Raw genomic sequence first — 57,671 nt, forward strand, 5'->3', positions numbered from 1 at the left:
AACGGAGCTCAGCAATGACAAAAGCAATTAACGCTGCCGTACCCAGTAATAGGCCGATCAGTGTTTTGTCCGATGTCCAGCTATCCGCTCCCTGGCTTACCCCGTAAGAAAGAGAAGCAAATGCAAGCGGCCCAAGAATCATCCCAAGCTTATCCATACCCGGAACCTGGCTGCGTTCCGATTGCGGCAGCTTACGTGAACCGATGAGAAGACAGATGATTCCGATAGGAATATTAATCAGAAAGATCCAGCGCCAGGAATGATATTCCACCAGCCAGCCGGATAGGACCGGACCGATTGCCGGAGCGAACAGTACAGGAATGCCCATAATTCCCATGACTACGCCTACCTTACTCTTGGGAGCCAGCTTATAGACATAGGCCATGCCGACCGGGAGCACACATCCTCCTCCCAGACCTTGCAGGACCCGGAACGCTATCAACCACTCTGCACGGCTAGGTGTTGCACAGAGGATAGAACCGATAGTGAATACAATAACCGCAGTCAGAAAAACAGTCTTAGAACCGAATCGGTCAGACAACCACCCGGATAACGGGATTACTGAGGCCTGAGCCAGCATGTAGCCGGTCACAATCCATTGCAAAGTATTTAAATCTGTATTGAAATCCTTAACCAGAGTGGACAAAGCTACATTCATAGCAGTACTGTCGAGCACCACCATGAATACACCGGCAATAATAGCCAGCAGTGGAACCAGAATGCTTGACAGACGAAAATCGGCATCCGATTTCAGCGATTGCTCCATTCTCTATCTCCTCCTGAATTGAACTGCGAAGGGGAATTCATTGACCGCAACGCAGCATAATTTATATAATGTATATTGAAACGGACAATTGTCCGGTATCGCATTTTTTAGTCTACGGACAATTGTCCGCTCTGTCAATGTAGTTCTCACGTTTTCTGTAAATTTATGCTGAATTTCTGAAAGGAGTCTGCTATGAACCCGAGAGAACCCGCCAGCAGCCCGTCCTCAAATCCAACAGTTCAAACCAATCCATCATCCTCCCGGAACTATCAGGATCCATATGTACAGCGTATTCTTGAAGCCGCCCGAGAGCTTTTTAGAGATAATGGTCTCGAAGCAGTCAGCATGTACAGCATCGCCAAGCGGGCAGGAATGGGTCAGGGGTCGCTCTACCGCAGATTTACGGATAAAGGTGAAATTTGCTCTGCCCTGCTCTCCACCAATTCTGAACAATTTCTTGCAAGTCTGGAGCACGAGCTTCAAGTCCCGGCTGGATCAGACAGCTCCATTGAGGGGCTGCGGAGGAGTATCGAACAGGTCGTGGATTTCATAGACCAGCATGCCGAACTGCTCCAGATGATCAAGTCTGAGTTTACCGGCAAAAAACAGCTTACCCAGTTTGAGCATCCGATTTTCCAGCGGCTGAATGCTGTGATGGCCGAGCGGCTGCAGCGGCTCGCTGATGATGGCAAGCTGATAACCATTGATCCCCATTTTGCTGCAACTTCATTGATCGCAGTCCTCAGTCCTGATCTCTACCTCTATCAACAGAAGCTTCACGGGTCCGGCAAAAAAGAGATTACCGAGGGAATTCTGACCCTCTTCGTAACCGGGCTGCAGCGGTGCTGAGTACTATTTCTTTTGACAACATTCTGGAATATGCTATATTAGTTAGCAATTGCGAATATTATATTAACCTGCTATTTCACTAGGGGAGTCTATGACTGAGACGAAGCTTTAAGCTTCGGACCCTTGGAACCTGATCTGGATCATACCAGCGGAGGGAAGTGGAACAGAAACGATCTGCGGTACTGCTCCTTGCCTACTGCCGAACCTTTCAGACCCATTTGCCTCCTCTGGAGACGGATGGGTCTTTATTGTGTTTCCATCCCATTCAGATCGTTACAAATCCGGCTGCAAATGCGTGTACAAGAAAGGAGGCTTATACATACCAAGATGATATCTATCCGTAACCTGTCCTATTCCTACTCTGCTTCACCGCAGTCTACGGTATTCAGCGAACTCTCAATGAATGTCAGGCGGGGCGAATTCATTTCCATAGTCGGTGCCAGCGGCTGCGGGAAAAGCACCCTGTTCAAGATCATTGCCGGATTGCTTCAGCATACGGAAGGTGAATTGAAAATTCACGGAATGACGTCTAATGATCCTTCATCTAGACTAGGCCAGGTCGCTTATATGCCTCAGCAGGATCTGCTGCTGCCCTGGAGAACCGTGATGGACAACTGCCTGCTCCCCTGGGAGCTTAAGCGAAAAGGCAGCAAATCAGAAGCCATAAAGGAGATCCGTGAGATGCTAGACCGGTTTGGACTTAAAGGTAAAGAGCGGCTCTACCCGCAGGAGCTGTCCGGCGGGATGCGTCAGCGTGTAGCTATGCTGCGCACCCTTGCTGCCGGAAATGAGCTGATGCTGCTGGATGAGCCTTTTGGAGCCTTGGATGCCATTACCAAACGCGAGTTACACCGCTGGCTCCTGGAATTATGGGGCAGTCTGCAACAAACCGTTCTGTTCATTACCCACGATCTGGAGGAGGCACTGCTGCTCAGTGACCGGATCTATCTAATGAATGGAATTAGCGGCGGTGTACAGGAATTCAGGGTGGAAATGCCGCGTCCCAGACACTACCGTATGAATTATGAACCGCAATTTGTTGCTTTGCGGGAGGAATTAGAGCGGAGGCTGCATGAGACGCGCTAGTATCAGAACCCTTGTGAGTGATTATGTTCCTTTTGCCGTGCTAGTCCTCGTGACACTTACCGGCTGGGAGAGTGCTGCCCGGTTGAAGCTGATTCCGGCTTTCATTCTCCCTGCACCAACAGCCATATGGGCCGCGCTTGTGGAGCAGAGACTGCTGCTCTTCGGTCAGCATCTACCCGCTACTCTGGAGGAGGTTCTGCTTGGTTTTGTTCTGTCGGCCACCTGCGGGATGCTGCTGGGGACGGGTATGCACATGTTCACTCCACTTGAAAAAGCACTATACCCCTTGCTGGTGATCAGTCAGACCGTTCCACTGATTGCACTGTCGCCCATTTTTATTATGTGGTTTGGCTATACCATGTGGAGCAAGGTAGCGGTAGTATTCCTTACCGCCTTCTTCCCGGTAGTTATAGGTACCTTTGATGGTCTGCGCAAAAGTGGTGCTGTGTACAAAGAACTGCTGCTCACACTAGGTGCCACCCGCTGGCAGATTCTGCGTAAGATCCAGATTCCGCCTGCACTGCCCTCTTTGTTCTCCGGACTTAAGCTCTCTATGGTCTACTGCGTCATTGGTGCGACGATCGGGGAATGGCTGGGCGGAAGCCGGGGGCTCGGGTATTTCAGCCGGCGGATGGCGGGGAATCTGCAGAGTGCGGAAATGTTCGCCGCTGTATTTCTTTTATCCGCACTCGGAATCGTTCTATTTCTATTTATTGTGCTGCTCGAAAAAATTATTGTGCAGAAAAGAGGCATTCATCAATGAAACTAATGCATACTGAACAACCCTTTCGAAAAAGGTCCCTTCCTTTGCTTCCATTATTGCTGCTTCTATGCCTGGGAGTTGCGGTAGCCGGCTGCGGAAATAGCAGTACTAAGGAACCTGACAGTTCTGCAGCTGCAGATCATAGCGGGACCCCCCACAAGCTGACGATTATGCTCGACTGGTATCCGAATGCTGTCCACTCCTTCCTGTACGCTGCCCAGCAGAAGGGCTATTTTGCCGACGAAGGTCTTACTGTGGATATTCAGATGCCCGCAGACAGCAATGATGCTCTCAAGCTTGTAGCCGCAGGCAAAGTTGACCTGGCCCTAAGCTACCAGCCGCAGGTGCTGATGGCACGGGGTGAGCAGATTCCGGTGAAGTCCGTTGCTGCGATCGTCCGGCATCCGCTTAATCATCTGATGGTTCCTGCGGACAGCGGGATCAAGAGTCCTAAAGACCTGGCAGGCAAAACTGCCGGATACTCCTCTATCCCTCTCTATGAAGCAATGCTGAAAACAATGATCCAAAGCGATGGCGGGGATCCTGGCGCAGTAAACATAACTGATGTTGGCTTTGACCTGATTCCTGCCCTTTCTACCGGACGTGTAGATGGAATTATAGGAGGATTCATTAACCACGAGGAGCTGATTCTGGAACAGGAAGGCCATCCGGTTATTTCACTGGATCCAAAGGATTACGGTGTACCCGATTACTATGAGCTAGTCCTGGTTGCTAGTGACCTGGGTCTGCAGAATTCGGAAGGTTACATTCAGAAGTTCATCCATGCAGCACGTAAAGGACAACAATTCGTGGCAGACCACCCGCAAGAGGCGCTTGATCTTCTGCTGGCTCACGAAGATGCTACGGCTCCACTCGACAAAAGCATTGAGTCCAAAAGCCTGAATCTGTTGCTGCCCCTGATGGACGCCGGGAATGAGCCGTTTGGCTATCAGGACCCTGCATCGTGGGAAAAGGTACAGAACTGGCTGAGTGATAACGGTCTACTAAATGGTAAGGTGAAGACCGGAGAAGCTTTTATTAACTTGTGATGGGGAATTTAAGGAAGGATCACTCAAATATATTTTAGGAGGAATCATCATGTCTTTTTTATCCAAGGTGCGGGACAGCAATCCGCTAGTGCACAACATTACGAATATTGTGGTCGCGAACTTTAGCGCGAACGGGCTGCTTGCACTGGGGGCTTCCCCTTTTATGGCGGATGCACATGAAGAAGTCGCAGATATTGCCGCTATGTCGGGAGCTGTGGTGCTGAATATCGGCACCCTTAATGATTATGCCATTGATTCGATGCTGCTTGCCGGTAAGGCGGCTAATCTGCATAACGTGCCGGTCGTGCTAGACCCTGTGGGTGCCGGGGCTACCGCTTACCGTACCAGTGTTACCCATAAGCTGGTCAACCATATGCAGATTACCGCACTGCGCGGCAATGTCGCTGAAGTGGCCCATGTTGTAGGCGAGAGTTGGAGCATTAAAGGGGTGGATGCCGGAAGCGGAGATGGTGATGTGGCAGCACTTGCTGTAAAAGCTGCGCTGAAGCTTAAATGTGTGGTGATTATCACCGGTAAAGAGGATGTCATCACGAATGGCGTTACCACCTATGTAGTCAGTAACGGACATCCTGTTTTGACCAAGGTTACCGGCACCGGCTGCCTGCTCAGTGCAGTCGTTGGTGCATTCCTGGCAGCAAGTGGCGGAGCTTGGCTGGAAGCAGCGGTAGAAGCCCTGTCCTTCTATGGAGTTGCTGCCGAAATCGCAGCGGACCGGACGCGCCAGCAGGGAATTGGCAGCTTCCAGATCGAGTTCCTGAATCAATTGGCTCTCGTTACACCTGAAGTATACGCAGAGCGCTCCCGTGTACAGCAACTGGAACAACGATAACTGCTTAACCAAAGGAGAACCCGTAATGACAGAGTCTACAGGAAAAAAAGTATTCAAGGCATTAACCATTGCCGGTTCCGACTCCGGAGGCGGAGCTGGTATTCAGGCCGATCTGAAAACCTTTCAGGAGCTGGGGGTATACGGCATGTCCGCCCTTACCGCAGTAACTGCACAGAACACCTTAGGTGTACAAGGTGTATATCCTCTTGAAGTGGATGCCGTTGCTACCCAGCTTGATTCCATCGGAACCGATCTTAGACCGGATGCCGTCAAAACCGGCATGTTGTTCAGCAGCGGAATCATCCGTGTGGTAGCAGGCAAGGTCCGGCACTATGGCTGGGATCATCTGGTCGTTGATCCGGTCATGGTCGCCAAAGGCGGTTCCCCCCTGCTTCAGCAGGAAGCCGTGCAGGCTTTGATTACCCATCTGCTGCCATTGTCCTTGGCTGCAACACCGAATATCCCTGAAGCCGAAATCCTGACAGGAATGAGGATATCCGGCATGACTGACCGTGAAACAGCAGCCAGAATTATTCATGCCATGGGACCGCGATATGTGGTCCTTAAGGGCGGTCATGATGAAGATAATCACATGGTGACTGACCTTATCTATGATGGAGTGAAGTTCACTTATCTGGAAAGTCCGCGTATTGCAACGCACCATACCCATGGAACTGGCTGTACCTATTCAGCTGCCCTCACGTCCGGGCTAGCGCAAGGGCTTCCGTTCTCAGAGGCAATCCGTACGGCCAAGGATTTTATCCATGCAGCCATTGAAGACGGCTTGAATATAGGCTTGGGACACGGTCCGACGAATCACTTCGCCTACCAGAACAGACTGAGGGGGAAACGCTGATGCAGCGGATGGACAGTGAGCGGATGCGCAGAATGCTGAAGCTGTATTTCATTATGGGTAGTGTAAACTGCCGGAAAGATCCATTGGAAACACTCACTGAAGCGATTGACGGTGGGATAACCTTGTTCCAGTATCGGGAAAAAGGCAGCTCAGCTATCACAGGCCAAGCATATGTTGAGCTTGCCCGGCAGCTCCAGCGGTGCTGCCGGGAATACCAGGTACCCTTTATCGTGAACGATGATATTGAGCTGGCGATTGCCCTGGATGCGGACGGTGTTCATGTCGGGCAGGAGGATGCGCCGGCACGTTCTATCCGTGAGCGGCTGGGAGCACACAAAATCATCGGCGTCTCCGCCCACACCCTTGAAGAAGCTCAACAGGCCATTGCAGACGGAGCCGATTATCTGGGTGTCGGACCGGTCTATCCTACCTCATCCAAGGATGATGCTGAGGCGGTCCAGGGAACCGCTGTGATAGAGAAGCTGCGCCGAAGCGGACTTACCATTCCCCTGGTTGGAATCGGCGGTATTACTGCGGACAATGCAGTACCTGTAATGAAAGCCGGAGCCGATGGAATCGCCATAATCTCAGCGATCGCCGGAGCAGACAACATCAGCGTTGCAGCACGAAAGTTCCTGTAGGTAATTTAACAAAAAAGGCACAACAGCCCTTCTTCACTCGGCGTTGTGCTTTTTATATATCAACAAGAATCTTCAGTGCCATCTCCCCATTACAATAGTGTGGTAATACCTACCGTCAGAGAGCAGCTTATCGTTCTTCAGCAGGCCTTCCTCTTCAAATCCCAGCTTCTGATAGAGTGCGATTGCCTGGATGTTGGTTTCCAGCACTTTCAAAGTGATTTTGCGGATGCCACTGGCTTCCGCCCAGTTAATGGAGGCGGCCAGCAGCTGGCTGCCAATGCCAACGCCCCAATATTCCTTCAGCACACCTATCCCAAATTCCACTTGATGATTCAAACGCTTCAAGCTACTCCCCTCACATCTGGAGAATCCAGCCAGCCTGCCGTCTACCTCTGCCACTAAAAAAAGGTGCTTGGGGTTAGCAGCATCATCTTGGATAAGCTGTTCGAAGCCCGCTGCATCGATGAACGCCTCCCCTTGTTCCCTATCTAAATTCTCAGTCTCTCCATCGATTTGCAGCCGGAGTTGTGGCAGTAATCGGGCATCTGCGGGGTCTGCCTCCCGTATCGTGATGATTGTGCCTCCGCGTTCATATTGGCATAGTTCCTTTTTCATTATGTACTCTCCTTCCTGAGGGGTTTAGCTGCGCTACACCTTTCCATATTAAGCCTGCAAACAGTTTAGTCAATATTACTCGTTCTTGACTTTACTGTATTATTAGTTTACTTTATAAACAGTTTACAAGGATAACTTTTCTTCAAAGGGGGGTGCAGGATGGCTGATCGTGAGCAGACCATAGAAGTGTATCAATCGTTTTTTGCAGTAGCACGCCAGCTTAAGAAGCTGGCACATCAAAGCGCGGCGGACCTTGGTCTGACCGTCCATCAATTCGGCATCCTCAATTCCCTTCTACAGCATCCGGGTCAGACCCAGAAGGATGTCACAGAACGTATGATTTTTAACAAAAGCAGGGTTAGTCTGCACATTGATGCTCTGGCACTTAAAGGCTTGGTCACCCGTGCAGTATCGGAGTTGGACCGCAGAGAGACTAAGCTGTATCTCACCGCTGAAGGCGAAGCATTATGTCTGCGGTATAACGAGGAAGCCTGGTCCCATAAAGTACTCGGGGATGCCCTGGAGCAATTCAACGAGGATGAGCTGCGTCAGCTCATTCATATGAACAAGCAGCTGCTACTGCAACTGAATCCCTAAATCAAGAGAAGCTGGTGATGTAAATGTCCCGAGGTTTTGGACCGGGGGGCCCCCATGGCCGATTGAATTTCGATGATGACGCACGCAAAACTAATCTCAGCAAAGCTCTCCTGCTGCGTATCGCGAAATTTTTCATACCCTACTGGAAACAAACTCTACTCGTTATGGCTGTACTAATGGTAACCGCTGTGCTTGGACTCCTGCCTCCCCTGTTCATCCAGCAGATTATCGATCAGGCGCTTCCGGATAAAAATCTGCGGCTGCTCACTCTGCTCGTTTTTGCTTCACTCGGTACAACTATCGTGTCCGGCCTGCTGGGTGTACTGCAGAATTATTTGAATTCATTTATCTCACTGCACATTGTCTACGATATGAAAAATCAGATGTACCACCATCTGCAAAAAATGCCTCTGCAGTTCTACTCCGGGGTGCAGCAAGGTGAAGTCATTACGCGGATGACGAGTGACATCTCCGGTGTGCAGAGTGTGTTCAGCAGCACAGTAGTCAATTTTGCCAGCAATCTGTTCATTCTTGTCTCCACTGGAGTTACGCTGTTCATCATGAACTGGAAGCTGGCGCTGCTCGGCATGATTGTGATCCCATTATTCATCGTCCCAACCCGCAAGATGGGCAGTATTAGCTGGAAGCTGGCCAAGCAGACCCAGGAAAAAATCTCTGATCAGAATCAGATTATCCAGGAGACACTCAGCATTAGCGGGTATCTCCTTATGAAACTGTTCACCAAAGAATCTTCGGAATACGCGAAATTCCAGACCATCAACTCCGAAGCCACCCGCCTGCAAATCCGTCAATCTATGGCCGGACGCTGGTTCATGATGGTTCTGTCCACCTTCACCAGTATTGGACCCTTGCTGATTTACTTATATGGCGGCTATCTGTTCATTCAGGGAGATTTATCTGTAGGGGCAATCGTAGCCTTTGTAGCCTTGCTGGGGAGACTCTACGGTCCCGTGATGCAAATGACGAATCTCTATGTGGATATCAAACGATCTGCGGCGTTGTTTGAACGGATCTTTGACTATTTTGACATGAAACCTCAGATTATTGATAAGCCGGAGGCCAGGGCCTTAAGCGCAGTTGGCAAGGACGTCGGATTTCATGAGGTTTCTTTTGCCTACCAGGCGGATAAAATAGCGCTGCACGGAATTTCGTTCACTGCTGCTGCGGGAACCTTGACTGCACTCGTCGGTCCCAGCGGCGCCGGGAAAACAACCGTCACCAACCTTCTTCCGCGCCTCTATGATACAGATTCAGGATCGATCACGATCGGCGGCAGCGAGATCCGCGACTTCACGCTTGCTTCACTACGGTCACAGATTGGCCTCGTCACACAGGATACCTATCTGTTCAATGGAACGATTCGGGATAACCTGATGTATGCAGAAGACGGGGCCAGTGAAGCTGAGATGATCGCCGCGTGCCAGGCAGCCTATATCCACGATTTCATTATGAGTCTCCCGGAGGGATACGATACAGTTGTAGGCAACCGGGGCATCAAGCTGTCCGGAGGCGAGAAACAGCGGATTTCCATCGCCCGGGTGCTGCTTAAGAATCCGCCGATCATTATTATGGACGAAGCCACCTCCTCCTTGGACACAGCCTCCGAATATTATATCCAGCAAGCCATGCATTCCCTGCTTCAGGGCAAGACCAGCATCGTTATCGCCCACCGGCTCTCCACTATCATGGCGGCGGACCAAATTCTCGTGATGAAGGCCGGTGCGATCGTTGAGAAAGGGACACATAAGTCGCTGCTTGAGATTAACGGAGTCTACAGGGATTTATATGACAAACAGTTCGAACCCAAAGTGCTGGCTTAATGTAAATAAATGTATGACAAAAAATCCGCACAGTCCATCTAAGAAACGGGACTGTTGCGGATTATTTATAATGATGATGAAGGATGAGAGTGTTTCAGCGGTGTGAGCTTGCTCATCCATCCGTCGATCTGATCATAGGAACCCTCTTGGATGCGCCGGTTGTAAGTGTCCACAAAACCTCCATCCCCGGCAGTCTGTCCTGCCCAGTTATAGAACTCCGGGAACTTTGCCTGCGCCTTATCTATCCTCTCCAGGATCAGATAGACATCAAGCAATGCCTCTAAATTGCTTTCCGTAGGGTCAGTCTTGAAGTTCTGTTCCAGATGTGGCAGCTGATCCTCATAATATTGCAATGTTCTGTCCTTATCGGGAACATACTGGTTGCCCCTGAGTTCATATACTGCGAATAATGCAGGACCCAGCGGCACCTGACCGGAATAAGGACTGGCTAACAACTCCGGCTGTTCATCCTGATCCACATCCTCAAAGATCAGCAGCACATTATCATTTACCGTAACCTGAAACTCGCCATCAATCTCCTCAATTACTATCGTTGCTGACTCGGGTCGATTATCAGCCAGCTCGAATTGAAAGGTGGGCCGGCTGTTCTGCAGGAGTGCTTTTGCCCAAACCTCTTCCTTGCGATCACTAATCATTCCGCCCTCTGGTTTTAATGCGGCTTGCTGACTATCGAACACGATCTCGCGGTTCTTAGCGATCAAAAACTGTGTATAATCAAATTCGCCGTTATTCCAGTAGTAGACTTCATAGTTCTGAGCGTTCAGTTCAAAAGAATCCTTATGTACATAACCGGGATACTGATCCTCGATCCGTGGGAACGATTCTGGAGAGACTTCTGGAGAAGGAAGCGACGAAATAGCCGGTGTAGAAAGAGGTAATGTGGATGAGCACCCGGCTAGGGTCAGCATCAATAAAATGAGAGTAAGATTCACAAATCGCATATGAGATAGTCCTCCTCTATCACTCTAATTTTTATATAGAAGACGGGTTACCGCTCAGCGTTCCAAGAAGCTCTGTCAACTCTTTTTGCTCCAGATGCCTCCACTGCCCTCTCTCCAGTCCGCTTAAGGATATATTCATTATCCTGATCCGCTCCAGCCTTAGCACTCTGTACCCTAATTCCTTGCACATGCGGCGGATCTGCAGATTCAGCCCTTGGGTGAGTATAATCCGAAACTCGCATTCGCTAACACGGCTGGTCTCACATGATTTGGTCCGGGTGCCCAGGATATCTACGCCAGCGGACATTTTTTGCAAAAACTCATCGGTAACGGGTTTGTCTACGGTAACCACATATTCCTTCTCATGCCCGTTCTCCGAACGCATCATTTGGTTCACGATCGCACCGTCATTGGTCAGCAGGATCAGTCCCTCGGAATGTTTATCCAGCCTGCCGATGGCAAACACCCGCGAAGGATATCCCACAAAATCAATGATATTCCCCTCCACCTCACGCGAGGATGTGCAGGTGATGCCCACCGGTTTGTTAAGTGCAAGATAGACGGGGGCACCTTTCACCGTTGTTATCCGCTCTCCATCTACAGCTACAATGTCTCCCGGCTCAACCTCCGCACCTTTTGCACAAGGACGGCCATTAATCGTAATCCTTCCAGCCGCAATTAATCTGTCTGTTTCCCGTCTTGGATACACACCTGTCTCACTTATGTATTTATTGATTCTCATATTAGATTTCGCACTCCTGCAAGTTAAATAGAAAAAACATCTGATTTGAATCGAAGTAGCCATTCCAAATCAGATGCCCCTTGATGATCTATTGGCATCCGGCCGTTTTACTTGCCGCTCCCGGTTTGTTTTGCGTTGCTGCTCTTGGCTGCACCCGTACCTTTGCCGCCAGGTCCCCCGGAGGGTCCGCCTTTTGGTTTCACAGGTTTCGCCGTTTTGTTCCAGCGGGTCCAGCCTTTGCTGCCTGTTCCTCTGCCTGTGCCGCCGCCTTTACTTTTTGCCACAATATCACTCCGTCAGTAATCAGTTTTCGCCTTGCTTCCATCTATCTTACCATTACCATGCACCATATGTCAGGAAAATACGCAAACAGCCTGCCGGGGCAGATCCGGCAGGCTGTTACTACTCCAAATTATATAGAAATGCAGATTACTTTTTCGGTTGAATGTAGCCTTCTGCTTTGAGCAGTTCAGCGATTAATACCGCGCCTCCGGCTGCACCTCTTACCGTATTGTGGGACAGACTGACGAATTTGTAGTCGTACAATGAATCTTCGCGGAGACGGCCTGCAGAGATACCCATACCATTCTCGATATCACGGTCCAGCTGCGTCTGAGGACGATTTTCCTCTGTGAAATAGGTAATGAACTGTTTGGGCGCACTTGGAAGACCAAGTTCCTGCGGACGGCCTTGAAAGCTGTTCCAGCGTTCAAGAATCTCTTCCTTCGACGGCTTCTGTTCAAAGGAGGCGAACACTGCAGCCATATGACCGTCAGCAACAGGCACACGGATACATTGTGTCGTAATAACAGGCTGTTCGCTTTTCACAATACCTTCGTCTGTCACATTACCCCAGATCCGTAGAGGCTCCTGCTCACTCTTCTCTTCTTCACCACCGATATAGGGAATGACGTTGTCCACCATTTCCGGCCAGTCGGTAAAGGTTTTGCCTGCACCGGAGATCGCCTGATAGGTAGTCACCACCACCTTGGACGGCTTAAAATCATTAAGCGCATGCAGTGTAGGCATGTAGCTCTGAATCGAGCAGTTAGGCTTAACCGCGATGAATCCAGTCTCTGTGCCCAGACGTTTGCGCTGCTGAGCAATGACTTCCAGATGCTCAGGATTGATCTCAGGGATCACCATAGGAACGTCAGGCGTCCAGCGGTGAGCGGAGTTATTGGAAATTACAGGAGTTCCAGTACGCGCATATGCTTCTTCCAGCGCCTTAATCTCTTCTTTTTTCATATCGACGGCGCAGAAGATCAGATCAACATCTGCAGCTACTTCCTCCACCTTGGAGGCATCCTGAACCATGATGCTTTTGACCGCCTCAGGCATAGGAGTGGAGAGCTTCCATCTGTTCTTGACCGATTCTTCATAAGTTTTACCTGCCGAGTTCGCACTTGCGGCAATAGCCGTTACTTGAAACCAGGGATGATTCTCAAGCAATGCGATAAAACGCTGGCCTACCATTCCGGTACCCCCGACGATACCCGCTCTCAACTTACTTGACATAAGAATTTCATTTCCTTTCAAGCAGCGCCTTCGATAGGTGCTTTTTAATAACCGATTATAAATGATATATGCAGCTTACACAATATGTGATTGTAAAGAAGAGGCTTTTGGAAAAAATTATCGGTGTTATGAAGCGCCCAGGCGTTTCGCCAGTTCGCCAAGATCCTGCCCCTTAAGCGCCCCTTCCACAAGCGCAGGCAGTAGAGCCGGAGTACAGGCGAAACAAGGAGTGCCATCGCGTGACAACTGGCCAGCCAGCCGCTCATCATAGGAGGGCTTGCCTTCATCCGACAAGGCGAGCAGGGTCATTGTGCGGACTCCCGACTCGCGCAGATCGCGCATCCGGCGCACAAGCCCAGCTTGGTTCCCGTTCTCATACAGATCCGAGACGATAATAAACAGCGTTTTCTTCGGCTCTTCAATGAACTGCTCGCAATACTTTACCGACTTATGGATATCCGTTCCGCCGCCTAGCTGAATCCCGAACAGCATATCCACCGGATCATTCGCACATTCTTCCGTCAAATCCACTACCTCGGTATCAAAAACAACCACCCTGGTATTCAGCGCCGGAATACTGGCGAAGATTGACCCGATGACCGAAGCCCAGATAATAGAGCTGGCCATCGAACCGCTCTGGTCAATATCAACGATAACTGTCCATTCCTTGCTGCGTCTGGCCCGGTCAAAATAATAAAACCGCTCAGGAATAATGATTCGCCGCTCCTGGTCGTAGTGCTTCAGATTCCGCTGAATGGTCCGCTTCCAGTCAAGCCCACTTAGCGAAGGCAGTGGAGAATGCTGCCGCTTGTTCAGCGCCCCGGTAACAGCACGGCGGATATCGGTTTCAAGCAGCTTAACCAGATCATCAACCAGAGCTTGAACCAGCATTCTTGCGGTATCTTTTGTTTTTTCAGGAATTTTCCCCTTCAATGACAAAAGCGTGCCTACCAGCTGGATATCCGGCTTCACCGCAGCTAGCAGTTCCGGCTCGAACAGCAGCTGTTTCCAGCCCCGGCGCTCCATGGCATCGCTCTGGATGATCGATACGACATCCTCCGGGAAGTAGCTGCGCACATCACCAAGCCATTTCGAGAGATTCAGGGCGGCATGGCCGGTCCCTGCTCCTTTCCCCCGGCCGGCAGGAGAGTTACCGGAGCTGCTTCCTCCGTTTGTCTCATCATAGATAGCGGCAAGTGCTGAGTCCATAATCAGCTCCTCTTCAGTCAGGCTAAGCTGGCCGCCTTCGCCATAAGCTGCGAGTGATGCCTCGGCTTCCTGTCCCAAGATCAGACGCCAACGGGTAACTGTGCTCTCTTGCTTAATATCATTCGTCATCTAGAAATCCCCGAAGTCAAAATCATTCAAATCGTCCAGCATCTTGGCTTCATCCTCCTTCAGTTCTCCGGTAAGGATCTCTGCTGCCTGCTCCGTATCCACACCCCACAGTTCGCCAAGCAGCTCGGAGATCATCGTCTTCTCCCTTGGCGAGAAAGTGCTGAATGCCCGGCGCAGAAACACCAGCGCCCGCTTGAATTCATCATCTTCGAGCGCATTAATATATTCGTTCAACTGCTCCCAGAGGCTCATTCTTGACAGCAGTCCATACCGGTTACGCATGGACAGGCCTTCGAACCAGCCAGCCCCCAGATCGGCCGGGATGCCGGGAGACAAGCGGCGGGAGACTTCCGAAGCAACCTCCTCAGCAGTGATCGCCCCACGCTCCATTAGAATGGCACAGGCGAACCCGGAGAGTCTCGGGTTACGGTTATCCTGCTCCGACAGATGCAGCAATTCCTTCAGCCACAGCGGTTCATCAACCGTCTCACTGTGGTCCAGAGATATTCCGTTCAGTTCATTCATAGCCACAATCATCTGCCCGGCGGCCTCATCATTGCAGCCACTAGCATCGAGCAGGAACAGGCATCCCCGCCGGAATAGTTCTTCCAACAGTGGTCTTAGAGGCACGGTATCCACCTTACGGATGTCGCCAAAGCCGATAATGGTGGCCAGTTCACGGGCTGCTGCAGCAATACCAACTACATCGCGGCTGTCTGCAGCAAGACTCTGAAGTACACGGCTGGCTTCCTCCATCTGTGCCGTCAAACCGCATTCACAGGCGACTCGTATGAGCACCGAGGCTTCGGCGATAGACCGGCAAGCCTGCAGCTTCTCACGCAGTACATAGGCGGCAGCCACTTCGATCGTTTCTCCCAGCAGGGTCGATTCGACAACCTGAATCTCGACCTCCGGGGTCCACTGGATGATCCAGTATTCTGCCCAGGTGGCCGCATCCTGTCCACTGGGCCTATTCTTGGCAAAAGATATGCCAAGCAGCTGCAGTCTATGGAAGAGAACAGACCGGTTCAGATCCAGATACGCTGCTTCCTCACGAGTTACTCTGCGGTTCTCCCGCAGGTCTAACGATAGTTCACTGGCTACGGTAGATTTATACTTCTCCAGCTTATATCGCTTCAGCAGCCGGTTCAGATCGTCCTGAATGGGGGTCTGACTGACACCTTCAGCCAGTTGCCCGATGGCTGTCCCCACATCCACTCTAGCCAGGGCATCGGCAATGACAGATAATTCACCGTGGCCAAGAAGAGTCTGAGCAGCATCGCGCAAATCACGCAGGGTAGGCGCACTACCGCCGTGCAGCGCAGCCAGCGACTCGGCCAGGCGTACCGCCTCGATTACCTCAGCCGTGGAGCGGTGGGTCCCGCTGCTGCGCAAATAGCCCGCCAACGTGGACAAATAAAGATGCGCCAGCTCCTCCGGCCGCCCGGCCTCCATGGTCTCCCACATCATTTCAAAGTAATGTGGTGCTCCATTCCCTGCCCCGTAGCCAGACTTTGTCGAGAGCTTGTAATACGAATATGGCATCAGTGTCAGCTTGGTACTGCGTGAAGGCAGACCCGCCAGTTGCTTATCATCCAGGGGTTCTGACAGATCGGTAAGCGCAGAAGCATGATATGCTCCGCAAATGACCACGATCTTATCCGGCGCATGGCCCTCAGCGATTTTCTCCCGGATCTGCCGCCGCATATAGGCTTCGCGCAGCGCGTTATAAGCGTGCTCCTTCGGCTGCTCAAGCTGCTCCCGACCTTCCGACAGTAAGCGCATCTCGGCGGAGAATGAAAGAATCGCCGCACGATAAGCTCCGGTACTTGCGTTGTGTTCGTAATTACGCTCCCAGTACATATCATAATCATGTTCACCGGCCAGCCGAGCAATCCGGCTATACACCGACTCTTCTTCCTTAATCGCTTCCGTAGACGGCTCTCCCGTCTCATTCACTTCTGGCTTCACTTGCTGTACGGATAGACTTTCCCGTCTCATGGCATCCTGCAGACTCAGAATAACCGAGGAAGGAAGATCAATAAATGCTGCATCCGCCCCATGATCCCTGGCCCATTTCATCCCCTGATATTCAGGGGAATAGACCGCTAAAGGCCACAGTGCAGTCCGAACCGGCAGCTCTTCCGTGAAAGCCAATATAGCAACGGGAGGTTGGGTTGAACGATGCGTCAAATGGCGAATTTCATCCGTGGCATCACTTGGGCCTTCGATCAGCACCGCCGTTGGCTGAAGCTCATTCAGGTATTCCAGCAGATGCTTCGCGCCGCCCGGAGACAAGTGACGTACTCCGAAAATATTCACCCCGGCTTCAGCGGTCGCTTTCACTCGTTCAGCTCCTTACAGGCCTGGTAAAGTCCGCGCCATTCTGCTCCTTTTTTCTTCATCACATTATCCAGGTATTCTTTCCAGACCAGCTTATCCTTGTCATCGTCCTTGACCACTGCTCCTTGAAGTCCTGCAGCAAGGTCGCGTTCTGTCAGCTCACCATCACCGAAGCTGGCTGCAAGCGCCATACTGTTCGTCAGCAGGGAGATGGCCTCAGCCGTGGAGATCACCCCAGCCGGTGTTTTTACCTTCTCCTTCTTGTCCAGTGTCATGCCGCTGCGCAGCTCCCGGAAGATCGTAACCACCTTCAGCAGCGCCTCATCCGCAGGAACGGAAGCCCCAAGATTATAGGAGGATGCAATCTCAGCAACCCGCTTCTTCACAATCGACAACTCGGTTTCAATATCCGTCGGTGCAGGCAGCACGATAATATTGAAGCGCCGCTTCAGTGCAGCCGACATTTCGTTGACACCGCGGTCTCTTGTATTGGCAGTGGCTATAATGGAAAAGCCCTTGCGCGCACCCGTTTCCTTACCAAGCTCCGGCACGGAGATCGTCTTCTCCGAGAGAATGGAGATCAACGCATCCTGCACCTCCGAAGCACAGCGGGAGATCTCTTCGAACCGGGCAATCCCGCCATCCTCCATAGCCCGCATAATCGGGCTTTTGACCAGTGCTTCCGGGGTTGGGCCGTTAGCCAGCAGCATGGCATAATTCCATGAATAGCGAACATGCTCTTCACTGGTGCCGGCCGTGCCCTGTACAACAAGTCCAGAGTTGCCATAGATGGCCGCTGCCAGGTTCTCCGACAGCCAGGATTTTGCCGTTCCCGGCTCCCCGATCAGCAGCAGTGCGCGGTCGGTGACCAGGGTGGCTACGGCCATCTCAATCAGGCGCGTGTTGCCGATGTATTTAGGGGTAATCACCTTTTTGCCAGCCTTTCCGCCTGCGATAAAGGTCAGCACCGAGCGCGGTGACATCTGCCATCCGGCCGGAATATTACCTTTATCCTCCTTACGCAGCGCCTCCAGCTCTTCCTGATACAATACCTCTGCCGGCAGACGCATATAATCCTGAAGGTGTTCTTGTTCCGTTGACATGGATATCTCTCCTTTGATTAGACCGCTCATGATTATTCCTGGCTGCGAAGCTGATTGATCACATATTCCAGCTGCGCACGGCTTTCGTAGTACCTCAGATTCGGGAGAAGTGCTTCCAGACGGCTGATGAAGCTTACGGGAAACTTCAGCATTTGCTGGAATTGGGCATATTCAAATCTGTAGGGACTATAGCCCTTCTCATTTTCCATTGCCGATATCTGCAGCTCATTCAGTTCAGAATCCGGCATCCCAGAACGCGCCAGACCTGTAAAGATATTCGCCATAAAGTCATGATTCCGCTGCTTTTTCTGCTGGATGCTCTGATCGCTCAATTTATTCAGCAGATAGCTGCGGGATTCTTCATGATCCGGTCGGGCAAAAGCGCATACCAGCTCGGTCACATCCCGATGTATGAACAAATCCAACCAACGAGGGTCCCATGCGGCCTGGATTTTTTCGGGGGAGAGCATTCCCATCTCACGGTATGGACGCTCCCTCTGCGGGTCCCAGACTGCGTCATACCATATTTCCTCTACATTCATAACCTGCTGCATAATTGTATCCATAAGCAGCTTGTTACGCTGCGCAGAATCCTTGGTGACTACAGCTTTTAGCTTGTTTATCAGCGTGCCGCCAAATTGTCTGTAGAGCTCCTCAGGTGACATCAGCTGCTGGGCTGCGCGGAAAAAGTGCGGGAAATAGCGGGAATCAAGTTTTTCCAGCTGTCGCAGCTCCTCAAAAGCCGATTCCGAAGCGGCTCTCTGTTTATACCACGCGGCTTCATTAATTACAGTCGTAAAGCCCAGGGAAGCAAACCGTCTATATTCCTGGATTACATAGCTGTAGAGCTCATCCAACTGCGAATTCCGCTGTCCGGAAAGAACCGTCGCAAACGGCCGGATTCTGTTCCATACTTCCTCCGTATGCTTCTTATCCACATTCTCCTGCGGCGCTTCATGCAACTCTTTGTTATATAGTACTGACAGCTTTTCAAATAGTGTTGCTGAAGAACTGTGCACTATAGCATCTGCAGCTAGCTCCCGGTCTTTTTTGCCCGAAAAAGCTTCATACAGACGTTCCTCGCCTTGTGGTGAACCGCCTGCAGCCAGTGCTTTATACGCAGCTTCGCGGATCACTTTTTTCTTATCGGTACTCCACTCCAGCAGGGCTGGCAGGTAAGCTTCATGTGTGCCAAGGCATTCAATAGCAGCGGCCCGGATCTCGTCACTGCCGGTTTCAGCAGCATGAAAGATCTCTTCAAGCACTTCCGTTCCTCCCGCCTTGGCGATGGTCTTTAGCTTGCGGACTTCACTTTTACCGCCGGTGATATTCAGATTTTCGATCAGATAGCCGGTAATGTCAGGACCGTAGGCCGGGAGAATCTCCGACATACTATATTCGGCGATCTCGGAATAAGGATCATTGAGTGCCGCAATCGCGAGCGGAAGCAGACGAAGATCCTGAAACATCCCCTCCTTAAAAGCCTCAATTACAATCTCATATCTGCCGCTCCCGGTGGTAGTGAGCGCCTGCCGTACTGCGGCGAGCTTACGGTAAGGATATTTGGTCTCCAGCAAAAGATTACGGCTGCGAAGCTCACCAGGAGTGCCTTCTGGTGCAGTAACCCCTTGGGTATACAGCACCGATTCCAGCAGCAGCGTCAGCTCCTGCAGCCGGGTCGCGGCCTGCATTCCTTGCCCGTCCCCGGGCTCCAGCAGAGAGGCAATGCCTTCCCCGAGCCTTTTGAACACTGCAGCCCGCTCGCCAAGCTGCTGAAATTGCGGCAGCAGCCGTTTTAGGCGGAAATCACCTGCGGCCAGATCACTGCCGGCGATATATAATCTTCTGACCTCTTGGTGAAGCTCTTGCAATAATGCTGTACTCATGGGCTGTCCCCCTATAGGATATATAAGAACGTATATGATATTTATAGACAGTTAGTACAATAGCCGGGTAATCGACCCACCCTGGATCAGGGATAACGGCTGAGCTACCAGGCGTCCCTGATCCAGCAGATGCTCGAACATCACCAGCATGCAGCAATCCTTCAGAGCAGATGCAGGCAGGAACGGGAGCAGCTCAAGGGTGCCCTGAGGCAACGAAGGAATGTCTTCCAATACCAGCCCGGCTCCGGATTCATCCGTGATCACATACTGGCCGTTTTCGGTCACACCGAGGCTGGATGCATGAAGTAATACAACAGGGGTTTTATCACTTAAAGGGTTCTTCAATTGATTTTTGACCTTCTTGAGCGTCTCAGCATAAGAACGGCTAGCTTTTACCAAGACTTGTTCGAGATCTGCATCACTTACAGCTCTTGATGTCATTTCTTCATAACGCACTCTGACATTCATATCTCCCGGGTAAGTGTACAGCAGCGGAATACAGGCAAGCTCAAAAAAGCTGTCTTCCTCCCGCATCAGCTTGGCAGCTTTATAAGGACGGTAATTCACAGTCCGGTGAATCTCGCCGCTAGCGGTCTCCAGCCAGTAGCCTACATCTACCAACTCCTGCCGGGCAGCATCATCGTAACTATAGAACGCAAGCTGCATTAGCTCCACATTTTCCTTCACCAGCCCATACTCCTTAAGCTCCGATAGCTGCCATGCATGTCCCAGCCATTCATCAATCGAAGATTCATGATCGAGAGCCAGCTCCGGGTCCTCGGCTCTGGCTGTCAGATAGATCCGGCCTTTCTTGATAAAAGCATGCAGCCGCGTTAACTGCTCCATGGCATATGTATAACCCTCTTCTCTGTCCTCTCCCTTGCCCAGCAACAGAGCAAACCTGCGCAGCTGTGTCTGCGCTCCAGATAAATAATAATTACCAAGCTGCTTCACATGCTCTTGTATGGTTTTGAGTGTCTTGTTGTCGATGGAGGATAATCCGCCGCGGATCAGAGACAGCACAAGCTTTTCCAGCAGATCGAGTCCCTCGAGCTGTGCGTTTATTTTCTTCTTCAATGCAGACTTGTTGACCTTCTTTGGCTTACTCTCGGTACCCTCGGCCGTCTGCTTCGCCTTGTTCTCAACCCGTTTCTCCGCCTTCTCACGTTTGGAGGCAACATCCTCCGGCACAGGTGCTAGCGAGAAAGCCTGCCCATCCACATAAGCATAAAGGAGGCCCAAGGTGTGCTTGCAAGGGAACTGGCGGCTGGGACAGGTACAACGGAACACCGGACTTTCAGGGGTAATAAAATCCACAGAGCATTCGTAAGGGGTTTTACCGCTCCCGGCGCATTGACCAAAGAGCAACTCTCCATTCTCTGAAACATGCAGCTGTACGAAGCTCTTCTTGCGCACCAGACCCTGGCCATTCTTAATGGCAGCGGCATTGGGTGCGAGCGAATCTACATAGGATGATGTTAGTTCAGGCAAATTAGTTGTCCTCCCGACTGAATTAGGTGGCAGTTCAGCTGATATATTGTGTTATTTGCACACATGTACTTCATTACGTCATTACCCAGATTAAGGGATAAGATCACATGTTTGCATTTATCTTAGCAAAAATATCCACCGGTTCCAATCCGGGACACGCTCAGGCGGGAAAAACAGGAATAAAGTCATGTAAAGATAAGTTTATTGACAGCCCCTAATTAATTTCGCAAAAACAAAAAGATAACGCCCGAATGAAGCCCGGAAGCCATCTTATAATGTTCATCTGAAGCATTGCATTTCAAATGGCATTAAATACCCATATTAACCCGTAGCGTGTTGGGCAATATTAATTCTCGCAACAAAAAATTTCTTGTAGTAAACACAAAAAAAAATGGTCTGTAGCAATCTTGTCAATGTGCTCTGAACAACAAATGGATAATCGTAAAAAGCATTCCATGATAATCATGTATTTCCACAAGACTGGAAGGTGAACTTTGACACTAATGAAAAACAGATATCTCGTCTCTGCTGTTATTCTTCTGCTTGTTTCCTTACATTTCTCCGTTGAAAGGGCTGCTGCAAATCCCAGTGAACCCGATCGTGAGCTTGAAGCCGAGCTTGAAAACATTTATGCGGATAGAGCCAAAATCATCATTAATGGCAAAACGGGTCTCCTTAAGGAACATTACTTTATGGAACAGACCTTGAGTAAACATGCTCTCCAGCATGAACGCAATAGAACCGAATATATGAATACTTGGGCGGAGAAGCGGAATATTAAATTAATCCATGCCAACAACAACATTCGGATGATCCGCCGGAGCATCATTGGAGATACCGCCAAAGTATCTTTGGTACAATCACTTAAAATCACCTATGTATACAACAATAAAATTATCCCTGAGCAATACTTCGGCGTTGGGACGCGCCATTTTATGACCTTGAAGAAAAGTAACGGTCACTGGAGAATCACGCGCGAATGGTATTTGGACCCTCTGGATGAGAATCCCCGGAAGATCGCGGAAAAAGCTGAGCGGGCTGCTCCTTCTGTCACACCCAAATCAAATCAAAATGATGACAAGAACTTCAATCGCCTGCGGGCCGTCGCATATGCAAATAAATATGCCGGAGCTGCATGGGGGGCTGGAAATCAGCATCACTATAATAAAAAATATCTGGATTATACCAGTAAAGGCGGGGATTGTACGAACTTTGCCTCACAGGTTATCGGGGATTCTGAAGAAGGCGGAGGTTTGCCAATGAATGGAGCCTGGCGGTATTTCTATAAATCCGGCGGCACACAAACCTGGGTACAAACCGATTCCTTCAGCAGATTTCTCTTGAGGTCAGGATACGGGGAACTAATTGCCAAAGGCAATTATCAGCAGATTATGTCCCCGTCTAATAAATATCCCGGTGGGGCCATTTCAAAGCTTCAGCCTGGAGATCTGATTGGCTATATCCTGAAGCACGATGATACGGACCATTTCTCCGTGATAGTCGGATTTGATGATTCGGGCTATCCGCTTGTCAATTCTCACACCGCAGACCGGTATCGCGTTCCTTTTGATCTGGGCTGGGACGAAGATACCAAATACCAGCTTTTTCACATCAAAGGATGAACAATTCAGGCTTGTCAGCATAACACAGAATCAATGTCATAAATTAATCATATGATATTGGTGTTATGTTGGAGGTATTATGAAAGTTTCCCGTCTGTTAAGGCAATCTGCAATCAGAGCTTTTGCTTTGTTCATCGTGAAACTAATCGGACTGATCGGTCGTGTGATCTTGACAAGAATTGTTGGTGCAGAAGGAATTGGTCTGTATCAAATCGCCTACTCTTTTTACGGATTTGTGCTTATGTTCACAGGGGGATTGCCGACAACCTTGGCTATGGCAAGTGCAAAGAAACCTGCCCAAAGCTGGAGTCTACTTAAAATCATATCGCTGGGCGTTATTTTTTCTGGAGGAATTGTCAGTCTGGTGGTTTTTCGGCAGGCCACCGCTATCTCCGAAAGGCTAGGTAATCCCGGTCTGGAATTTTCAATTCGAAGTCTCGCTCCTGCACTGTTAGCTGTGCCGCTCTTGGGATTGGTGCGGGGATACTTGCAGGGTCACAAACAAATTGGGGTTATAGCGCTGTCCGAGATTATCGAGCAATCCTCCAGAATTTTCTTCTTACTATTGATTGTCTGGCATGTCTTGCCCCTTGGGATCAACCGCGCAATAGGTTCAGGGATTTACAGTACTTTCATAGGCGCATTGTTCGCCTTTTCTCTGCTCACTGTCTATATTTCTATAAATAAAGCAAGCTTTCATAACAACACCAGTTATTCAGTCCAGTCTCTTCCGATCTTCTGGTTCATTCAATCTTCACTTATGATCTCTGCCACAAGACTTATCATTCCCGCCTCTGAATTTATAGATGCTGTACTCATTCCCAATCGGCTGCTAGCAGCTGGCTATAGCACATCCGAAGCAACCTCTATATATGGAGTAATCTATGGAATGGCTGTCATTGTAGCCTATGCGCCCACCCTTCTGACTGGAGCCTTGTGCCACACCCTGACCGTGCAAATGGCGGCGGAGTGGCAGCAGGGAATGATGAAGAGATTTAATCATCTTTCCGCTACAGCCTTAAAAATATGCTGGTTATGGGGAATGGCAACAGCCCTATTTCTAAAGGGATATGCCCCTGAGCTATCATTATTTATCTTCAATACAGAAACAGCCGGACCTGCTATAAAATATTTAGCGGCGATCCCCCTATTGGTGGGTTTTCGCGAAATCTCCACCAGTATTTTGTGGTCACAGGATATCAGGAAGAGTCCATTTTACGGACTTCTTACAGGAATCACCTGCTCCATTATTGTCCAATATTTTCTGGTAGGAATCCCCGGTTTCGGTTATAAGGGTGCAGCCATTTCCATACTTTCACTGGAGGTAATTGCTTCTATATGGAACTTGCGGGCTTTACGGATTAAGCTAAATAAGCTCAGTAGATTGTTATTTGCCTTACTATGTGATCTCATGGTTCTATCTGTCACATTGTTCGGAGTCAGGCAATTATCGCAATCTTATCATGGAACAGCAGTGAGCTTATGGAGGTTTCTGTTTGCAGCTCTCTTGTATTTTCTGGTTTCGGGACTTTATATGTATCTTCGGTGCATGCGAAATAGAAAATAGATACAATTCAAAGCCTTGTTAACATACGCTCAGGCTTTACATCTCCGGTTTATTTAAACCAGCCCTTTTCCTTAAATCGGGTAATCGCTTCAATCCGGTTCCCTACGTCAAGCTTATCGAGTATTACAGATATGTAGTTGCGTACTGTTCCGGTTGTGATGTAGAGCTGGCTGGCGATCTCTTTCGTATTTTTGCCATCGGCAATGAGTCCGAGCACTTCCTTCTCCCGCTGGGTCAAGGGATTCGCTTCATTGCTGTAGGCCTCATCCATCAGTTCGGGAGCATAGAGCCTTTTGCCGGCCATTACACTGCGGATCGCGAGCGCAAGCTCTTCACTTGGACTGTCCTTCAGCAGATAAGCATCCACACCGGCTTTGACAGCACGTTCGAAATACCCCGCACGTGCAAAGGTGGTCAGAATCATTATTTTACAGACAGAATCCTTCAAGGCCTCCGCAGCCTCAAGACCGCTCATCGCCGGCATCTCAATATCCATGATACAAATATCCGGCTGGTGCAGCTGCACGAGCTTGACAGCCTCCTCACCGTTGCTTGCCCGGCCTACCACCTGCATATCTTCCTCAAGATCCAGCAGGGAAGCAAGTGCCCCCAGCAGCATGCGCTGATCTTCAGCAATTACTATTTTGATCATAGTTCTTTTACCTCCAGTTCCGGTTGCTTAAAGACATTCGGCACCTTAATGACGAGCGTCGTTCCTTGATCTTGCACTACATCCATACTTCCGTTCACGAATTCAAGCCGCTCCTTCATCCCCTGCAGCCCGTGTCCCTTATCGTACAGGTTGGTTCCTTCAATTCCCGTACCGTTATCCTTCACCCTAATCTGCAGGTCGGTCCGTGACGGTTCGATCAGCACCTGGCAAAGTGTTGCTTGGCTGTGCTTCACTACATTGGTAATAGCTTCCTTCAGACACATGCTTAGTACATTCTCTGTAATCAAGGAGGTATTCGTCAGCCTCGGACTGCCCTCCAAAGTGAATTCAATTTCTGCCGCCTGCAGCAATTGCCGGATACGTACCAGCTCATCCTCCAGACGGATTCCGCGCATTTGCGTAACCATTTCCCTGACTTCCTTGAGTGCACTTCTGGCAGTCTGGCGGACGTCATTAATCTCGTGTACCGCTTGCGCCGGATTTTTGTAAATCAATTTGCCGGCCAGATCACTTTTGAGGCCGATCAGCGACAGCTTCTGTCCAAGTGTATCGTGCAGATCCCGGGCGATCCGTTGCCGCTCCTCCATGATTACCAGTTCAGAAATGCGTTTGTTGGCATCCTCCAGCTGACCCTGCAGCTTATCCTGGTTGTTCCGGTTATGCGTTGTCGCGGGCAGAAGAACTACCGCGATCATACTCACCAATACAAACGGAATCTGTGAGATGAATACAGGGTTTCTAGTAATCAGCTCATAGTTGATAGCTACGATAGTGGTCAGCAGATGAATCGAATACAGAATAAAAAAACCGGCTCTTTTCTGAATATTCCCGATAAAAAAGGCAATAAACAAAGCAAAATACATATATCCGAACAGCAGAGTCATGGTAATTGAGACAACGATCTGCACACTGGTCCAGAAATAGACAACCCAGCCCTTCGATTTGAAGGAGAGGACATAGCAGGCGAAAAAGACCATAATCATAACGATTCCATAGACCCACTGGTTCTGATTCACCGAAGCGGAACGGAAGATGAAATAAAACGGGAGAATATAAAACACTACCCATACATATGGGCTGAGACCCGTACTTTTGTGAAAAATATGATGCCACTTCTGCATGTCAGCCATCCTTTTTGCCAGCAAGTTTGTACCCCCATTTTAGCATAAACCCAGCATCCTCCAACAATATGCAGCAAAAAAAGAGAAAGAGCAGCGCCTGATGTTCTCCGGCTGCTTCTTTCTCTGCTATATATTTTATTCGCCCTGGAATCCGGGTTTGATGACTTTCAGGCCATCTGTTCCCGGTTTCGGCTCTTTCATTCTCGCCTTGATCTCCCTGAAACCGACAAAACCTTTATTCTCTTCATCCCATAAGCGGAAATGGAGGGCCTTCAGGCTGGTTCCGATGGTAATCGTTGTTGCATGCTGCAGCGGTGTGGAGGCATTGTGTGCCAGCTCCAGATTATAGTTCGGCACCTTCGGACTTAGATGATGAACATGGTGAAATCCGATATTACCGGTAATCCATTGCAGCAGCTTAGGCAGTTTATAATAAGAGCTGCCTTCCACTGCGGCTGATACATAGCTCCACTCCTCTTCATGCTCGAAGTAGGAATCCTCAAATTGATGCTGTACATAGAACAGCCAAATGCCTAGAAAGCCGGATACGAATACAACAGGCAACTGTACCAGCAGAAAAGCCTGCCAGCCCATGGCCCAGATCAATGCAGCATAAAGTGCGGCAATAGAAACATTAGTTAAGTAAGTGTTCATCCGCTCCTTGCGTCTTGCACCCTTGGCATTGAAACGGTACTGAATCAGGAAGACAGCGATCGGCCCGACCACGAACATGATCAGCGGATTGCGGTAAATGCGGTAGTACAGGCGCTTCAATGGCTTCGCAGCAATATACTCCTCTACCGTCATAATCCAGATATCGCCGATTCCCCGTTTATCGAGGTTACTGCTCCCGGCATGATGGATAGAATGGCTATGCTTCCACTGGCGATAGGGTACAAGCGTCAGTACGCCCGTAATCGTGCCGATGATATCATTGGCTTTGCGGTTTTTGAAGAACGAGCCATGGCAGCAGTCATGGAAAATAATAAAGGTGCGGATCACGAATCCCGCAGCTGGGACCGCGAACAAAAGCGTGAGTCCGTAGGATACAGACAGGCTGAAATAGGCTGCCATCCATAAAAGTACCAGCGGAACGAGTGTATTGATCAATTGTCTGATGCTCGCACTCTGATTAGTTTTTTCAAAAGGGGCCATGCTTTTTTTCAGGCTGGAGAGCTGTGATGTCTGGTTTGTAGTCATCTTGTTCATTTCCTCCTCGGATGTGCCCGGTCACGGATACATTCATCTATCTTAATTATAGAGAAGTATGTGTCATCTGCGGAAGACATAAACATCAATGATACAGTATGACAAATGTCATACTTATGACAGGGAGACAGGCTGAACACCTCGTTTATCCCTGGGAGAAAGCTCCTTCCATGTATCCGGACAGCATCAAGCCAACCACCAATACAACAAAAAACCGCAGCAAAGGTCTTCAAGACCAGCTCCTGCGGTTTTGTTAGGCAAACTTAACATCAGAGATAAGGCAAAGCCTAATTAGCCTGCCGGGAATTCAATTCACGGTATTCCGTAGGTGTTTTTCCGGTGGCTTTCTTGAATACCTGCGTAAAGTAACGCGGATCCTGATAGCCGACAAGCGGTGCAACCTGATAGACCTTAACATTGCTGTTCTGCAAAATATATTTGGCTTTCTCCATCCGGCAGTGGGTTACGTATTCCAGGAAGGTATAGCCCGAGATTTGTTTGAACAGGGTGCAAAAGTGGCTGATGCTCAGATCTGCGACCTCCGATACCTCTTCTATGCTGAGATCCTTATGGTAATTTGCCTCAATATACCGTTTGGACTTCTCCACGATGCTCCGGCCATCCTCACGGGTGGCAGATTTATGGCTCTCCAGCATCCACTCGCGAAATTCCATCTTCAGTGCCGCAATCATAGCTGAAAGTGTACCTAGACCGTGTAGCCTGCTGAGCAATCCTTCTAAGGACCAGTCAGTATGCATATTGAGATGTTCAAACTGTCGGTACAGCACCACAATCATCTCAATAATCAGCCTCTCCGCAAGCTCCTGCGGCAATCCCTGTGCTTCAATGAAACTGGACAATTCATCGAATAAGGACAGCATCCGCTCAAGATCTACGGTGCGGATACTTTCAATCAGGGCAAGCTCCAGCTCTTTCGGATATTTCACTTCCCGGCTTCCGCCAGGTAAGGAATCCTCATCGAGGAATACACCTGCCTGACCTGAATAAAACCGCTGGTACAGAGCTTTGCAAGCAAGCGGGTACACGGTGCTCAATTGATTAAGCCCGTGTGTGATGCGGCTGATCCCCACTGAACATTCCAGCTTGGAATATCTTTTGATCCCTTCGATCAACTGTTCGCCAAGTTCTTTTCTGCCGGTAGTAAGATTTCCTGGAAAAAGCAGGATCCATTCACCGTTATAGAACGGGAACACAGACAACACACCATTTTCCAGCGACCACTCTTCCAGAATGTTCCTTACCGCGAACAGCCAAAGGCGCTTCTCCTCCACACTCCACTCGGCGATCAGAGCGGCATAATGATCCAGCCGGACCACCGCCATGAAATAGTCGCTCTCCAGCTCACTGTTCTCCAGCCATTTGAGATGCTGAAGCGGACGCGGATTACCAAGCGTGAACTCGGCAAACATCCGCTCACGGGCCAGCATCGACAGAGTCTGTACCGAGAGCATCAGCTGTTCATTCTCCTTCTGATGGTCGAGTCTTGCTCTGGCCCGTGTGAGCATCTCGGTTAATTCCTCATGATCAATTGGTTTCAGCAAATAATCAAATGCCCCCTGCCGCAGTGCTTCCCGTGCATACTCAAACTCCCCGTACCCGCTGATAAAGATAAAGATCAGCTTACCACTGCGCGGCAGCACCTCCTTCATCAGTGCAATACCATCAAGAACTGGCATGCGGATGTCGCTGATGATAATGTCAGGTTCCGTCTCCTCGATCATATGCAGCGCCACTTCCCCATTCCGCGCTTCCCCCACAATAGTAAGGCCAAGTTCTTCCCACGGTATGGCAACCTTCAAGCTTCGCAGAATGACCGGTTCATCATCCACCAGCAGCACTTTATAATTCACCTGTGTTACCCCCATCTAAAGACCCCCCCAGGCTTATTGAATGGCCGAGCTCCGAATCAATTTCCAGTATTGTTCCGATGAGGCCTGCAGCTGCTTTAATGCCTCATTGCCCTGCAGACCGCCATCAATCATCTCTTCTATGACACTCAGGAATGTTTTCTTGACCTCAGGGGAAAGGAGATTATCATACGGCACAAAGCTCTGCTGATTTTTCTCCATCATCTCCATGACTTGTGCAAATACCGGCCCTGTCTTATTCGGATCAATGATAATCCGCATGGACGGGATTCTTAAGCCTTCGTATACAATCCGTCTCTGTATCTCTTGTGTATAGAATGCTTGCATCAGCGCAAGCGCCGCTTCCCGTTTGGCTCCGCTCAGGCTCGAAGACAATCCGATTCCGATGGTGTACCCGCCCGCAATAGAGGCTTCCTCATCACTTCCTAGAGCCGGGAACGGAATAACCCCTACCTCGTTCTGGAAACCCTCAGATGCCTTCTCTCCAGTGAACAGGTTAATATCCCAGTTGCCGTTCAAATACATGGCAGCTTGCCCGTTTGTAAACAGGCCGACTGCATTTTCCGGTGATGTATCATTAGAGAGCGGACTAAATGCCTCTTCGTGGATCCACTCACCCAAATGCCGGAAAGCTTGTTTGTAATAGCTGTTCTCAAAGCTGGCTCCATCCTTGCCGGTGACCAGCTTCTGGATCAGATCCGGACCGGCATAGCGGTCCATTAAATAATGGGCAAATATTCCCGCAGGCCAGCGGTCTTCATTGCCGAGCGCAAAGGGAATGTAGCCGGCCTGCTTCAGTTGGCGGATCGCCTCATCCAGTTCAGCCAGCGTCTCAGGCACCTTAATACCGAGCTTGTTGAAGATCGTCCGGTTATAGTACAGCGGCTCCGCATTGCCTTCAATCGGCAGACCGTAAATATGATTATTATTGAACGTCCAGAGGTGCAGATCCTTGAACTGATCCTTCAAACCGTTCTCCTCGGCAAAGTCCGTCAAATCCATCAAACGGTTGGAGCGGACATAAGGTTCAATCTCGGCCCCTCCGAATAACACGAACATATCCGGCGGCGTACCGGTAACCATTTCACTCTTCAGCTTTTGCTCCCGGTGTATGGTCTGGTCCAGTCCCTCGAAATTCACTTTGACATTAGGATGCTCCTGCTGATACTCCTCCACAACCTCTTCAAAAATAGCCAGTAATGGCCGGTCATGCTCCTTAATCCAAAAATGGCGGAAGGTGAGTGTAATTTTCTCCTGGGCATTGTCCTCAATAGGTTCCCTTCTGCCTTGCATAATAAAGAAGACCGCCCCCGACATCAGGCCAATATAAAGAATGATCCATCCCCGTTTCATCAGCCATCTTTGGATCGTCTGCTTCCTGGTCATTCCGTCAGCCCCCGTCATGGCAGAATTCTCGGAATGCGGATACATATCGTTGACCCGAAACCTGGGGAGGAACAGACTACAATGCCATAAGGATTGCCGAACCTGATCTTCAGGCGCTCATGCACATTTTTAAGCCCGACCCCGCTGTCGCTGTATTTTTTCGGATTGATGCGTTCCTTATTCCACAGACTCATCATCGTAGCAAGATCAAAGCCCGGGCCATTATCCTTGACAATAATAATCAGATCCCTTCCCATCTCCTCCGCAGAGATTGTAATCACTCCATGCTCCTCCATCTGTTCAATGGCATGGTATAAGGCATTCTCGACAATGGGCTGAACTATGAGCTTTTGAGTCATCAGATACTTAAGGGAATCCGGCAGCTCCAGCGCATAAGAGAACTTGTCTTCAAAACGGAATTTCTGGATATCCAGATAATGGCGGACATGCTCAAACTCCATCTGCAGCGGAATCAGTTCCTGATTCTGACTGATGCTGATCCTCAGCAGCTTACCAAGCGAGATCACCATTTTACTGATATCCCGGTTGCCTGCCAGTATAGCCATGGAATTGATGGATTCCAGTGAATTATAGATGAAATGCGGGTTAATCTGTGCCATCAGCGCCTGCATCTCCGCTTCCTTCTTACGGCCCTGCTCCGTCTGCACCTGCTCGATCAGTTCTACGATCTGCGAGCTCATCCGGTTAAAACCGTCAATCAGCGAATCGCTCTCATCGTCGGCACGAGGGGGAATGGTAATGGGTGTAAAAATCCCCTGCTTCACCCGTTTCATACCGTTCACTGCACTGTTGATGCTGCGCACAAGCCTGCGCACAAAATAATGGTCAAATAAAAAAGCAGATATCAGCGAGACCGCACCCAGTATGAGCGCAATATTGCGGATGGAGACTGACTCTGATGATATCAGATTCATCGGTGTAATCGCTGCCAAATACCAGTCTGCATTATGTGAAGGGAGGAAAGTAATCAGTGATTTCTCCCCCTGATAATTGTCGATGTAATAATCCTCATCCTGAGAATAGTTATCCTGTAAAAAAGGAAAATCCGTTCGTTGTCCGATATGCTCTCCGGATTTGGTAAAGACGATGTTCCCCTGCTTGTTCACCAGCAGAATATCCCCTTTTTTCAGTGTGGCGGCTTCCCAGAAGATTTGATCCAGCAAATCCGGCTTCACATACACCACCAGATAGCCGATATCTTCCAGCGAATAATAATCCTTAATAATTCTGGCCTGCACCAGCACAGGGTGACCCGAAGCTTCCGAACCGTTCTCCCCTGGACCAGACCAGACAGGGCGCCCCTCTGCGCCCTCCATTGCCCCATACCAGACTTGCTTCCGCATGTCAGCGAAGGACATCGGAGCGTTGTATTGATACAATAAGCGGTCTTTGCCATACAAACTAAAGGATGTAATCATAGGATGATTGATCAGCAGATTATTGATCTCCTGCTTACGGTCATACGTCAGCACAAAATCCGGCTGCTTCAGTGACTGCTGAATCGCCGGCTGTGTAATGGCCGAATTGGTTATGGATGAGATTTCACTGAGCGCAAACTTCAGCTTGCGGTCGGTTTCCAGAAGGGAGATCCAGTAGAAATTGCTGGATTTCTTCTCCATGGCATTGGAAAAATTAACGTAGGTCACACTTCCCATCACAATGACGGGGATGAACACGAGAAGAATAATAGCGAACAATATTTTGCGGCGGAGCTTCATAAATCCTTCCCTTCCTCCTGCTGTCCTATGTCCTTATTATTCTTCACGGCAATCCTTAATTCCTCTTAGCTCTTGATCGCACCCGACGTAAGTCCGGCAATGACCCAGCGGCTGAAGAGCAGGAATACAACGAGCAGCGGTAGTGTTGCGGTGAATGTTGCAGACATAATCATTCCATAATCCAGGCCGTCACGCGTGGTGAACAGCTGCTGCAATGCAATCTGAATGGTGAAATTCTCTTTGTTCTTCAGCACGACGAGCGGCCAGAAGAAATCATTCCATACGGTCATGAAATTTAGAATACCAAGCGTAGCCATAGCTGGTGTAATGACAGGAATTGCAATGTTCCAGAAGATACGGAAATGACCTCCGCCGTCGATCCGACCGGCTTCAATCAGCTCCGTATGTACAGCTGTGGAAATGTACTGGCGCATCCAGAAGATCCCGAAGGCATTAACCATCGCTGGTACAATCAGCGCTTTGAAACTGTCGATCCAGTGCAGTTTGGCCATAATGACATAGGTTGGCAATACTCCGAGCTGCTGCGGCACGAACAGGGTGGCAATGACGAAGTAGAATAGTACATTTTTGAACGGAAACTCATATTTGGCAAACGCATAACCGGCCAGTGTGCAGAAGAATACGACCGAAACCGTCACCATTGATGATACAAACAGGGAGTTGCCCAGTGCCTGGAAGAAATCCGATTTATCCAGTACACGCTTGAAGTTGTCAATGAACTGATCCCCGATGGTCAAGAGCGGCGGCACATGGAATACAGCACCTTTGTCATTGGTACCTACCACAAACATCCAGTAAAACGGGAAGATGGACACCAGGGCCCCGAGAATTAGCAGAACATAGAACCAGAACTTACCGAAAAGGCCGAGATCGTCCGGATTTTTTTTGAACATACGCAGTGTGCTCACGCTTTTTTCCCTCCTGTATCTCCGCCCATGCGGCTTGAGACCAGCATATTAAGCAAGGAGAAAATAATCGTGACGAGGAACAGCAGAACTGCCGTAGCCGCCGCCGTACCAAAGAATCCATTACGGAAAGCTTCACTGTAGAGATAGGTCACCATCGTAATTCCTTCCTGTCTAGTCGATCCGGTTCCGGATTGGCCCAGGAATACATATGGCTCTGTAAAGAGCTGCAATGCTCCAATCGTTGAGAGCAGGGTAACAAAAATTATGAACGGACGCAGCAGCGGCAGGGTAATGAAGGTAAGCTGCTGTCTTCTGCTCGCTCCATCAATGCGGGCCGCTTCATACAGATCCATTGGAATACTCTGCAAGCCAGATAGGAAAATAATGGCATTGTAGCCCGTCCAGCGCCACATGACCATTGAAGAAATGGCGATTTTAACACCCCACCAGCCAGAGTTGAAGGCCATGCTGTCCAGACCGAGTCCATTCAGCATCCAGTTGATCATACCGTTATTACCGAACAACGTACTGAATACGAGAGTAACGGCAACAATCGAAGTGATGTTCGGCATGAAATAGAGGATACGGAACGTTTTCTTGAAACGGGTCATCCCCGAATGCAGGAGTACTGCCAGCAGCAGCGCAAGAATAATCTGCGGTACAGTTCCCATAAGGCCCATAATGAGCGTGTTGGTGAAAGAGATCCAGAAAGTAGGGTCGCTCGTCACCAGATCATAGTTTTTCATACCGACGAATTTCATGGGACCCAGTGCATCCCACTTAAAAAAGGATAAATAAATTGTGAAGAATATCGGGTACAGTCCAAATATCGAGAACAGAATAAAGAAAGGAGAAATAAAGGTATATGCAGTAATGCGGCTCCGTCTTTGTTCAGTTAAAAAAGGGCGTTTGCTCTCGGCATGTGGACTCGCGAGTACGGGCTCAGCCATGTCACACCTCCAGGGAATATAACGTTTTTAAATCCGGATTCAAGGAGGATACTGCTCCCCCATGAATCCGGACGATCATAACAACTTAATTGAACTAATTAACCGCGTTCTGCCAGAGTCTTCGCCTGTTTTACGGCTTCATCCCACTCTTTGGCCGGATCGGCTTTCTTCTCCAGTACATTCTTCAGTGCGTTCTTGAAGAACGTATCCGTCTGGTCATGCAGAGGACCGTAGTAGACAGGTTTTACACGGTTTGCTGATTTACCGAATTCAACCGCAGTCTGCTGGCCGCCGAAGAATTCATCCTTGAAGTCCTTAAAGGCAGGATCTTCATACAGTGCAGGAATGGAAGGCATCAGACCTTTAGTCTTGAACGATTCGAGCTGGTTGTCTTTATTAACAAGCCATTGGATGAAGTCATAAGCTTCCTTAGGATGCTTGCCTTCCTTCGGCAGGGTGATGAATGATCCGCCCCAGTTGCCGGCACCTTCTGGAAGCTGAGCAATTTTCCATTTACCGGAGGAATCCGGTGCATTGCTCTTAATATTACCGGCCATCCATGCAGGTCCCATAACTACTGCAAAGGAACCGTCGTTCATGCCTTGGCCCCACTCAGGAGACCACAGCATTACATTGCTGATCCATCCTTCCTGAATACCCTTAACTGTGAAATCATATGCCTTCTTAACCTGCGGATTCGTGTCACCGATGAATTTGCCATCAGCTTTGCTGAAGTAAATTTCGTCAGCCGACTGGTCGCGCAGAGCGTTATAAGTCAGATCCGTCAGATCCACAAACGGCTTGCCGGTCTTGTCTTTGAACGCTTTGGCTACTGTAGCAAATTTATCCCAGGTATCGATGGCAGCACCGAAGCCGTCTGGATCATCCGGTAGACCGGCATCTTTAGCCAAGTCGGTACGGTAGTATACAACAGTAGGTCCGATATCTGTTGGAAGACCCAATTGGAAGCTGCCATCCTTGGAAGAGGCTTGTTTCCATTTCCAGTCCAGATAATTGGCTTGAATATCCTTCGCGCCATAATCGTTCAGGTTGTAGAATTTATCCTGGGCCCCCAGGAAACGTTCCATGAAACCGATTTCAAGTTGGAAAATATCCGGTGCTCCCGAACCTGCTGACAATGCAGTCGTCAGGTTGTTGTGGTGAGCGGTCTGGTCACCGGTGTTCTGAACCTTAATGGTAACATTCGGATGTTCCTTGGTATACTGGTTCCCCAACTCTTCATAGTTGACGTTACCGAGTGTCCAGAAAGAGAGCTCAATTTTTTCAGCAGGATCTGCTGCCTTTTCTGTTGCTGGAGCATTAGTACTTGCCGCATTGTTACCTGAATTATCTTTTTTACCGTCGTTCCCGGCGTTATTGTTTCCTCCGCATCCTGCCAGTGAACCGACGAGCAGAACGGCGGCAAGTGACACTGCCAGGTGATTTGCTTTTCTCATTCCTCTGTACCCCTTTCAAAGGTTTCTCTTACTATATTTAGTGTACAGTAGGCGATCTTTTTTTTTGAGGAGGCAAACTTCTGATTTATGGTGGAAATACTTACGATAGATGTGACCCACATTTGAGTTCCTTCTGGATTTATCTGCTGCCCGCAGGTATACTATTTTTGAATTCCATTATCAGCAATCGCAGCATCGTTATATTGTATAAAAGGAGAGTACCATCATGCCTATTAACCGCCCTTTGCTGACCGACAGCGATCTCCAGGAAGCCGTTGACCGCAAACTGCCGGTAAGAGTCTTCGAGGATGACCATCTGGTGAATACCGGAGCCACCGTTGTACGCTTTACTGATTCGGATGTCGTGATTCAATCCAGAGTCAGCGACTTAACCTATTATTCCCGCAGCAGCTGCCAATTCTATGAGGTTAGACCTTAGCTTCTTTAACCAATCCACATTAGAAGGTACGCAAAAAGCCGGATAAACGACCTTAGTCGATTTATCCGGCTTCTATCTTATTATCATTATAGATATACTGAAGTATTGTAATTATTTCTTCATTCCGTTCTGCGCCTTCAGCTTCTCGCTCAGAATTTCCTTGAAGCTCAATGTGTGGTCATCGGATCTTTGCGGCTTGGGATCAGCAACGGGCTGAGGTCTGAAATAGTGAGGATTATAAGCCATAAGATTATGTACTGCCATACTCATTTAAGTCAACCTCCTTATATAGGTTCGTCCATATTTGCGCATCTGTGCACTATCTTATCCCTTAATTAACCCGTAACTTCCAATCCTAAACAGTTTTATTGCACATTGAGGAAAAAAATAAAAACCTCCAAATCCGCGCTGCGGAATGGAGGTCTTCTACGTTTCATTATAAAAGGTTCATTATCCAGTCATATCCGTCACTTCAAAACGGTCCAAGAGACTTCATTCAGATGCTCAAGCTCGCCTTGCTCAAGACGGAAGCTCATCGCTCCGATATTCTCCCGGGCATGCCGGACCTTGGATGCGCCTGGGATAGCAACCACCGTGTCGCCGTTGAAATACATCAGCCAGTTAAGAGCAATTTGGCCAGGAGTCACGTCGTACTTCCCTGCCAGTTCCTTCAGACTCTCGATTAATGGCTTACTGCGGGCCAGTCCTTTGTCACCAAGTCCGGACTGCATTCTCCGCATACGGGAAACAGCCTGTATCTGCGCAGGGTCCTCGTGGAAACGTCCGGTCAAGATGCCCTGCTGCAACGGAGAGTAAGCAATAATCGAAATTCCAAGCTCTTTCGCAGCCGCCATCGTTCCGTTCTGGTCAATTCTCCGGTCCAGCAGATTGTATTTCACCTGGTTGGAGACAAGATTCAAGCCATATTGGCGGAGAAGCCTGTGGGCTTCCGTCATCTGCTTGGCCGAATAGTTGCTCACTCCGATGTTACGGATCTTGCCGGCTTGAACAAGCCCTGCCATCGCTTTCATCTCACTGGCAATCGAAGAAAGGGAGAATGGCTGATGAATCTGGTACAAATCAATATCCCGGCCGCCGAGGCAACGGATCCGTTCATCAATCGTGGAGGTAATGGAATTAGCGGTACGGAAAAGCGGCCACCATTTGGTTGCAATCAGAGGTGCAGCATGGGGGCTCCCCTCCCTTTTTAGCTGATCCAGCACATGGGCTAGTGCTTCCTCCGATTTACCGCCGCCATAGATCTCAGCAGTGTCAACCCAGTTCATGCCCCCTTCCAGACTCACCCGGACAATATCCAGAATATCCGCATCCTCCAGATTACTCCAATACTTCCCGACAATGCCTTTACCCCGGCTGAACTGCCAGCATCCCAGTCCAAGCGGCGACACCATTAATGTGGATTGTCCCAAGGGACGTAAGCCGGCTGTTGCCAATCCTGATTCCATGAATCATCCTTCTCCCATAAATAGAGTACGTTCAGTTATGCAGGCAGAAAACAGGAAATCCCTGTGCGGAGCTGCAGATATTCTCAGCTTAAATCTTAAGCCATAGACTGTCAATTCACCCTGCTGCACGAAAAATAACAATCTGAAATAAAGGTCAATATGGTATAATTACCCTGCTCTGCAATCAGCTATAGGAATGAAGTTCGGATACACCAATATAACGGAGGGAATTCATGTTTAAAATTTTCGGTTTCTTACTGCTGTACCGCCTGGTGGGCAACCCTTTTCTGGCACTTCTCATTTTGTTCGTTATCCTGTATTTTCTGGACCGCCGATATGTCGGTATTTTCCCCAGCATCACCAAGCCGTTCCGCCGGAGCCGGCAAATGTCCAGACTGCGGACAACCATTTCACTCAATCCGAATGACGTGTCCGCCAAATTCGATTTGGCAAGACTACTGATTGAACGCAAGCGTTACAGTGAAGCCAAGGAATTGCTTGTACAAATCGCTGACCGCTATGAGCAATCTGCGGAGTATTGGGTGGAGCTGGGCTATGCGAATTTGAAGCTGGGACTGCTGCCTGAAGGCGAAGCACAGATGCTGCAAGGTCTGGAGATCAACCGCAAAGCCCAATACGGACAGCCTTATCTCCGTCTCGCTGAAACCTTCCGAAATATCGATCATGACAAAGCCTTGCATTATGTAACCCAGTTTCAGGAGATACAATCTTCTTCCAGTGAAGCCTATTATCTTGCCGGTTCGATGTATAAGGCACTGGGCAGAACTGACGATGCCAAACGTGCTTTTGCCGAATCGACAGCCATTTACCGCTCACTGCCCAAATACAAAAAACGCCAGGAACGCGGGTGGGCGCTTCGCAGCTATTTTGCAAAGATTCGCTAATTCAGCCGCTACATACATCCGCTAGACCAAAAACCTCCTGCCAGCACAAGTAATGTGCGGCGGAGGTTTTTTGGGATTAAGGACAATCCATTCAGCTGGTATTGATCGTTATATAAATATCCAGTTTTACATGTCTAGTGTTCTTGGTTTGTCATCCGAAGCAGATCCGCTGAACGGCCACCAGTTGGCCCGGCCGAACATTCTTACCATCACTGGTACGAAGAATGGCAGGAATACCAGGGCGTACAAGGCAAGACCCGACAGGACTACAGTAGCAATCTGCATCATCGACAGTACGCCGGACGGATACATCGAAGCGAAAGTTCCGCCCAGAATGACAACCGCGGACAAGATTACTGTACCCATGTTACGCATGGCGTGCAGGATGGCTTCCCGCACATCCCATGTCTTGTTCTCATTGAACCGGGCCATGAGGAAGATGCTGTAATCCACACCCAGCGCAATCAGCATTACAAAACTGAAGAATGGTGTCGTCCAGGTAATCCCGGAGTAGTTCAGCAAATGTACGAAAATCGCCTCAGTCACCCCGAGTGCTGTGAAGTAGGTGATCACTAGTGAAAGGATCAGGTATAGCGGCATAATAACCGAACGCAACAGCAGTACCAGTATGATGAAGATACCGCCTAACATTAGGATAACTGTCCGCGTATAATCCTCATTGGATATTTTCTGCAGATCGCTATAGGTGCTAGTTACACCGCTGATGGCCGTTTCGGCATTTTCCAGCTTTGTACCTTTGACGGCGCGGTCTACAGCTGCCTGAATATCACCCATACTGTCGATGGCTTTTGCGCTGTATGGATTAGCTGTAAATACCACATCCATGGTCATCACCTTGCGGTCAGATGACAGATAATTATCAAATACCTGCCCCATACCCTCAGCCTTAAGCGCCTCTTCCGGTACCAGGAATCCACTCAGTTCATCATCTTTGGCATCCTGAATCTGCTTCAGATAATCCTGAGCCGAATCCAGTCCGCCTGTAATCTGCTTCAGGCCCTTCGCACTGTCGCTCAGACCATCTGTCAATTGGCCAATTTGTCCTGTAAGCTGGCCGAAACCGTCCGCCAGCTGTTGCTGGCCGCCCTGTAGCTGATTCAGGCCGCTTGTAATAGAAGGTATCTTATCTACAATCTGTCCTTGTCCGGCAGCCGCCTGATTCAACCCTGATTGAAGCTGGCCGATACCCGCCACGAGCTTGTCGAGCCCCTGCGCAAGCGCAGTCTGTCCGGCTGCCGCTTTGGCATATCCTGTATTGGCCTGATCCAGGCCTGATGCAGCTCCTTTTAACTGTCCGGATATCTGGCTTAATCCAGCTGCTAGCTGGGCCGCTCCTGCCCCACTCTGCGTTACTGTGCCTTTGATTGTCTGATAGTTCACATCCTGCAAGAGATCGGGATGAGTAGCTTCCAGACCGGTGAAAGACGCATCCAAGCCGCCGAGCGCAGCCGCCACACCTTGAAGCTGGGTCTGGAGCTGACCAAGTCCGCCGTCTAGCGCCGTCAGTCCTGCTCCAATTTTCTTGTAACCCTCCAGCAGTGATGCATTGGCATCTGCTAACTTCTTGGCGCTGGCTGCCGCCTGTGCCAGTCCGGTTTTGATCTCTCCGGCGCCTGCGGAGCCGCTCTGAATGCCGCTTTGAATGCGTGACAGCCCATCACCCAGAGCATCGATACCTTTTTTCAGCTCAGTTGTACCTTCTGTCAGCTTCGCGCTGCCTGATACGGCTTCGTTCAGCTTCGGCTCATTGTCACTGAGCTGTTTGCTTGCTTCCTCAAGGCCCGATTGAATCTTGGTCAGTCCTTCATTGCTCTGACTGAGACCATCGGATAGGGTTGCCACTTGAGTTGGAATCAGGAAGTCATTGATCTGCTCGCCGGTCGGACGCGACATACTGCGTACTGATTTGACCCCTTCCACCTTTTCCAGCTCACGGCTGATCTTCTCCGCGAGTCCAATATATTCCGAGGTATCCATACGGTCGTCATTTTTGATGACGATCTTGCCTGGCATGGATTCACCCGGGCCGAAGCTCTCAGAGATGATGTTAAAGCCTTTGACTGAAGCATAGTTGGAACCAATTTCATCCATGCTGTTAAAGGACAGCTTACCCGTGTAAGTCAACAGGAAAGGCACTACGATCGCCGCTACGATCAGCAAAGCTGCCCAAGGTCTTTTGAGGGAAAAGGAACCTGCTGCCCCCCAAATCCGGCTCTCACTGTGCTCTAGCTTACTGCTTGAAGGCCAGAATAGTGTCTTACCCAATACTGCCATGAAGAAAGGAACGACTGTTACGAGTGCCAGCATCATCACAGCGATTCCTACGGCTACTGCTACCGCAGAACGGTAGAGACCGAACTTGGACAGCCCGATCGCCAGAAATCCTACGAATACGGCAAGGCCGGAGTAGAATACAGTCCCACCCGCTTTACGGTATGTAGTGATAATGGCACTTTTAGTATCCTCAGCAGCAGCCAGTTCTTCTTTGAAGCGGCTGATCAGTAAGATACAGTAATCCGTCCCGATCCCGAACATGACGGCAACCATAAAAATCTGCGTAAAGGTCGATAAAGGAAAATCGAAGCGGTCCACCAGGAATGCTACTACGGACTGCGAGACAATATAACTGAGCCCTACGGTCAGAAGCGGCACAAAGGGGGCAACAAACGACCGGAAGACCACAAACAGAATCAGCAAAATAAAGATGACCGTAATGTATTCCGATTTTTTGAGTCCGGCTTCCGAACTGGCAATGGTATCCTCCGTAATTAGTCCTTCACTCGTTAAGTAGTGATCGGCACTGACACCGCTAAGCAATGCATCCACCTGATCCGGCAATTGCTTAACCGCTTCCTCCCCGCCGCTTACCATCAGCGCAACCATTAGGGTTTTGCCGTCTTTGGCAATCAGGGTGTCCTTCAGTTCAGACTGCGAAAACGGGTCGGTGATCGAGTTGATCTTCAGCGTATCTTTTTGAGCAGCAAGCTTCTCAACGCCCTGCTTAATGCTCTCAGTATCTTCTGCGGAAAGACCGGCTGGTTTGTTGAAGACTAGCGCCACTTGATGCAGCGTCTCTCCGCCTTTGGTATCGGCCACTTCCTTCATAATCTCTGAAGCTCTAGTCGAGGTATAGCCGTCCGGAACGGATATCTGCCCCTTCTCACGAACGAGATCTGACATGCCCGGTGCAGTTAAAAATAATAGTACGGCTACCGCGAGCCATACGACTATAATGGCCCATCTTGCTCTAAGTATTGTCTTCAATTGTCTTTCCCTCCTGTTTCCTGCATCAAAAATGCCAGTTTCTCAAACATCGTGATAAATTTCTCGATATCCTGTTCCTCAAAATGCGAGAAATAAGGAGAAATCACCTCATGAACCTGCTTTTCAGCCGTACAATAGGTTTCACTTCCTACAGGTGTCAGCGTCAAATAGACTTGACGGCGATCATTCTCATCACGGGTCCGTTCAATAAATCCGGCTTCAACCAGCCGATTGATGATTGCAGTAATGGAGCTCTTCCCCACAGCTACTGCTTCTGCCAAAAAAGTGGATGTGCACAGGGCCTGGCTTTTGATCAGCCGCATAATTAGAAACTGGTCATTGGTTAATCCCTCTGCCATACTATCCCTGATCTGCGAGTTGATCTGCCGGGTCACTGCCATATATGCATCCACATAGCGGTTAATCCATTGTTCTTCAAGGTTCAATATTCCAACCTCCTATCTTTGATAATAGTTCGTGTGTAGAATAGTTTCACAGTGAAACTATATAATTTGCAGACTAAAAAGTCAATCTGCTTACAGAATATTTTCATACGGCCAAGTCAATATCACATACTCATTCCTGCAAAAGATATATCTCACACAAAAAAGCCACCCCGCCATAAATATGCGAAGTGGCTCATGCCCATGCTGCCTATGTGATAATTACGAATGCATCTGGCTGTTTACTCTTCATCCTCTTCTACTTCCACTTCATACACACAGCGGAACATCTCAATACCCGCAGGATTCTCACCAAGACTGTACACCATGAAGCCCAAGTTCCTGTAAAAATCTGCGGCAATCTCATCCTCTGTCTCAGCCAGAAGATACCGCGGATTGCGGGCTGCCAACAGTTCGAGAATGATCCCCCGCGCATAGCCTTTTCCCCGGTTCTCCGGGAGTACGGCAATATGACGGATGTCCAGCGAACCATCTTCAGTTTCCTCAAATCCTACCAATCCTACAAGCAATCCTTCCTCTTCCCACCCATAGAGCTGCAATGCAGCCTTGCTGCTATATTCCACCGTGGTGCGCCAGAGCGCATCCGGTTCATCAATCACGGCATAAGCCAGCAGTTCCTTCACTTCCTCTGTATCGGTACGCTGCTTCAAATCTGTCAGCATGTAATTCATTCTCCTCTCCATCTATTTTCTTCTAAAATACACAATGCGCAGCAAGAGGTATCCGAGTAATACTCCCGCCAGGTTAAGGATCACATCATCAATGTCAAAGCTACCGGCGCGAAGCAGCATCTGCATGATCTCCAGGAGCAGTATTCCTGCTGCCGACACTAGAAGCAGCCGAAAGACAGCATACAGATTCCTCTTCAGCAAGGGCAACAGAAAACCAAATGGTGCAAAGACAATGACATTGCCCAGTAAATTGATTATTCTGCCTGACAAAGAAACTCCGTTATCGAGATTTAGATATAATTCAATGGTACGAAGCGGCTGCACGTTATACCGGAACGGCCCTTCTGAATGAACAGTTCGTCCAAACCCCAGGAACATCCAGTACACAAGGGCGGAGCAGTATGCTACTAACAGGATCATAATCAATGCCCGGCCTATACCTCTAGTCTGCGGAGGCCTATGTTTTCTTTTGACTCTTTGGCCGGAACTGCCATGTTTACTTCTGCTATAAGACCTTCTTGAGCTCAATGATTTCAATGCTCCCGTCCGCTTTACCGATGATTGCCATATCGGCGATACCAATGAACAGTCCATGTTCCACTACCCCGGTAATATTCTGAAGAGACTCTGCGAGTGCAGTAGCTGAAGTAATGGACCCGAAGCAGCAATCTGCAATATAGTTTCCGTTGTCCGTCTTGTACAGAACATCCCCGCTGCGCCGAAGCTCTGGTGTACAGCCCAGCTTGGCCAGCTCGGCTACAGTCCACTCCCAGGCAAAAGCAACAATCTCTACTGGCAACGGGAATTTGCCTAGGGTATCAACAGCTTTGCTCTCGTCAGCCACCACTATCATCTGTGTACTATTGCGGGCCACGATCTTCTCACGAAGCAGCGCACCGCCGCCGCCTTTTATAAGCTCCAGATCATGATTCAGCTCATCCGCTCCATCAATGGTCAGATCAAGACCGTCGATATCACCGAAACCGACCAGGGGGATACCGAGCTCACGGGCCTGTTTCTCCGAAGCAACCGAAGTGGCAACAGCAGTAATCTGCAATCCCTCCTTCACCCGTTCACCCAGCTTGCGGATGGCCCAGTAAGCAGTAGAACCAGTTCCCAGTCCAACCTTCATTCCGTCCTTCACATACTCCACTGCTTTCTCTGCCGCGAGTTGCTTCACATTGATAGTCATTTTCTAATACCCCCATGTATCCGTTATAATAGTCCTTGAGAAGTAAGCAAATTATCATCGCCAGGAGGCTTCCAGCATGCGAACCGAACATCAGATCCAATCCAAAATTAATGAATTGACCCTGCAAAAAAGATCCATGGAATCCCGCCTGGCACCACTGCCGGCCGGTAGCCCGCAGCGAGAAACGCTGAACGCCCAGTTAAGCCGGCTTGAGGATATGATCCTGATGCTGGAGTGGGTACTGGATGCACCGACCGGCAAGTATCACGCTTAAAGTTAATTAAGACAAGACTTTGCCGTAACAAAGGCTGTCAGGATCACCAATATAGGGTCCAAACAAATCAATCGGCCGGTAGCCGTGCTTCTCATACAGCGCAATAGCTTCCGGCTGCTTGATGCCTGTCTCCAGCCGGATCTCTCTGCAGCCCACCGCTGCCGCCTTCTGCTCCAAATCCAGCAGCATACGGTTTGCAATTCCTTGTTTGCGGGTATCCGGGTCTACATAGAAACGTTTTAGTTCCATCATTGAAGAATCAGCAGCAAGCGGGCGCAGACCTCCGCAGCCTACCGGCTGATTCCCGGCATAGGCCACTACAAACGTCATCTCCCTCACCTTGGGATCAGAGAAATCCACAACATAGATCGTCTCATGCGGATATCTGGATTTCAATTCATCATCCAGCCGTTTAATCAGTTTCTGCAAATCTCTATTCTCTGGATCAACCACAACAAATTCCACTCCGATATTCAGTGACATTCCCGGTCCCTCACTCTCATCTGTATATTATCCAACTATTATATAGTTTTAGTATGGGTTTTCTTATCACCTTGTACAGGTATCAATGACCACATGGCTAATGACGATCCGCAACTGCGGTCTCCTCTTTTACGGCTGATTCCAAACGGAAGATCAGTTCTTTCTCCCCTTTGTTCACGGCCTTGTCCGTAAATGATGCAGGTAGAATCTGCTCGCCCCGCAGCGCAGACTGCCGGATACTGCCCAGCATCCAGTTCTGTGCGTCAGAGAGTGCCATTTCCCCGCTTCCGGCTGGAACACGGCAAAGGGCGATCGTCTTATCAACCTCTCCGCTAGCAAGCCGCCCCTCTTCGTCCGAATGTACGGTGAATTGAAACAAAGGAACGGCTTCCGGACGCTCTTCATTCATTGAAAAGGATTGATAATAGACGGAATACATCAAGCTGCTGATACGTCCCGTAGACTCTCCAGCCTCCTGTTGGGCAATTAGCCTGCTGTTCTGAAAGGCCATGACGCCGGCAGCAAATAACAGAAAGATAACAACCCCTGCATATACCATAATCATATCTGACACCTGCCATTTCAGCGTTATGAACAATACCGTTTCTATATTATCACGTGATGAACGTGTCAGGGAATGGGCACGGCCTGCTGAATTTACATTTCAGCCTGGAATTCTATAAAGTTATTTTGAAATATTCATCTTAACAGTTGAATCTTCCAGCAGCATGATTCATAATGAAGTGGTGCAAAACGTTTGTCAATCCATATCAACCAAGGGAGGATACCACGAAATGAAATTTTTCTTGGATACCGGAAATATTGAAGAAATCAAACGTATTACCCGCCTCGGATTAGTGGATGGCGTAACGACGAATCCGTCGCTTATCGCCAAAGAAGGCAGACTGTTCAAAGATGTAATCAAAGAAATCGTTGCGATCGTCCCAGGCCCTGTCAGTGCTGAGGTCATCGGTCTGAAAGCTGAAGAAATGCTGAAGGAAGCTTATGAAATCGCTGAATGGGCACCGAATGTTGTGATCAAGCTGCCAATGACCGAAGATGGTCTGGAAGCATGTTATGAACTAACCAAAAAAGGTATAAAAACCAACGTAACCCTCATCTTCTCGGCAGCTCAGGGCCTGATGGCAGCCAAAGCCGGGGCTACCTATATCAGCCCGTTTGTTGGACGTCTGGATGATATCGGTGTAGATGGCATGAAGCTGATCTCGGATTTGAAGACGATCCTGACCAATTACGGACTCCAATCGGAGATCATCGCTGCGAGTATCCGTAACATTGCGCATGTGGAGCAGGCTGCCATTGCAGGTGCACATATTGCAACCATTCCTGGTTCCCTCCTGCCTTCACTCTGGAAGCATCCGCTCACTGATAGCGGCATCGAGCGTTTCCTGAAGGACTGGGAGAAGGTTCCGCAGCTCTAAGCACTGTTTAACGATAAATTACCAGCCTATTTCCGCTAATGCGGGGATAGGCTTTTTTGTTGTTCATTGACAATTTTAATTGTCTTAAATATAATTGTCATAACAAGTATATTGGAAAGGACGACTATTCATGTCCCATTCTTCACATCAAGATTTTCTCGGATTTTTGCTGGGCTCTACGCACCGGAGAATCTCCAATCTATTCGCCCGTGTCCTTAAGCCCTATGACATCACCCCTGAGCAGTGGTCTATCCTGCTGATGATCTGTGACCATGAAGGCATCAATCAGAAAGAGGTTGCCGCTGCGGCTGCCAAAGACCAGCCGACGACTGCCCGCATTGTGGAGCTTTTGCAGAAGAAAGGTTTCATCCACAAGACCATGAGCCCCACCGACCGGCGTGCCTTCTTACTCTATGCAACAGAGACAGGCAAGTCATTGATAGAGCACACGGTTACTCTGGAGCAACAGACCATTGCAACAGCTGTTAATGGACTAAGCCGGCAACAGCTTGAAGATCTCCGCTCCATGCTGGAATTGATCTACAACAACACCGGAAATACACTTCAAGAATAGGAGACACCCGTTTTGAATCATACATCTGAACGTTTATGGACCCCGTCATTTATTATTCTTACGATCTGCAATTTAATGCTGTTCATGGGCCTGCAGATGACCCTCTCCACTCTCCCTGCCTATGCAGAAGAAACACTTCACGCTTCATCTGTTCAAGTCAGTCTTGTGACCAGTCTCTTCGCACTGAGTGCCATCGCTTCACGCCTCCTCTCTGCGAAGGCTATGGAGAAAGGCGGCCGCAATCTGCTGATCTTCCTTGGGCTTGCTATATCCCTTGCTGCGGTTATCGGTTACTACTGGGCAGGAAGCATTCTTGCTCTCTTGCTTATGCGGATGCTGTTCGGGGTAGGATTCGGCATGGCCAGCACCGCCTTCCCGACGATGGCCTCTGATGTAATTCCGATCCGGCGGATGGGTGAAGGCATGGGGTACTTCGGCCTGTCTACGAGTCTCGCCATGTCAGCCGGTCCCCTTCTCGGGCTGAGCCTACTTCAGGGGCCCGGCTTCAGCTCGCTGCTGATCTGTACAATCGCCGTATTGGCGCTGATTGTGCCGCTTGGCTACCGTCTGACCGCTAATTTGCCGGCACATCACAAGGAGCCCGCAAATACTCCGGTGACACAACTCAAAGGTGGAGCCTTCCGCAGACTATTCGTTCCCTGTGTGCTTAACTTTCTGCTCTCTGTCTCTTACGGGGGGCTTCTGGGATTTCTGGCTCTCTTCGGTAATGAAATTCATCTTGAACATATCGCTTACTTCTTCATGTTCAATGCTGTCGCTATTGTAGTGGTAAGACCTCTATCCGGCAAAATCTACGACCGTTATGGTCCTCCCGCTCTGCTCATTCCAGGCAGTCTCTTCATTATTGCAGGATTGCTGCTGCTCTCTTTCGCCACATCAACAGCCGCACTGTTTCCGGCCGCGATATGTTATGGTATCGGATTCGGATCCATGCAGCCTGCACTGCAGACCTGGATGATCCAGTCTGTAGAGCCCCGGCAGCGCGGGATGGCTAACGGGATGTTCTTTAACTCACTGGATCTGGGTGTAGCTATCGGCTCGCTGATTCTCGGTTCGATTGCACTTTATACCAGCTATGCTGTCATGTACCGTTATTCAACCCTTGCCCCGCTTTTATTGTTGTTGATCTATTTGGTTATTTTGCTTACTTCGCGGTATCAACGCCGTAGCTTTGCCCAGGAACCTTCCATAAATCATCCAGTAGGCAAATAAATTCCGCCTAAGATGTTACGGCTACGGATAAGACCCATTGATATCCCTTTAAATTAAATCTAACGCACAGCAAAGACCGCCTTCCAATATCCTTATGAAGGCGGTCTTTACGTATTGAAATCTTCGGTTCTTATCTCTGTGAAGCCCCGGCAGTCACGGACTCACGAACTTCAGCAGGCAGGAAATGATTGGGCTGGCCCAGACTGTAGATATGGAGCAGATGCATAGCCCGGGTGCATGCGGTATAGAACAGCTTGCGTTCACTTTCGCGGCCATATTTAGCTTCAGAGCCGTCGTAAATGATAACGGCATCGAATTCAACCCCCTTGGCCAGATAGGCGGGGAGAACCAGCGTTCCTTTTTGAAAATTGGGCGTATCCTTGGTAACCAGCCTCACTGGAAGCCGGTCCTGCAGTTCAGCATGAACGCGTGCACTTTCTTCAGCAGTCTTGCAGATTACGGCCACATAATGATAACCCATGGAATGCAAATTCAGTACATCCTTTTCTATAGAAGCCAGCAGGCCTTCCTCATTGTCCATAACCGTCAGCAACGGTGATTCTCCCCGCCGGTTAAATGGAATGATCTTTTCCCCTCCGGGTATCATCGAACGTGTAAACTCAACAATCTCATACGTAGAGCGATAGCTGCGGGTTAGGGAAATGACTTCGGTGTTCTCTTCCCCATAGATACTGACCAGTCCTCCCAGATCCCCCAGCACCTCGCCTTGGGCATAAATCGCCTGATTCAGATCACCAAGCACCGTCATTTTGGCCCGCGGGAACAGCCGCCGCATGAATTCCAGCTGGAATGGAGAGTAATCTTGCACCTCATCTACAATCACATGACGAATTAGTGTGTTCGTGCGAAAACCCTGACTAAGCTCTTTCAGATATAGAAAAGGTGTTGCATCTTCATAAGCAAGTTCGTTCTGGTTCAGCGAAATTAAAGTCTGCCGGCAGATGTCATTCCAGGCCTCAGGCAGCCTGCGGCCACCGCTCAGACGTTCCATTAATTCTTGATCCGTAAAAAGCAGGCTGTAGAGCCCCTTCACATCCACAAACCTACTGCGTTTGGTCCAGCCGCGCAGGGGCTTTAGACGCTGACTGACGATAAATCTGGCCAGCGAGGTTTTCTCCATATCGAAATCATCAAAGCTGTCATTCTGGCCTCCACCCTTACGGCGGAGCATATTATAAGCGCGCTGATAGTCACTGGAATCCATCAGCTCAATCTGATCCTCCACCCATTGCGAATCCCGTTCTTCCACGCTGAATGCAGCGATTTTTTTGAGCAGCCAGCCCGTCATAAGATCAATCCGGTTCGCCAGTTTAATACTGGGATCGAAGCTGTAGAACTTGTGCTCCATCTCTTCCTTGCTAACCACAGCCCGGCCTTGAAACATAAGCGGTTTAAACAGCATCCCTTCATGCTCCAGAAGATTAACGTAATGCCGGATCACATCCAGAAAAGCCACTGAGGATTTATAAGCGATCCCTTCTCTGCGTATAGCCGCCTCGGGCCCGTCCGGGGCATTCAGCAGACTTTCCGTCTGATTGAAAACATCCTCAAGCTCGAATTCCTGGCCTAGCCGATGCTCCAAATACATCTGGAACGTGGTCTGCTGCATATTTTCTTCACCCAGCTCCGGCAGCACTGTGGAGACATAGCTGTTGAAAAGCGGATTGGGCGAAAAGAGCAGCATTTGGTCTGCTTGGAGCACCTCGCGGTATTTATATAATAGATAGGCTACACGCTGCAATGCGGCTGAGGTTTTACCGCTGCCGGCAGCTCCTTGAACGACAAGCATCCGGCTCCGGTCATTGCGGATGATGGCATTCTGCTCCTTCTGTATCGTCGCAACGATGCTTTTCATCCGGTCGTCAGCGCTGTGGCTGAGGACTTGCTGGAGCAATTCGTCACCGATGGTAACGCCTGTATCAAACATGACTTCTATCGAACCGTTATCGATGACGAACTGGCGCTTTAACTCCATCGTTCCGGAGATTTGGCCCCCGGGCGTTTCATAGGATGCCGGTCCCGGAGCCCCGTCATAATAAAGACTGGAGATGGGGGCGCGCCAGTCGTAGATCAGGAAAGTACCGTTATCCTCCATTAACGAACCGATACCCAGATAAATCTTCTCTGTCCCGGCTTCAGGTGTCTCCTTAAAATCAATCCGGCCGAAATATGGGGAAACAACCAGCTTTCTATATTTTTTAAGTGCTTTGCTTGATTGTAGATGATGGCGTTCACGTTCATTCAGAATCTGGGCCTGCTGCCGAAGACTTGTTGATGTTTCCCCAAGGTCATCCGGGCTGCTGAAATTCACAGTAACCTCTTCCCAGAACTCTTTACGCATATCCACGACATCACTGCGATGAAGACCGAGCTCACCGGATAACCTCCGGATATGTGCTGTCAGCAGCTTCGTGATTCCATCGACCCTTTCCTGCTCTTCTTTCCATTCAATATCGTGTTTCTCCATTGAAATTCATCCCCTCCGAAAGGTTGACATCCACGCATTATCATGTTACAATTAAGTTGCGTAATTGTGCTTTGTATATCTAGAGTTACTGATATCCTTCAATTGTAACAACTACATTATATTTAATCAAGTCTTTGATGATCCGGTCCCCTTTGGGGCCGGATCTTTTGCTGTGTTCCAATCGATGCCCTTACAAGCTGATCACTATAAAGTATGCTCCTCATTCCGATGGATGGTCAACTTATTCGAATATTCATTAGGGATAGCGGATTATTCTTTTTCATCACCGGTAAGACGATTGATCTGGTCCGCCACCTTATCCAGGCGCTCCAGCTGGTACCCATAGTCATAGACCGCCGCAGCTACAACAGATAACCTCAACTGCCCGCTTTTCTCTGCATCATAGCCGCTGATTGCTGCTTGCAGGAAACTGTCGTTGTCTTCGCTGAGCGGGTCGATATCGGTCGCTCCCGGCTTCAGTTTGTCTTCGAATTTGAGCAAAATCGTCTCATGGTATTTGATTAGCTGCTCCAAATGACGGTCGAACAGCTCGTCTGTGCGTTCTGTACGTTCAGCCTGAAAATAATGCCGGTCCACCGCCTCCAGCACCTCAAACCCTTTCTGCAGTGAAGCCAGCAGATTCTTGTAGACGACCATTTGCCGGGTTTGGCTGTATTTAGCTCTGCGAAGCTGCTTTTGCTCCTCCTCAAACAAAGCATATTTGTCTGCAAGCGACCGGATAGAGCCTTCCAGCGCATTTTTCTCATCACGGAAGACGCTCTCCTTCATCTCGTGCGACACGGCAGTTCTGAGCAGTAATGACAGGCTTCCAAAAACATTTTCAATCTGCTGGATATATTGCTTACGCGGCTGGGGAGGAAATACTGCGATATTAATGATAAATGCTGCAATAATACCGGTCAGCGTGAGTAAAAAACGGGTTAAAGCAAACTCCCACTGTCCCGAGGCCTCCATGACCGAGATCACGGTTACCAGTGTCAGACCTATCGTATCGGCCCGGTTCATTCTCATACTGATCATAATCACAAGAATACATACCAGACCGACGGCAATCGGTTCATTGGATAGCAGCATTCCACCCAGGAGCGCCAGTACAGCACCCATGGTACTTGTCTGTATCTGGTCCAGAAAATAACGCCAGGATCTGTATATTGAGGGTTGCATTGCGAATATCGCTGCAATCGCCGCGCCCACGGGGGATGTGAAGTTAAGCAGAGCGGACAGATAGAGGGCAAGGGTTACTGCCAATCCGGTTTTGAGTATGCGGGCGCCAAAAGCCAAATCCATCCCTCCTAAAGTTTTGTGAGCATTACTTCATCGATTTCACTTCGTACAAAACTCACTTCGAAAGCATATGCCTAAGTTTTGTGAGCATTACATCATTGATTTCACTTCGTACAAATATGTATATCCTGATCTGCTTTGGTTCATCTCTAATAAAGCACAGACATTATTACCCAAGATGCGGGCTGGCGAATTTTAGTATGTCTTAAGCCGGCTTTCAGGTTTCTTTCAGCATACGGGGAATACTGGGTACTGCAGTCCCAACACATTACAGTAGAGGTGAAACAATGAACAACAATGTCAAAAGAATCACAGCCTTCGCAACAGCATTTCTGCTCTGTTTGGCTCCTGCCGCCGCTTATGCTGAGAATACGGCAGGTAATATTCCTTCCGCTAAGCCGGATTCGGCGGTTCATGCTGAAAAAGAACATCACCATTCCCATGCGCCTAATATGGACAAGGGATTTAAGGCCGCACGCGGACATTTCATCATCAATGAAACGTCCAAGCTGCTGGAGATGGACCGTACAGAAATAATCCGCAGCCTTAGAGCAGGAAAAACGCTATATACTTTAGCTCAGGAGAAAAAAGGCTGGACCGAAGAGCAATATATTCAAAAGCTAAGTGATGCGGCAAGCCTGAAGCTCGATGCTTCGATTAAAGAAGGCCAGCTTACCCGTGAAGAGGCGGATAAGCTAAAAGCCAGCCTGCCGGCGCTTATGAAACTGAGTATTAGCCGCACGGCACATGTTCAGGAGCCCAAATCTTCAGCCTTGCCTTCCAGAACACCTTGATTTCATATCCACGAACCAATTGTTAGCAAATGCGGATTCCCATACGAGCTGTATAGGGGATCCGTATATTTTATAGGCTCTGCTTTCCCTGCATCCTGGAATTCCGATATACCTCAAAGCAGGTGACACACAGCAGCAACCAAGCCCCGCTTGCAGCGTATCCTCCAATGACATCACTAGGGTAGTGAACGCCCAAATACACACGGCTCCAGCCGATCCCTCCTGTCATTAACACAGTAAAGAGAATCAGCAATATCCGTTCGGTACTGCTCCTCATATGCCTCCACAGCAGGAACGCAAGCACACCATAGAGCGAAAATGCCGCCATAGAGTGGCCGCTGGGGAAACTGTATCCTGCCTGTTCAATAAGCCTGTGAACGTTAGGGCGCTCCCGGTGAAACCATAACTTCATCCATGTGTTCAGCACCTGCGAGCCTAAGCCGACTACAAGAAACAAGAGAAGTTCCAACCTGTGCTTCAGTACAAAGAACAACAGGGCCATAGTAATAAGTGAAATACCTATCGCAAGTTTTGAGGAACCCACCAGAGATAGACCTTTGGCCAGGGAAGTGAGTGCCGGAATTTCTGCTGATTGTACCGCGTGTATGATCGAGATATCAAAACCAGAGATCCGATCCAATTTCACAAACACAGCGATCACAGCAAACACAAGCAGAAAACATAAAAAACCACGAAAACTTTTGTATCTATATAGAAGTTGCAGCTTGACTACCTCCTTGTATACTCTTAAACTTGGCGACTCTATTTCCTGAGAAGGTCTTACCCGTGGTATAATACCTTGGAAGACAATTCAAAAAAGATGGAGTGCTGCCAAAGTGGAAACTCTGAAATTACAGGAACGTTTGTTGAACCAATGCATCTCAACCAAGGTTCCCGTGACAATCTTTACTACCAATGGAGTCAAAATGCAGGGACAAGTAACCTCCTACGACGCATATACCATCACTTTGCAGGGTCAAGGTGACGGTAGACAGAATGTGCTGTTCAAATCGGCTGTTTCCACCATCGTGCCGCTGAAGCCCGTTTCGCTAAAATAAGCATATTTTGCCACAAGCCTCTTCTCAAAAGGAACACCGGAGCATGCAGCTCCGGTGTTCCTTTTGCATAAATTTGTAGGGATGTTAAGGGCTAACCTCGTACAACATCCCCCTGTTCCTCACAGTGCGGGATTCTCCCGAAATTTATAGTACCAAAGGAAAATATGCTGGTTTTACACATACCGGTTTGGAGACCTCAGCTGTATGACCCGTGAAGGCAAGCCTCCCGGTTGCGCGGTCAACACGGAATACAACCAGATTATTGCCATCACGATTAGCAACTATCAGGTAAGCCCCGTCCGGAGTCAAGGTAAAATGGCGGGGATGCCCACCACGGGTGGAGACATGTTCTACTAGTGTAAGTACGGCAGTTGCTGGGTCAACGGCGTAGACCACAATACTGTCATGTCCGCGGTTTGATCCATATAAATAAAGACCATCTGAAGATAAGGCAATTTCAGCACAGCCATTGTCAGCTGATGGGTAGCCTTCAGGCAATGTAGAGATTGTGGCAACCGTTTGAAGCGTTCCGGCATTCCGATCATAGATAAAAGAGGTAACGGTACAATCCAATTCATTAATGACATAAGCGGATTTGCCGTCCGGATGAAAAACGAAATGGCGCGGTCCGGCTCCTTCATGCAGCAAAGTATCCCCCAGCACTTCCAGCTTCTTCGCCTCGTGGTTAATCCGGTAAGTACGAATCAGATCAAGCCCAAGATCAGCAACGAAGAGGAATTTCTCATCCGGACTGAAGATGGCAGAATGGGGATGAGGTTTCTCCTGCCCAGGTAGATTTCTTTGACCCGTATGTACAGCAGTATCCTCCAGCCGAACCGGCAGTCCTTCCTGATCCAGAGTCAACAGACCCACCAGTCCACCATGATAGCTGCATACTATAAGATATTCATTGTGAGCATCTCTTGAAATATGGCAAGTTGTAGTTTGTTTGCTGCCTGTGGCAGGCATCGTTGAAACACGGTTCAATTCGGTGAGCTTGCCAGACTGCGGATCAATGGAAAAAGATACCACTTCCCCTTCCTTGCCACCTTCCCCATTCGACTTTTCTCCGATGGCATACAGCCGGCCTTCGGCAGGATTTACATTCACAAAGGTCGGGTTAGTAATACCCTGAATCTTATCCACCAATGTAAGTGTACCTCCAGCTTCTCCATCGAATTCAAATACCTGAACCCCGCTTTCCTCAGCGCTTGCGTAGGAACCGGTAAACAGCAGCAGTCTAGTATGGTCTTTCATCTCGGTCATCCTCCTCCAATGGTTCATCTCTCTTGTAAGCCTAGGCATCTCATTTCGGGTTAGCCATCTATATAATTTACATTTTTTCAGTGTCTATGACAAATCTCAAGCGGAAAATGTCATAAAACATTTTAAAAATAAGGCTTCTCAAGGTCAAATCAATATGCTATAATGAAAGCGCTAACATTGAGTTTTTATTTTTTATAAAGGGGGAACATGAATGAGCAGCCTGCTGGAAGCCAGAAATGTGTATGAGGACTTCGAGGTGGAAACGGACATTCTGTTCTTTAAGGTCGGAGACCATGATTTGGTCATTTTTCACGGCAGAAACTATAACATTAAAAAGAGAATGACTGCCGAACAGCTTAACCGTTTGTTATCTAATCCAAGTTATTATCATGTGTATGGGGGTTGTTACGTTAACCTCAACAAGATCAGTTCCATTGAAGACGACAGTATTTATTTCGGGGAGATGGGCCTGTTTGCCAAAACGGTCCGCGTGCCAAGACGCAAACAGGAAAGCATTCGCCATCTGTTGAAAAGCCTCAGTTCCTAAGCGGTACATATCCGCTGCAACCGAGGACTGCGGAGCCTTCACAAAGCCGGAGTAACATGGGTATATCCCTGTTACTCCGGCTTTTTCTTTGTATCTTAAGAAAAACTTAAAAAGTAAATCGGCTTTTTTATACTTTCTTAAGGTTTGGAATCCTGATTTCTGGTAAAGTTGTAGAAAGACAGGCAACACCTATATTGAAGGGAGTCATTAATTATAATGGACAAAAAGGATTTCAATGAGAATGAACAGCTAGACAACAATGGAACAACGGAAGATAACAGCACTTCCGGTATCAATGAAGCCACTCTGGAGGAATCTTCATCTGCTCCTGAATTGGAACCAGTAACCGCTCAGGAAGCTGCAGAAGTATTCGAAGAGGATGCTACACCTGACAGCGCTGTCAATGTTCCCGTTATGAATAAAGTCGGGGAAGGAACACCTCCATCCACCCCATCCTCCAAAAGCGGAAAGGGCTGGATGATCACATCACTTGTACTGGCTGCAGCCCTTATCGTTGTTCTTATCGTTCAGCCCTTCCAAAAGGATGACAATAAAGTAGCCGTTGCATCCGTCAATGGTACTGATATTACCAAAGCTCAGCTATACGACAAGCTCGTTGAAGCCGGCGGGGATTCCACCCTGGAGAACCTGATCACCACAACGCTCGTTGACCAGGAGGCCAAAAAGGCCAATATTACGGTTACCGATGCTGATATCACTAATGAAATTGAAGATCTGAAAACACAATTTGGCGGTGAAGAAGCGCTTAACAGTGCCTTGCAGCAAAGTTCAATGACGCTGGATGATCTGAAAAAACAAATGCCGCTGCAGGTTAAAATCCGCAAGCTCGTTGAGCCTAAGGTGACGGTTACCGATGATGAAATTTCCAAATACTTCGAGGACAACAAAGCTACCTTCAACCAGGAGGAACAAGTCCGCGCTTCCCATATTCTTGTAAAGACAAAAGAAGAAGCTGATGCCATTCTGAAACAGCTGAAAGATGGCGCAGATTTTGCTGCGCTTGCGAAAGAGAAATCCGCTGATACCGGCTCCAAAGATAAAGGCGGCGATCTTGATTTCTTCAAGAAGGGCGATATGGTTGCTGAATTCGCTGATGCTGCCTTCAAGCTCAAAGTTGGTGAAACTAGCGGCGCTGTCAAAACAGAGTACGGCTACCATATTATCAAAGTAACTGACCGTAAAGAAGCTCATGTATATACGCTTGCAGAGAAAAAAGAAGAAATCACCAAAACCCTGAAAGCTCAAAAGGTATCCGAAATGTCTAGCACTTGGCTTGCGGATCTGAAAGCTGGCGCCAAGATTACGAATACATTGACTGATGCCAAAGCGAAAGCATCCGCATCTCCTGCTACCAGCGCGGATCCGGCAGCCACGGAAGCCCCTGCTACTAAGTAGACGGTAACTTTACCGGCCAGTTATATTTAAGACCTTCTAAAAGAGGACAGGCACATCTATCGTGCCGTCCTCTTTTTTTAATTCAATTCGGGCAGACAATGGTTACTGGTTCTTTTTGCGGATCTGCTTATCATGGTTCTCGCCCCATTCTTTGGCTTGTGCCGTGGCGATGGAGATTGCCCTTCCCTCTTCATATCCTTCGTCCAAGAGGGCATTGGCGATCTCAATTGCTTTATTGCGCACCGGGGCCATAAAATTCTTCAGAGAATCTGGATAATCATCTTTGTTCCATGGCATCACAAAAACCTCCTTATTCGGGCTATAGATATCATTAGCCTGATCAAAGAGGTTTTAAACCATTTCTGGATCGCTTATTTAATAACTTTTACACGTTCTTCGATCGGTTGGAATTCCTTTTCACCCGGTGCGTTCACGGTTTTGCCAAAAGGCATTTGGGCAATAAGCTTCCAGTCTGCCGGAATATCAAAGGTTGCTTTCACTTCATCATCAATGAGCGGGTTGTAGTGCTGC

Annotated in this window: 56 protein-coding genes and 1 riboswitch (2 of these 57 running past the window's edge); of the genes, 21 read left to right on the forward strand and 35 right to left on the reverse strand. The window is 49.1% G+C overall.

Going from position 1 to position 57,671, the window contains the following annotated elements; genetic code table 11:
* Nucleotides 1-766, reverse strand: the 5' portion of a protein-coding gene (locus ACAN54_RS08655) for a DHA2 family efflux MFS transporter permease subunit (protein WP_379153036.1). 755 nt of this gene lie to the left of the window's left edge; 766 of the gene's 1,521 nt are visible here — the first part of the coding sequence; the start codon lies at nucleotides 764-766; its stop codon lies beyond the left edge, outside the window.
* Nucleotides 767-958: 192 nt separating this feature from the next.
* Here ACAN54_RS08655 and ACAN54_RS08660 point away from each other — a divergent pair, with 192 nt between their 5' ends.
* The 7 genes from ACAN54_RS08660 (at nucleotide 959) to thiE (ending at nucleotide 6,860) form a co-directional block, all read left to right on the forward strand.
* A complete protein-coding gene (locus tag ACAN54_RS08660) occupies nucleotides 959-1,615 on the forward strand; it encodes a TetR/AcrR family transcriptional regulator (RefSeq protein ID WP_379153038.1) in 657 nt (218 codons plus the stop codon).
* Between the two features lie 71 nt (nucleotides 1,616-1,686).
* Nucleotides 1,687-1,789, forward strand: a riboswitch (TPP riboswitch).
* Nucleotides 1,790-1,942: 153 nt separating this feature from the next.
* Nucleotides 1,943-2,701: an ABC transporter ATP-binding protein gene (locus ACAN54_RS08665; protein WP_379153040.1), complete on the forward strand. Its 759-nt coding sequence runs from the start codon at nucleotides 1,943-1,945 to the stop codon at nucleotides 2,699-2,701.
* A 13-nt stretch (nucleotides 2,702-2,714) separates the two neighbouring features.
* On the forward strand, nucleotides 2,715-3,464 hold the full coding sequence (locus tag ACAN54_RS08670; RefSeq protein WP_379153042.1) for an ABC transporter permease: 750 nt from the start codon (nucleotides 2,715-2,717) through the stop codon (nucleotides 3,462-3,464).
* 5 nt (nucleotides 3,465-3,469) lie between these two features.
* Nucleotides 3,470-4,513 (forward strand): ABC transporter substrate-binding protein, encoded by a 1,044-nt coding sequence (locus tag ACAN54_RS08675; protein ID WP_379154175.1) that lies wholly within the window; start codon nucleotides 3,470-3,472, stop codon nucleotides 4,511-4,513.
* Nucleotides 4,514-4,562: 49 nt separating this feature from the next.
* Nucleotides 4,563-5,363, forward strand: a complete 801-nt coding sequence (gene thiM, locus ACAN54_RS08680) for a hydroxyethylthiazole kinase (RefSeq protein WP_379153045.1) — start codon at nucleotides 4,563-4,565, stop codon at nucleotides 5,361-5,363.
* 25 nt (nucleotides 5,364-5,388) lie between these two features.
* Nucleotides 5,389-6,219, forward strand: coding sequence for a bifunctional hydroxymethylpyrimidine kinase/phosphomethylpyrimidine kinase (gene thiD, locus ACAN54_RS08685; protein ID WP_379153047.1), 831 nt, complete (start codon nucleotides 5,389-5,391; stop codon nucleotides 6,217-6,219).
* Nucleotides 6,219-6,860 carry a thiamine phosphate synthase gene (thiE, locus tag ACAN54_RS08690; RefSeq protein WP_379153049.1) on the forward strand — a complete coding sequence of 214 codons (642 nt, stop codon included), beginning with the start codon at nucleotides 6,219-6,221 and terminating at the stop codon, nucleotides 6,858-6,860. Before thiD ends, thiE begins: the two co-directional genes overlap by 1 nt.
* 72 nt (nucleotides 6,861-6,932) lie before the next feature.
* On the opposite strand, the gene ACAN54_RS08695 is transcribed toward thiE, so the two are convergent.
* Nucleotides 6,933-7,475, reverse strand: coding sequence for a GNAT family N-acetyltransferase (locus ACAN54_RS08695; RefSeq protein ID WP_379153051.1), 543 nt, complete (start codon nucleotides 7,473-7,475; stop codon nucleotides 6,933-6,935).
* Nucleotides 7,476-7,634: 159 nt separating this feature from the next.
* On the opposite strand from ACAN54_RS08695, the gene ACAN54_RS08700 reads away from it, so the two are divergent.
* Nucleotides 7,635-8,072, forward strand: coding sequence for a MarR family winged helix-turn-helix transcriptional regulator (locus ACAN54_RS08700; RefSeq protein ID WP_379153053.1), 438 nt, complete (start codon nucleotides 7,635-7,637; stop codon nucleotides 8,070-8,072).
* Between the two features lie 62 nt (nucleotides 8,073-8,134).
* Nucleotides 8,135-9,913, forward strand: coding sequence for an ABC transporter ATP-binding protein (locus ACAN54_RS08705; protein ID WP_379153055.1), 1,779 nt, complete (start codon nucleotides 8,135-8,137; stop codon nucleotides 9,911-9,913).
* Nucleotides 9,914-9,978: 65 nt separating this feature from the next.
* Here ACAN54_RS08705 and ACAN54_RS08710 read toward each other — a convergent pair whose 3' ends face one another.
* From ACAN54_RS08710 to ACAN54_RS08750, 9 genes are all read right to left on the reverse strand, one after another.
* Nucleotides 9,979-10,875, reverse strand: coding sequence for a hypothetical protein (locus ACAN54_RS08710; RefSeq protein ID WP_379153057.1), 897 nt, complete (start codon nucleotides 10,873-10,875; stop codon nucleotides 9,979-9,981).
* A gap of 31 nt (nucleotides 10,876-10,906) precedes the next feature.
* Nucleotides 10,907-11,617: a pseudouridine synthase gene (locus ACAN54_RS08715; protein ID WP_379153059.1), complete on the reverse strand. Its 711-nt coding sequence runs from the start codon at nucleotides 11,615-11,617 to the stop codon at nucleotides 10,907-10,909.
* A gap of 107 nt (nucleotides 11,618-11,724) precedes the next feature.
* On the reverse strand, nucleotides 11,725-11,901 hold the full coding sequence (locus ACAN54_RS08720; RefSeq protein ID WP_379153061.1) for a DUF3934 domain-containing protein: 177 nt from the start codon (nucleotides 11,899-11,901) through the stop codon (nucleotides 11,725-11,727).
* Between the two features lie 145 nt (nucleotides 11,902-12,046).
* Nucleotides 12,047-13,135, reverse strand: coding sequence for an aspartate-semialdehyde dehydrogenase (gene asd, locus ACAN54_RS08725; RefSeq protein ID WP_379153063.1), 1,089 nt, complete (start codon nucleotides 13,133-13,135; stop codon nucleotides 12,047-12,049).
* Between the two features lie 126 nt (nucleotides 13,136-13,261).
* Nucleotides 13,262-14,473: a VWA domain-containing protein gene (locus ACAN54_RS08730; protein WP_379153065.1), complete on the reverse strand. Its 1,212-nt coding sequence runs from the start codon at nucleotides 14,471-14,473 to the stop codon at nucleotides 13,262-13,264.
* The gene (locus ACAN54_RS08735; protein WP_379153067.1) at nucleotides 14,474-16,819 is read right to left on the reverse strand and encodes a DUF5682 family protein; all 2,346 of its coding nucleotides are present in this window, start codon (nucleotides 16,817-16,819) and stop codon (nucleotides 14,474-14,476) included. It abuts the gene before it with no gap.
* A complete protein-coding gene (locus ACAN54_RS08740; protein WP_379153070.1) occupies nucleotides 16,816-17,919 on the reverse strand; it encodes an AAA family ATPase in 1,104 nt (367 codons plus the stop codon). Before ACAN54_RS08740 ends, ACAN54_RS08735 begins: the two co-directional genes overlap by 4 nt.
* Nucleotides 17,920-17,951: 32 nt before the next feature.
* The gene (locus ACAN54_RS08745; protein ID WP_379153072.1) at nucleotides 17,952-19,805 is read right to left on the reverse strand and encodes a HEAT repeat domain-containing protein; all 1,854 of its coding nucleotides are present in this window, start codon (nucleotides 19,803-19,805) and stop codon (nucleotides 17,952-17,954) included.
* A 51-nt stretch (nucleotides 19,806-19,856) separates the two neighbouring features.
* Complete coding sequence (locus tag ACAN54_RS08750) at nucleotides 19,857-21,296, reverse strand: SWIM zinc finger family protein (protein WP_379153074.1); 1,440 nt, start codon at nucleotides 21,294-21,296, stop codon at nucleotides 19,857-19,859.
* Between the two features lie 503 nt (nucleotides 21,297-21,799).
* On the opposite strand from ACAN54_RS08750, the gene ACAN54_RS08755 reads away from it, so the two are divergent.
* Nucleotides 21,800-22,918 carry an amidase domain-containing protein gene (locus ACAN54_RS08755; protein WP_379153076.1) on the forward strand — a complete coding sequence of 373 codons (1,119 nt, stop codon included), beginning with the start codon at nucleotides 21,800-21,802 and terminating at the stop codon, nucleotides 22,916-22,918.
* A gap of 79 nt (nucleotides 22,919-22,997) precedes the next feature.
* The gene (locus ACAN54_RS08760) at nucleotides 22,998-24,485 is read left to right on the forward strand and encodes an oligosaccharide flippase family protein (protein ID WP_379153078.1); all 1,488 of its coding nucleotides are present in this window, start codon (nucleotides 22,998-23,000) and stop codon (nucleotides 24,483-24,485) included.
* Nucleotides 24,486-24,534: 49 nt separating this feature from the next.
* Here the strand turns inward: ACAN54_RS08760 and ACAN54_RS08765 are convergent, their stop codons facing one another.
* The 9 genes from ACAN54_RS08765 to ACAN54_RS08805 all read right to left on the reverse strand — a co-directional run bounded on the left by ACAN54_RS08765 (nucleotide 24,535) and on the right by ACAN54_RS08805 (nucleotide 35,838).
* Nucleotides 24,535-25,137: a response regulator gene (locus ACAN54_RS08765; protein WP_379153080.1), complete on the reverse strand. Its 603-nt coding sequence runs from the start codon at nucleotides 25,135-25,137 to the stop codon at nucleotides 24,535-24,537.
* On the reverse strand, nucleotides 25,134-26,279 hold the full coding sequence (locus ACAN54_RS08770; RefSeq protein WP_379154177.1) for a sensor histidine kinase: 1,146 nt from the start codon (nucleotides 26,277-26,279) through the stop codon (nucleotides 25,134-25,136). Before ACAN54_RS08770 ends, ACAN54_RS08765 begins: the two co-directional genes overlap by 4 nt.
* 135 nt (nucleotides 26,280-26,414) lie before the next feature.
* Complete coding sequence (gene desA / locus ACAN54_RS08775) at nucleotides 26,415-27,479, reverse strand: Delta(5) desaturase DesA (protein ID WP_379153083.1); 1,065 nt, start codon at nucleotides 27,477-27,479, stop codon at nucleotides 26,415-26,417.
* Between the two features lie 296 nt (nucleotides 27,480-27,775).
* Nucleotides 27,776-29,374 carry a response regulator gene (locus ACAN54_RS08780; RefSeq protein ID WP_379153086.1) on the reverse strand — a complete coding sequence of 533 codons (1,599 nt, stop codon included), beginning with the start codon at nucleotides 29,372-29,374 and terminating at the stop codon, nucleotides 27,776-27,778.
* A gap of 18 nt (nucleotides 29,375-29,392) precedes the next feature.
* Entirely contained in the window at nucleotides 29,393-30,763 is a 1,371-nt protein-coding gene (locus ACAN54_RS08785; RefSeq protein ID WP_379153089.1) for an ABC transporter substrate-binding protein, read from the reverse strand.
* A 14-nt stretch (nucleotides 30,764-30,777) separates the two neighbouring features.
* Nucleotides 30,778-32,502 (reverse strand): sensor histidine kinase, encoded by a 1,725-nt coding sequence (locus ACAN54_RS08790; protein ID WP_379153091.1) that lies wholly within the window; start codon nucleotides 32,500-32,502, stop codon nucleotides 30,778-30,780.
* 65 nt (nucleotides 32,503-32,567) lie between these two features.
* A complete protein-coding gene (locus tag ACAN54_RS08795) occupies nucleotides 32,568-33,416 on the reverse strand; it encodes a carbohydrate ABC transporter permease (protein WP_379154179.1) in 849 nt (282 codons plus the stop codon).
* 11 nt (nucleotides 33,417-33,427) lie between these two features.
* Entirely contained in the window at nucleotides 33,428-34,381 is a 954-nt protein-coding gene (locus ACAN54_RS08800; protein ID WP_379153093.1) for a carbohydrate ABC transporter permease, read from the reverse strand.
* A gap of 98 nt (nucleotides 34,382-34,479) precedes the next feature.
* Nucleotides 34,480-35,838, reverse strand: coding sequence for an extracellular solute-binding protein (locus tag ACAN54_RS08805; protein WP_379153095.1), 1,359 nt, complete (start codon nucleotides 35,836-35,838; stop codon nucleotides 34,480-34,482).
* Between the two features lie 226 nt (nucleotides 35,839-36,064).
* Between ACAN54_RS08805 and ACAN54_RS08810 the strand changes: the two genes are divergently transcribed.
* Nucleotides 36,065-36,277, forward strand: a complete 213-nt coding sequence (locus ACAN54_RS08810) for a hypothetical protein (protein ID WP_379153097.1) — start codon at nucleotides 36,065-36,067, stop codon at nucleotides 36,275-36,277.
* A 111-nt stretch (nucleotides 36,278-36,388) separates the two neighbouring features.
* Here the strand turns inward: ACAN54_RS08810 and ACAN54_RS08815 are convergent, their stop codons facing one another.
* Nucleotides 36,389-36,547, reverse strand: coding sequence for a hypothetical protein (locus tag ACAN54_RS08815; RefSeq protein ID WP_379153099.1), 159 nt, complete (start codon nucleotides 36,545-36,547; stop codon nucleotides 36,389-36,391).
* A gap of 197 nt (nucleotides 36,548-36,744) precedes the next feature.
* The gene (locus ACAN54_RS08820) at nucleotides 36,745-37,743 is read right to left on the reverse strand and encodes an aldo/keto reductase (protein WP_379153101.1); all 999 of its coding nucleotides are present in this window, start codon (nucleotides 37,741-37,743) and stop codon (nucleotides 36,745-36,747) included.
* Between the two features lie 233 nt (nucleotides 37,744-37,976).
* Here ACAN54_RS08820 and ACAN54_RS08825 point away from each other — a divergent pair, with 233 nt between their 5' ends.
* Nucleotides 37,977-38,648: a tetratricopeptide repeat protein gene (locus ACAN54_RS08825; RefSeq protein WP_379153103.1), complete on the forward strand. Its 672-nt coding sequence runs from the start codon at nucleotides 37,977-37,979 to the stop codon at nucleotides 38,646-38,648.
* Between the two features lie 126 nt (nucleotides 38,649-38,774).
* Here the strand turns inward: ACAN54_RS08825 and ACAN54_RS08830 are convergent, their stop codons facing one another.
* The 5 genes from ACAN54_RS08830 to rpiA all read right to left on the reverse strand — a co-directional run bounded on the left by ACAN54_RS08830 (nucleotide 38,775) and on the right by rpiA (nucleotide 44,260).
* Entirely contained in the window at nucleotides 38,775-41,933 is a 3,159-nt protein-coding gene (locus tag ACAN54_RS08830; RefSeq protein WP_379153105.1) for an MMPL family transporter, read from the reverse strand.
* On the reverse strand, nucleotides 41,930-42,379 hold the full coding sequence (locus tag ACAN54_RS08835; RefSeq protein WP_379153107.1) for a MarR family winged helix-turn-helix transcriptional regulator: 450 nt from the start codon (nucleotides 42,377-42,379) through the stop codon (nucleotides 41,930-41,932). Before ACAN54_RS08835 ends, ACAN54_RS08830 begins: the two co-directional genes overlap by 4 nt.
* Nucleotides 42,380-42,618: 239 nt before the next feature.
* Nucleotides 42,619-43,059, reverse strand: coding sequence for a GNAT family N-acetyltransferase (locus tag ACAN54_RS08840; protein WP_379153109.1), 441 nt, complete (start codon nucleotides 43,057-43,059; stop codon nucleotides 42,619-42,621).
* 21 nt (nucleotides 43,060-43,080) lie between these two features.
* Nucleotides 43,081-43,662 carry a VanZ family protein gene (locus ACAN54_RS08845; RefSeq protein ID WP_379153111.1) on the reverse strand — a complete coding sequence of 194 codons (582 nt, stop codon included), beginning with the start codon at nucleotides 43,660-43,662 and terminating at the stop codon, nucleotides 43,081-43,083.
* Complete coding sequence (gene rpiA, locus ACAN54_RS08850) at nucleotides 43,574-44,260, reverse strand: ribose-5-phosphate isomerase RpiA (protein WP_379153113.1); 687 nt, start codon at nucleotides 44,258-44,260, stop codon at nucleotides 43,574-43,576. The genes ACAN54_RS08845 and rpiA overlap by 89 nt, the downstream gene beginning before the upstream one ends.
* Before the next feature lie 76 nt (nucleotides 44,261-44,336).
* Here rpiA and ACAN54_RS08855 point away from each other — a divergent pair, with 76 nt between their 5' ends.
* Nucleotides 44,337-44,534, forward strand: coding sequence for a hypothetical protein (locus tag ACAN54_RS08855; RefSeq protein ID WP_379153115.1), 198 nt, complete (start codon nucleotides 44,337-44,339; stop codon nucleotides 44,532-44,534).
* Between the two features lie 6 nt (nucleotides 44,535-44,540).
* Here ACAN54_RS08855 and ACAN54_RS08860 read toward each other — a convergent pair whose 3' ends face one another.
* Together ACAN54_RS08860 and ACAN54_RS08865 are read right to left on the reverse strand one after the other, a co-directional pair.
* Nucleotides 44,541-45,017: a GNAT family N-acetyltransferase gene (locus tag ACAN54_RS08860; RefSeq protein WP_379153117.1), complete on the reverse strand. Its 477-nt coding sequence runs from the start codon at nucleotides 45,015-45,017 to the stop codon at nucleotides 44,541-44,543.
* Nucleotides 45,018-45,114: 97 nt separating this feature from the next.
* Nucleotides 45,115-45,582 (reverse strand): hypothetical protein, encoded by a 468-nt coding sequence (locus ACAN54_RS08865; RefSeq protein ID WP_379153119.1) that lies wholly within the window; start codon nucleotides 45,580-45,582, stop codon nucleotides 45,115-45,117.
* A 229-nt stretch (nucleotides 45,583-45,811) separates the two neighbouring features.
* Here ACAN54_RS08865 and fsa point away from each other — a divergent pair, with 229 nt between their 5' ends.
* The 3 genes from fsa to ACAN54_RS08880 all read left to right on the forward strand — a co-directional run bounded on the left by fsa (nucleotide 45,812) and on the right by ACAN54_RS08880 (nucleotide 48,266).
* Entirely contained in the window at nucleotides 45,812-46,459 is a 648-nt protein-coding gene (fsa, locus tag ACAN54_RS08870; protein WP_379153121.1) for a fructose-6-phosphate aldolase, read from the forward strand.
* A 130-nt stretch (nucleotides 46,460-46,589) separates the two neighbouring features.
* On the forward strand, nucleotides 46,590-47,033 hold the full coding sequence (locus tag ACAN54_RS08875) for a MarR family winged helix-turn-helix transcriptional regulator (RefSeq protein WP_379153123.1): 444 nt from the start codon (nucleotides 46,590-46,592) through the stop codon (nucleotides 47,031-47,033).
* A gap of 12 nt (nucleotides 47,034-47,045) precedes the next feature.
* Nucleotides 47,046-48,266: an MFS transporter gene (locus tag ACAN54_RS08880; RefSeq protein WP_379153125.1), complete on the forward strand. Its 1,221-nt coding sequence runs from the start codon at nucleotides 47,046-47,048 to the stop codon at nucleotides 48,264-48,266.
* A 130-nt stretch (nucleotides 48,267-48,396) separates the two neighbouring features.
* Here the strand turns inward: ACAN54_RS08880 and helD are convergent, their stop codons facing one another.
* A complete protein-coding gene (gene helD, locus ACAN54_RS08885) occupies nucleotides 48,397-50,754 on the reverse strand; it encodes an RNA polymerase recycling motor HelD (RefSeq protein WP_379153127.1) in 2,358 nt (785 codons plus the stop codon).
* 270 nt (nucleotides 50,755-51,024) lie between these two features.
* Nucleotides 51,025-52,056 carry an FUSC family protein gene (locus ACAN54_RS08890; protein WP_379153129.1) on the reverse strand — a complete coding sequence of 344 codons (1,032 nt, stop codon included), beginning with the start codon at nucleotides 52,054-52,056 and terminating at the stop codon, nucleotides 51,025-51,027.
* Between the two features lie 290 nt (nucleotides 52,057-52,346).
* Here ACAN54_RS08890 and ACAN54_RS08895 point away from each other — a divergent pair, with 290 nt between their 5' ends.
* The gene (locus ACAN54_RS08895; protein ID WP_379153131.1) at nucleotides 52,347-52,853 is read left to right on the forward strand and encodes a hypothetical protein; all 507 of its coding nucleotides are present in this window, start codon (nucleotides 52,347-52,349) and stop codon (nucleotides 52,851-52,853) included.
* 70 nt (nucleotides 52,854-52,923) lie between these two features.
* On the opposite strand, the gene ACAN54_RS08900 is transcribed toward ACAN54_RS08895, so the two are convergent.
* Complete coding sequence (locus ACAN54_RS08900) at nucleotides 52,924-53,499, reverse strand: phosphatase PAP2 family protein (protein WP_379153133.1); 576 nt, start codon at nucleotides 53,497-53,499, stop codon at nucleotides 52,924-52,926.
* A 190-nt stretch (nucleotides 53,500-53,689) separates the two neighbouring features.
* Between ACAN54_RS08900 and hfq the strand changes: the two genes are divergently transcribed.
* On the forward strand, nucleotides 53,690-53,911 hold the full coding sequence (gene hfq, locus ACAN54_RS08905; RefSeq protein ID WP_379153135.1) for an RNA chaperone Hfq: 222 nt from the start codon (nucleotides 53,690-53,692) through the stop codon (nucleotides 53,909-53,911).
* Between the two features lie 144 nt (nucleotides 53,912-54,055).
* On the opposite strand, the gene ACAN54_RS08910 is transcribed toward hfq, so the two are convergent.
* The gene (locus ACAN54_RS08910; protein WP_379153137.1) at nucleotides 54,056-55,168 is read right to left on the reverse strand and encodes a lactonase family protein; all 1,113 of its coding nucleotides are present in this window, start codon (nucleotides 55,166-55,168) and stop codon (nucleotides 54,056-54,058) included.
* Between the two features lie 220 nt (nucleotides 55,169-55,388).
* Here ACAN54_RS08910 and ACAN54_RS08915 point away from each other — a divergent pair, with 220 nt between their 5' ends.
* Nucleotides 55,389-55,724 (forward strand): LytTR family transcriptional regulator DNA-binding domain-containing protein, encoded by a 336-nt coding sequence (locus ACAN54_RS08915; RefSeq protein WP_379153139.1) that lies wholly within the window; start codon nucleotides 55,389-55,391, stop codon nucleotides 55,722-55,724.
* Nucleotides 55,725-55,940: 216 nt separating this feature from the next.
* Nucleotides 55,941-57,140 (forward strand): peptidylprolyl isomerase, encoded by a 1,200-nt coding sequence (locus ACAN54_RS08920; RefSeq protein WP_379153141.1) that lies wholly within the window; start codon nucleotides 55,941-55,943, stop codon nucleotides 57,138-57,140.
* Between the two features lie 102 nt (nucleotides 57,141-57,242).
* On the opposite strand, the gene ACAN54_RS08925 is transcribed toward ACAN54_RS08920, so the two are convergent.
* Nucleotides 57,243-57,437, reverse strand: a complete 195-nt coding sequence (locus tag ACAN54_RS08925; protein ID WP_379153143.1) for a DUF2188 domain-containing protein — start codon at nucleotides 57,435-57,437, stop codon at nucleotides 57,243-57,245.
* A gap of 74 nt (nucleotides 57,438-57,511) precedes the next feature.
* Nucleotides 57,512-57,671, reverse strand: the end of a protein-coding gene (locus tag ACAN54_RS08930; protein ID WP_379153145.1) for a nitroreductase family protein. It continues 440 nt past the right edge of the window; the window shows 160 of its 600 coding nt (coding positions 441-600); its start codon lies beyond the right edge, outside the window; the stop codon is at nucleotides 57,512-57,514.

Source organism: Paenibacillus diazotrophicus (genome assembly GCF_042610465.1).

Excerpts from the sequence above, each read along its gene's own strand:
- ACAN54_RS08660 (WP_379153038.1), top strand. The coding sequence starts at position 959 with ATGAACCCGAGAGAACCCGCCAGCAGCCCGTCCTCAAATCCAACAGTT.
- ACAN54_RS08665 (WP_379153040.1), top strand. The coding sequence starts at position 1,943 with ATGATATCTATCCGTAACCTGTCCTATTCCTACTCTGCTTCACCGCAG.
- ACAN54_RS08675 (WP_379154175.1), top strand. The coding sequence starts at position 3,470 with ATGCATACTGAACAACCCTTTCGAAAAAGGTCCCTTCCTTTGCTTCCA.
- thiM (WP_379153045.1), top strand. The coding sequence starts at position 4,563 with ATGTCTTTTTTATCCAAGGTGCGGGACAGCAATCCGCTAGTGCACAAC.
- thiD (WP_379153047.1), top strand. The coding sequence starts at position 5,389 with ATGACAGAGTCTACAGGAAAAAAAGTATTCAAGGCATTAACCATTGCC.
- thiE (WP_379153049.1), top strand. The coding sequence starts at position 6,219 with ATGCAGCGGATGGACAGTGAGCGGATGCGCAGAATGCTGAAGCTGTAT.
- ACAN54_RS08695 (WP_379153051.1), bottom strand. The coding sequence starts at position 7,475 with ATGAAAAAGGAACTATGCCAATATGAACGCGGAGGCACAATCATCACG.
- ACAN54_RS08700 (WP_379153053.1), top strand. The coding sequence starts at position 7,635 with ATGGCTGATCGTGAGCAGACCATAGAAGTGTATCAATCGTTTTTTGCA.
- ACAN54_RS08710 (WP_379153057.1), bottom strand. The coding sequence starts at position 10,875 with ATGCGATTTGTGAATCTTACTCTCATTTTATTGATGCTGACCCTAGCC.
- ACAN54_RS08715 (WP_379153059.1), bottom strand. The coding sequence starts at position 11,617 with ATGAGAATCAATAAATACATAAGTGAGACAGGTGTGTATCCAAGACGG.
- asd (WP_379153063.1), bottom strand. The coding sequence starts at position 13,135 with ATGTCAAGTAAGTTGAGAGCGGGTATCGTCGGGGGTACCGGAATGGTA.
- ACAN54_RS08730 (WP_379153065.1), bottom strand. The coding sequence starts at position 14,473 with ATGACGAATGATATTAAGCAAGAGAGCACAGTTACCCGTTGGCGTCTG.
- ACAN54_RS08740 (WP_379153070.1), bottom strand. The coding sequence starts at position 17,919 with ATGTCAACGGAACAAGAACACCTTCAGGATTATATGCGTCTGCCGGCA.
- ACAN54_RS08745 (WP_379153072.1), bottom strand. The coding sequence starts at position 19,805 with ATGAGTACAGCATTATTGCAAGAGCTTCACCAAGAGGTCAGAAGATTA.
- ACAN54_RS08755 (WP_379153076.1), top strand. The coding sequence starts at position 21,800 with ATGAAAAACAGATATCTCGTCTCTGCTGTTATTCTTCTGCTTGTTTCC.
- ACAN54_RS08760 (WP_379153078.1), top strand. The coding sequence starts at position 22,998 with ATGAAAGTTTCCCGTCTGTTAAGGCAATCTGCAATCAGAGCTTTTGCT.
- ACAN54_RS08765 (WP_379153080.1), bottom strand. The coding sequence starts at position 25,137 with ATGATCAAAATAGTAATTGCTGAAGATCAGCGCATGCTGCTGGGGGCA.
- ACAN54_RS08770 (WP_379154177.1), bottom strand. The coding sequence starts at position 26,279 with ATGCAGAAGTGGCATCATATTTTTCACAAAAGTACGGGTCTCAGCCCA.
- desA (WP_379153083.1), bottom strand. The coding sequence starts at position 27,479 with ATGACTACAAACCAGACATCACAGCTCTCCAGCCTGAAAAAAAGCATG.
- ACAN54_RS08780 (WP_379153086.1), bottom strand. The coding sequence starts at position 29,374 with ATGGGGGTAACACAGGTGAATTATAAAGTGCTGCTGGTGGATGATGAA.
- ACAN54_RS08785 (WP_379153089.1), bottom strand. The coding sequence starts at position 30,763 with ATGACCAGGAAGCAGACGATCCAAAGATGGCTGATGAAACGGGGATGG.
- ACAN54_RS08790 (WP_379153091.1), bottom strand. The coding sequence starts at position 32,502 with ATGAAGCTCCGCCGCAAAATATTGTTCGCTATTATTCTTCTCGTGTTC.
- ACAN54_RS08795 (WP_379154179.1), bottom strand. The coding sequence starts at position 33,416 with ATGTTCAAAAAAAATCCGGACGATCTCGGCCTTTTCGGTAAGTTCTGG.
- ACAN54_RS08800 (WP_379153093.1), bottom strand. The coding sequence starts at position 34,381 with ATGGCTGAGCCCGTACTCGCGAGTCCACATGCCGAGAGCAAACGCCCT.
- ACAN54_RS08805 (WP_379153095.1), bottom strand. The coding sequence starts at position 35,838 with ATGAGAAAAGCAAATCACCTGGCAGTGTCACTTGCCGCCGTTCTGCTC.
- ACAN54_RS08810 (WP_379153097.1), top strand. The coding sequence starts at position 36,065 with ATGCCTATTAACCGCCCTTTGCTGACCGACAGCGATCTCCAGGAAGCC.
- ACAN54_RS08815 (WP_379153099.1), bottom strand. The coding sequence starts at position 36,547 with ATGAGTATGGCAGTACATAATCTTATGGCTTATAATCCTCACTATTTC.
- ACAN54_RS08820 (WP_379153101.1), bottom strand. The coding sequence starts at position 37,743 with ATGGAATCAGGATTGGCAACAGCCGGCTTACGTCCCTTGGGACAATCC.
- ACAN54_RS08825 (WP_379153103.1), top strand. The coding sequence starts at position 37,977 with ATGTTTAAAATTTTCGGTTTCTTACTGCTGTACCGCCTGGTGGGCAAC.
- ACAN54_RS08840 (WP_379153109.1), bottom strand. The coding sequence starts at position 43,059 with ATGCTGACAGATTTGAAGCAGCGTACCGATACAGAGGAAGTGAAGGAA.
- ACAN54_RS08845 (WP_379153111.1), bottom strand. The coding sequence starts at position 43,662 with ATGGACTGTTCATTGGTATCGCCGATATGGCAATCATCGGTAAAGCGG.
- rpiA (WP_379153113.1), bottom strand. The coding sequence starts at position 44,260 with ATGACTATCAATGTGAAGCAACTCGCGGCAGAGAAAGCAGTGGAGTAT.
- ACAN54_RS08855 (WP_379153115.1), top strand. The coding sequence starts at position 44,337 with ATGCGAACCGAACATCAGATCCAATCCAAAATTAATGAATTGACCCTG.
- ACAN54_RS08860 (WP_379153117.1), bottom strand. The coding sequence starts at position 45,017 with ATGTCACTGAATATCGGAGTGGAATTTGTTGTGGTTGATCCAGAGAAT.
- ACAN54_RS08865 (WP_379153119.1), bottom strand. The coding sequence starts at position 45,582 with ATGATTATGGTATATGCAGGGGTTGTTATCTTTCTGTTATTTGCTGCC.
- fsa (WP_379153121.1), top strand. The coding sequence starts at position 45,812 with ATGAAATTTTTCTTGGATACCGGAAATATTGAAGAAATCAAACGTATT.
- ACAN54_RS08875 (WP_379153123.1), top strand. The coding sequence starts at position 46,590 with ATGTCCCATTCTTCACATCAAGATTTTCTCGGATTTTTGCTGGGCTCT.
- helD (WP_379153127.1), bottom strand. The coding sequence starts at position 50,754 with ATGGAGAAACACGATATTGAATGGAAAGAAGAGCAGGAAAGGGTCGAT.
- ACAN54_RS08895 (WP_379153131.1), top strand. The coding sequence starts at position 52,347 with ATGAACAACAATGTCAAAAGAATCACAGCCTTCGCAACAGCATTTCTG.
- ACAN54_RS08910 (WP_379153137.1), bottom strand. The coding sequence starts at position 55,168 with ATGAAAGACCATACTAGACTGCTGCTGTTTACCGGTTCCTACGCAAGC.
- ACAN54_RS08915 (WP_379153139.1), top strand. The coding sequence starts at position 55,389 with ATGAGCAGCCTGCTGGAAGCCAGAAATGTGTATGAGGACTTCGAGGTG.
- ACAN54_RS08920 (WP_379153141.1), top strand. The coding sequence starts at position 55,941 with ATGGACAAAAAGGATTTCAATGAGAATGAACAGCTAGACAACAATGGA.
- ACAN54_RS08925 (WP_379153143.1), bottom strand. The coding sequence starts at position 57,437 with ATGCCATGGAACAAAGATGATTATCCAGATTCTCTGAAGAATTTTATG.